The 56051-nt window shown below is 70.0% G+C and carries 50 protein-coding genes (2 of these 50 only partly in view); 24 read left to right on the top strand and 26 right to left on the bottom strand.

The window, feature by feature from the left end; genetic code table 11:
• The 4 genes from C4F17_RS16155 to C4F17_RS16170 form a co-directional block, all read left to right on the top strand.
• Positions 1 to 426, top strand: the 3' portion of a protein-coding gene (locus C4F17_RS16155; protein WP_081265868.1) for an ATP-binding response regulator. 1467 nt of this gene lie to the left of the window's left edge; only the last 426 of its 1893 coding nucleotides appear in the window; its start codon lies off the left edge, out of view; its stop codon occupies positions 424 to 426.
• Between the two features lie 193 nt (positions 427 to 619).
• On the top strand, positions 620 to 1723 hold the full coding sequence (locus C4F17_RS16160; RefSeq protein ID WP_234382124.1) for an ABC transporter substrate binding protein: 1104 nt from the start codon (positions 620 to 622) through the stop codon (positions 1721 to 1723).
• Positions 1720 to 3678: a hybrid sensor histidine kinase/response regulator gene (locus C4F17_RS16165; protein WP_106935920.1), complete on the top strand. Its 1959-nt coding sequence runs from the start codon at positions 1720 to 1722 to the stop codon at positions 3676 to 3678. Before C4F17_RS16160 ends, C4F17_RS16165 begins: the two co-directional genes overlap by 4 nt.
• 34 nt (positions 3679 to 3712) lie before the next feature.
• Positions 3713 to 4507, top strand: coding sequence for a hypothetical protein (locus C4F17_RS16170; protein ID WP_106935921.1), 795 nt, complete (start codon positions 3713 to 3715; stop codon positions 4505 to 4507).
• On the opposite strand, the gene C4F17_RS16175 is transcribed toward C4F17_RS16170, so the two are convergent.
• Positions 4498 to 6249 carry a glycosyltransferase family 2 protein gene (locus C4F17_RS16175; protein ID WP_106935922.1) on the bottom strand — a complete coding sequence of 584 codons (1752 nt, stop codon included), beginning with the start codon at positions 6247 to 6249 and terminating at the stop codon, positions 4498 to 4500. The two genes, C4F17_RS16170 and C4F17_RS16175, sit on opposite strands and share 10 nt — an antisense overlap.
• A 95-nt stretch (positions 6250 to 6344) precedes the next feature.
• On the opposite strand from C4F17_RS16175, the gene C4F17_RS16180 reads away from it, so the two are divergent.
• A complete protein-coding gene (locus C4F17_RS16180) occupies positions 6345 to 7226 on the top strand; it encodes a hypothetical protein (RefSeq protein ID WP_106935923.1) in 882 nt (293 codons plus the stop codon).
• A 10-nt stretch (positions 7227 to 7236) separates the two neighbouring features.
• Here C4F17_RS16180 and C4F17_RS16185 read toward each other — a convergent pair whose 3' ends face one another.
• From C4F17_RS16185 to C4F17_RS33140, 5 genes are all read right to left on the bottom strand, one after another.
• On the bottom strand, positions 7237 to 12771 hold the full coding sequence (locus C4F17_RS16185; protein ID WP_106935924.1) for a two-partner secretion domain-containing protein: 5535 nt from the start codon (positions 12769 to 12771) through the stop codon (positions 7237 to 7239).
• Positions 12772 to 12773: 2 nt separating this feature from the next.
• Positions 12774 to 14492: a ShlB/FhaC/HecB family hemolysin secretion/activation protein gene (locus tag C4F17_RS16190; RefSeq protein ID WP_106935925.1), complete on the bottom strand. Its 1719-nt coding sequence runs from the start codon at positions 14490 to 14492 to the stop codon at positions 12774 to 12776.
• Between the two features lie 326 nt (positions 14493 to 14818).
• The gene (locus C4F17_RS16195) at positions 14819 to 16993 is read right to left on the bottom strand and encodes a CHAT domain-containing protein (RefSeq protein ID WP_106935926.1); all 2175 of its coding nucleotides are present in this window, start codon (positions 16991 to 16993) and stop codon (positions 14819 to 14821) included.
• 156 nt (positions 16994 to 17149) lie between these two features.
• Complete coding sequence (gene katE, locus C4F17_RS16200; protein WP_234382127.1) at positions 17150 to 19345, bottom strand: catalase HPII; 2196 nt, start codon at positions 19343 to 19345, stop codon at positions 17150 to 17152.
• Positions 19346 to 19380: 35 nt separating this feature from the next.
• A complete protein-coding gene (locus tag C4F17_RS33140; RefSeq protein ID WP_172839840.1) occupies positions 19381 to 19530 on the bottom strand; it encodes a hypothetical protein in 150 nt (49 codons plus the stop codon).
• Positions 19531 to 19811: 281 nt separating this feature from the next.
• Here C4F17_RS33140 and C4F17_RS16205 point away from each other — a divergent pair, with 281 nt between their 5' ends.
• Entirely contained in the window at positions 19812 to 20630 is an 819-nt protein-coding gene (locus C4F17_RS16205; RefSeq protein ID WP_081267848.1) for a transglutaminase-like domain-containing protein, read from the top strand.
• A 43-nt stretch (positions 20631 to 20673) separates the two neighbouring features.
• On the opposite strand, the gene ligD is transcribed toward C4F17_RS16205, so the two are convergent.
• The 3 genes from ligD to C4F17_RS16220 all read right to left on the bottom strand — a co-directional run bounded on the left by ligD (position 20674) and on the right by C4F17_RS16220 (position 25311).
• The gene (gene ligD / locus C4F17_RS16210; protein ID WP_106935927.1) at positions 20674 to 23214 is read right to left on the bottom strand and encodes a DNA ligase D; all 2541 of its coding nucleotides are present in this window, start codon (positions 23212 to 23214) and stop codon (positions 20674 to 20676) included.
• Positions 23215 to 23232: 18 nt separating this feature from the next.
• Complete coding sequence (gene ku, locus C4F17_RS16215; protein ID WP_106935928.1) at positions 23233 to 24216, bottom strand: non-homologous end joining protein Ku; 984 nt, start codon at positions 24214 to 24216, stop codon at positions 23233 to 23235.
• 75 nt (positions 24217 to 24291) lie between these two features.
• Positions 24292 to 25311: a succinylglutamate desuccinylase/aspartoacylase family protein gene (locus tag C4F17_RS16220; RefSeq protein ID WP_106935929.1), complete on the bottom strand. Its 1020-nt coding sequence runs from the start codon at positions 25309 to 25311 to the stop codon at positions 24292 to 24294.
• Between the two features lie 162 nt (positions 25312 to 25473).
• On the opposite strand from C4F17_RS16220, the gene C4F17_RS16225 reads away from it, so the two are divergent.
• Complete coding sequence (locus C4F17_RS16225) at positions 25474 to 25734, top strand: hypothetical protein (protein ID WP_081267844.1); 261 nt, start codon at positions 25474 to 25476, stop codon at positions 25732 to 25734.
• Here the strand turns inward: C4F17_RS16225 and rpe are convergent.
• Positions 25724 to 26419 carry a ribulose-phosphate 3-epimerase gene (rpe, locus tag C4F17_RS16230; protein ID WP_106935930.1) on the bottom strand — a complete coding sequence of 232 codons (696 nt, stop codon included), beginning with the start codon at positions 26417 to 26419 and terminating at the stop codon, positions 25724 to 25726. The genes C4F17_RS16225 and rpe overlap by 11 nt on opposite strands.
• Before the next feature lie 60 nt (positions 26420 to 26479).
• Here rpe and apaG point away from each other — a divergent pair, with 60 nt between their 5' ends.
• The 5 genes from apaG (at position 26480) to thiL (ending at position 32366) form a co-directional block, all read left to right on the top strand.
• The gene (apaG, locus tag C4F17_RS16235; protein ID WP_081267842.1) at positions 26480 to 26875 is read left to right on the top strand and encodes a Co2+/Mg2+ efflux protein ApaG; all 396 of its coding nucleotides are present in this window, start codon (positions 26480 to 26482) and stop codon (positions 26873 to 26875) included.
• A gap of 39 nt (positions 26876 to 26914) precedes the next feature.
• Complete coding sequence (locus tag C4F17_RS16240; protein WP_106935931.1) at positions 26915 to 28888, top strand: site-specific recombinase; 1974 nt, start codon at positions 26915 to 26917, stop codon at positions 28886 to 28888.
• A complete protein-coding gene (locus C4F17_RS16245) occupies positions 28885 to 30156 on the top strand; it encodes a cation:proton antiporter (protein WP_081267840.1) in 1272 nt (423 codons plus the stop codon). The genes C4F17_RS16240 and C4F17_RS16245 overlap by 4 nt, the downstream gene beginning before the upstream one ends.
• Positions 30157 to 30251: 95 nt before the next feature.
• Complete coding sequence (locus tag C4F17_RS16250; protein WP_159053750.1) at positions 30252 to 31376, top strand: YbdK family carboxylate-amine ligase; 1125 nt, start codon at positions 30252 to 30254, stop codon at positions 31374 to 31376.
• A 33-nt stretch (positions 31377 to 31409) separates the two neighbouring features.
• Positions 31410 to 32366 carry a thiamine-phosphate kinase gene (thiL, locus tag C4F17_RS16255; protein WP_106935933.1) on the top strand — a complete coding sequence of 319 codons (957 nt, stop codon included), beginning with the start codon at positions 31410 to 31412 and terminating at the stop codon, positions 32364 to 32366.
• Here thiL and C4F17_RS16260 read toward each other — a convergent pair.
• The gene (locus C4F17_RS16260; RefSeq protein ID WP_106935934.1) at positions 32363 to 33808 is read right to left on the bottom strand and encodes an MFS transporter; all 1446 of its coding nucleotides are present in this window, start codon (positions 33806 to 33808) and stop codon (positions 32363 to 32365) included. The genes thiL and C4F17_RS16260 overlap by 4 nt on opposite strands.
• Before the next feature lie 143 nt (positions 33809 to 33951).
• Between C4F17_RS16260 and C4F17_RS16265 the strand changes: the two genes are divergently transcribed.
• Genes C4F17_RS16265 through C4F17_RS16280 form a run of 4 tightly spaced genes read left to right on the top strand, consistent with a single transcriptional unit; the run spans position 33952 to position 35962 of the window.
• A complete protein-coding gene (locus C4F17_RS16265; RefSeq protein ID WP_442805191.1) occupies positions 33952 to 34545 on the top strand; it encodes a phosphatidylglycerophosphatase A family protein in 594 nt (197 codons plus the stop codon).
• Positions 34546 to 34559: 14 nt separating this feature from the next.
• Positions 34560 to 35111 (top strand): CinA family protein, encoded by a 552-nt coding sequence (locus C4F17_RS16270; RefSeq protein ID WP_106937584.1) that lies wholly within the window; start codon positions 34560 to 34562, stop codon positions 35109 to 35111.
• A gap of 39 nt (positions 35112 to 35150) precedes the next feature.
• Entirely contained in the window at positions 35151 to 35645 is a 495-nt protein-coding gene (locus C4F17_RS16275) for a nuclear transport factor 2 family protein (RefSeq protein ID WP_081267835.1), read from the top strand.
• A complete protein-coding gene (locus C4F17_RS16280; protein ID WP_106935935.1) occupies positions 35642 to 35962 on the top strand; it encodes a GNAT family N-acetyltransferase in 321 nt (106 codons plus the stop codon). The genes C4F17_RS16275 and C4F17_RS16280 overlap by 4 nt, the downstream gene beginning before the upstream one ends.
• A 103-nt stretch (positions 35963 to 36065) precedes the next feature.
• Here the strand turns inward: C4F17_RS16280 and C4F17_RS16285 are convergent, their stop codons facing one another.
• Together C4F17_RS16285 and C4F17_RS16290 are read right to left on the bottom strand one after the other, a co-directional pair.
• A complete protein-coding gene (locus tag C4F17_RS16285) occupies positions 36066 to 37247 on the bottom strand; it encodes an MFS transporter (protein ID WP_106937585.1) in 1182 nt (393 codons plus the stop codon).
• Between the two features lie 369 nt (positions 37248 to 37616).
• Positions 37617 to 38399 (bottom strand): UPF0149 family protein, encoded by a 783-nt coding sequence (locus C4F17_RS16290; protein ID WP_081267833.1) that lies wholly within the window; start codon positions 38397 to 38399, stop codon positions 37617 to 37619.
• Positions 38400 to 38454: 55 nt separating this feature from the next.
• Between C4F17_RS16290 and C4F17_RS16295 the strand changes: the two genes are divergently transcribed.
• Together C4F17_RS16295 and C4F17_RS16300 are read left to right on the top strand one after the other, a co-directional pair.
• The gene (locus C4F17_RS16295) at positions 38455 to 40152 is read left to right on the top strand and encodes an FMN-binding glutamate synthase family protein (RefSeq protein WP_106935936.1); all 1698 of its coding nucleotides are present in this window, start codon (positions 38455 to 38457) and stop codon (positions 40150 to 40152) included.
• Entirely contained in the window at positions 40149 to 41066 is a 918-nt protein-coding gene (locus C4F17_RS16300) for a hypothetical protein (protein WP_081267831.1), read from the top strand. Before C4F17_RS16295 ends, C4F17_RS16300 begins: the two co-directional genes overlap by 4 nt.
• 15 nt (positions 41067 to 41081) lie before the next feature.
• Here the strand turns inward: C4F17_RS16300 and C4F17_RS16305 are convergent, their stop codons facing one another.
• From C4F17_RS16305 to C4F17_RS16320, 4 genes are all read right to left on the bottom strand, one after another.
• Positions 41082 to 41333, bottom strand: a complete 252-nt coding sequence (locus tag C4F17_RS16305; RefSeq protein WP_106935937.1) for a hypothetical protein — start codon at positions 41331 to 41333, stop codon at positions 41082 to 41084.
• An 18-nt stretch (positions 41334 to 41351) separates the two neighbouring features.
• Entirely contained in the window at positions 41352 to 41597 is a 246-nt protein-coding gene (locus C4F17_RS33435; protein ID WP_081267829.1) for a hypothetical protein, read from the bottom strand.
• Positions 41594 to 42076: a type VI secretion system amidase effector protein Tae4 gene (locus C4F17_RS16315; RefSeq protein ID WP_106935938.1), complete on the bottom strand. Its 483-nt coding sequence runs from the start codon at positions 42074 to 42076 to the stop codon at positions 41594 to 41596. The genes C4F17_RS33435 and C4F17_RS16315 overlap by 4 nt, the downstream gene beginning before the upstream one ends.
• A gap of 117 nt (positions 42077 to 42193) precedes the next feature.
• A complete protein-coding gene (locus tag C4F17_RS16320; protein WP_106935939.1) occupies positions 42194 to 42622 on the bottom strand; it encodes a PIN domain-containing protein in 429 nt (142 codons plus the stop codon).
• 117 nt (positions 42623 to 42739) lie between these two features.
• Between C4F17_RS16320 and C4F17_RS16325 the strand changes: the two genes are divergently transcribed.
• Positions 42740 to 43204 carry a surface-adhesin E family protein gene (locus tag C4F17_RS16325; RefSeq protein WP_106935940.1) on the top strand — a complete coding sequence of 155 codons (465 nt, stop codon included), beginning with the start codon at positions 42740 to 42742 and terminating at the stop codon, positions 43202 to 43204.
• On the opposite strand, the gene C4F17_RS16330 is transcribed toward C4F17_RS16325, so the two are convergent.
• Entirely contained in the window at positions 43190 to 44419 is a 1230-nt protein-coding gene (locus tag C4F17_RS16330) for a THUMP domain-containing class I SAM-dependent RNA methyltransferase (RefSeq protein WP_106935941.1), read from the bottom strand. The genes C4F17_RS16325 and C4F17_RS16330 overlap by 15 nt on opposite strands.
• A gap of 82 nt (positions 44420 to 44501) precedes the next feature.
• On the opposite strand from C4F17_RS16330, the gene C4F17_RS16335 reads away from it, so the two are divergent.
• The 4 genes from C4F17_RS16335 (at position 44502) to C4F17_RS16350 (ending at position 48286) form a co-directional block, all read left to right on the top strand.
• Positions 44502 to 46301: an ATP-binding response regulator gene (locus tag C4F17_RS16335; RefSeq protein WP_106935942.1), complete on the top strand. Its 1800-nt coding sequence runs from the start codon at positions 44502 to 44504 to the stop codon at positions 46299 to 46301.
• Positions 46302 to 46414: 113 nt separating this feature from the next.
• A complete protein-coding gene (locus C4F17_RS16340; protein ID WP_106935943.1) occupies positions 46415 to 47008 on the top strand; it encodes a cytochrome b in 594 nt (197 codons plus the stop codon).
• Positions 47005 to 47586, top strand: a complete 582-nt coding sequence (locus tag C4F17_RS16345; protein WP_081267822.1) for a YceI family protein — start codon at positions 47005 to 47007, stop codon at positions 47584 to 47586. The genes C4F17_RS16340 and C4F17_RS16345 overlap by 4 nt, the downstream gene beginning before the upstream one ends.
• Positions 47587 to 47629: 43 nt before the next feature.
• Positions 47630 to 48286: a YceI family protein gene (locus C4F17_RS16350; RefSeq protein WP_199851862.1), complete on the top strand. Its 657-nt coding sequence runs from the start codon at positions 47630 to 47632 to the stop codon at positions 48284 to 48286.
• A gap of 39 nt (positions 48287 to 48325) precedes the next feature.
• On the opposite strand, the gene C4F17_RS16355 is transcribed toward C4F17_RS16350, so the two are convergent.
• Positions 48326 to 48583 carry a hypothetical protein gene (locus C4F17_RS16355; protein ID WP_081267820.1) on the bottom strand — a complete coding sequence of 86 codons (258 nt, stop codon included), beginning with the start codon at positions 48581 to 48583 and terminating at the stop codon, positions 48326 to 48328.
• A gap of 145 nt (positions 48584 to 48728) precedes the next feature.
• Here C4F17_RS16355 and C4F17_RS16360 point away from each other — a divergent pair, with 145 nt between their 5' ends.
• Entirely contained in the window at positions 48729 to 49373 is a 645-nt protein-coding gene (locus tag C4F17_RS16360; RefSeq protein ID WP_106935945.1) for a LysE family translocator, read from the top strand.
• Between the two features lie 28 nt (positions 49374 to 49401).
• Here the strand turns inward: C4F17_RS16360 and C4F17_RS16365 are convergent, their stop codons facing one another.
• From C4F17_RS16365 to argS, 7 genes are all read right to left on the bottom strand, one after another.
• Positions 49402 to 51003 carry a phospholipase D family protein gene (locus tag C4F17_RS16365; protein WP_106935946.1) on the bottom strand — a complete coding sequence of 534 codons (1602 nt, stop codon included), beginning with the start codon at positions 51001 to 51003 and terminating at the stop codon, positions 49402 to 49404.
• 10 nt (positions 51004 to 51013) lie between these two features.
• On the bottom strand, positions 51014 to 52621 hold the full coding sequence (locus C4F17_RS16370; RefSeq protein WP_106935947.1) for an RNA polymerase factor sigma-54: 1608 nt from the start codon (positions 52619 to 52621) through the stop codon (positions 51014 to 51016).
• Positions 52622 to 52641: 20 nt separating this feature from the next.
• On the bottom strand, positions 52642 to 53436 hold the full coding sequence (gene lptB / locus C4F17_RS16375) for an LPS export ABC transporter ATP-binding protein (RefSeq protein WP_106935948.1): 795 nt from the start codon (positions 53434 to 53436) through the stop codon (positions 52642 to 52644).
• On the bottom strand, positions 53433 to 54143 hold the full coding sequence (gene lptA, locus C4F17_RS16380; RefSeq protein WP_106935949.1) for a lipopolysaccharide transport periplasmic protein LptA: 711 nt from the start codon (positions 54141 to 54143) through the stop codon (positions 53433 to 53435). Before lptA ends, lptB begins: the two co-directional genes overlap by 4 nt.
• 124 nt (positions 54144 to 54267) lie before the next feature.
• Complete coding sequence (locus C4F17_RS16385) at positions 54268 to 54915, bottom strand: thiol:disulfide interchange protein DsbA/DsbL (RefSeq protein WP_106935950.1); 648 nt, start codon at positions 54913 to 54915, stop codon at positions 54268 to 54270.
• A 150-nt stretch (positions 54916 to 55065) separates the two neighbouring features.
• On the bottom strand, positions 55066 to 55830 hold the full coding sequence (locus tag C4F17_RS16390; protein ID WP_106937586.1) for an SPOR domain-containing protein: 765 nt from the start codon (positions 55828 to 55830) through the stop codon (positions 55066 to 55068).
• An 11-nt stretch (positions 55831 to 55841) separates the two neighbouring features.
• Positions 55842 to 56051: the 3' portion of an arginine--tRNA ligase gene (gene argS, locus C4F17_RS16395; RefSeq protein ID WP_106935951.1), read on the bottom strand. The gene runs 1476 nt beyond the window's last position; only the last 210 of its 1686 coding nucleotides appear in the window; its start codon lies off the right edge, out of view; its stop codon occupies positions 55842 to 55844.

Below are 56051 nucleotides of genomic sequence, written 5' to 3' on the forward strand. Positions count from 1 at the left end.
ATGGAGGAGGAAGAAAGCCTGGCCAACGTGCGCATCCTGGTGATCGACGACGAGCGCACCATCCTCGAAGGCCTGAGCGTGGTGCTCGCCAACTGGGGCGCCGAGGTGCTGCCCGCGCAGACCCGCGCCGAGGCGCTGGCCATGGCCGACGGCTGGGCGCAGCCGCCCGACGTGGTCATCAGCGACCTGCTGCTGCAGGGCGGCGACAACGGACTCGACGTGATCGCGGCGCTGGAGCGGCACCCGCGCGGCATCGGCCCCGGCACCGCGCGGCTGCTGGTGACGGGCGAGACCAAGCCCGACCGGCTGCGCGAAGTGGCCAACGCGGGCATCACGGTGCTCTACAAGCCGGTGTCGCCGCGCGTGCTGCGCCAGGCCATCCAGGCGCAGCGCGCCGCCGCGGCCGCGCTGCTGGCGGACGCCTGACGGCTGCCTTGCGGGGTAGGTGCGCGGGTAGGTGCGCGGGTAGTCCGTCGGACATAGGCCGAGCGGCTGCCGCGCAGTGATATTCGTCACGCGGGCAGGCCGCCGCGGCCACTGACATAAGCCCTCCGCCTTATCGCAAGAAGCAGGGGCGGTCCTTACATTGGATCATCGCCCCTTGCTGCGGAAGCAGTCCATGTTCCTTGCCGTGCCCCACATCTTCGCGCTCTTCCGCGGACGTCCAGGACGCCACGCGAAACCGCGCGCGGGCATGCGGCGCGGCGCGCTGGCCCTGCTGGCCGCGGCGGCCGCGTCAGCCACGGGCCTGGCGGCTGCATCCAGCCTCACCGTGCTGATGGGCGACGACATTCCGGCGTCCTCGGAGTTCGTGCAGCAGCTGCGCGCCGACCAGGAACCCGGCAGCCGCTTCGAGCTGGTGCGGCTGCCGGCCGGCGGGGCCGCGCCGTCTTCGGAGCCGCAGCTGGCGCCGGACGCCGGCACCGACCCCGATCGCGCCGCCAATGCGGGCGTGCACACCCGCGGCCTGCGCGCGGCAACGGCCGACGCCCCGCTGACCATGGCCGTCGGCCCGGCCGCCGCGCGCGCCGCGGTCGAGCGGCCCGGCCAGGAGCCGCTGGTGCTCGCGATGCTGAGCCGGCTCGACTACGAGACGCTCAAGGCCGCGAGCCCGGCGGCCCTGCGGCGCAGCGACCGCCGCGTGGGCGTGCTGCTGCGCGATCCGGCCATGACCGACCAGCTCGCGCTGATGAGCGCGGTGCTGCCGCAGAAGCACCGCGTGGGCGTGGTGGCCACGCCCGAGTCGGAGCCGCTGGTGCGCGAGCTGCAGCGCGCCGCCCAGGTGGCCAACCCGGCCTGGGACGTGCGCATCGAATACGCGCCCGACGCCCGCTCGCTGGCCGCCGCGCTGCGCATCGTGGTGCCGCAGAGCGATGCGCTGATGGTGCTGCCCGACCTGATCGGCGACAACCAGGCGGCCACGCTCTCGGTGCTGCGCGCGGGCGCCGGCGCGGGCCTTCCGGTGTTCGGCACCAGCGAAGGGCTGGTGCGCTCGGGCGGCCTGGCCGCGGCGGTGTCGACGCCTTCGCAGCTCGCCCAGCAGGCACGGCTGCTCGGCCAGAAAGTGGCCGCCGCGAACGCGAACGCAAGCAGCAACAACGGCCCGCTGGTGGAAGCGGCGACGCCCGCCAGCGTGCGCGTCAACGCCACCGTGGCACGCGGACTCGGCCTGCGCCTGCCGGAGGAACGGGAACTGACCGAGCGACTCGCGGCGCCGCGATGAGCACCGCCGCGCGGCCCTCCAATGGCTCGGCACCGGAGGCGGCGCCTGCCGCAGCGCCGCCGCCGCCCAACCACACGCTGGTGGTGCGCGGCAACCTGCAGAACGACCTGTTCCGCCTCGGCGTGGTGCCGTGCGCGGCGGTGGCGCTGGCGCTGACCGGCTGGTTCACGCACAGCCGGCTGCAGACGCTGGAGGCCGCCTTCGACGCCGAGGGCCAGGCGGTCGCAAGGCAGGTGGCGGCCATGTCCGACCTGAGCCTGTATGCGGGCGACCTGCCCGCGCTGCAGAACGTGGCCAACGCCGCGCTGCGCGGCGGGCAGGTGACGCGGGTGGAAATCAGCAACAGCGCGGGCGTGTTCGTCACCGCGGGGCCCAAGACCACCTCGCTCGCACGGCTGCGCATGTTCACCTCGCCGGTCACGCTGCGCGAGGCCTCGCGTGCCAGCGCCTTCGCGCCCGCGGGGTCCACGGCGGCGGGCGACACGCCCATCGGCCTGGTGCAGACCTTCCGCGACACCACGGCCTACACGCGCGAGCGCAGCCGCTCGCTCATTGCCGGCATCGGCATCGCGATGGTGGCGCTGATCGCGGCCTGGGCCTCGGTGCGCCACATGGCGCGCACGGTGGCGCGGCCGCTGCGGCGCGTGTCGCGCACCGTCGCCGCGCTGGAGACCGGCCAGTTCGACGTGCGCTGCGGCGTGGTCGAGGGCGGCACGCGCGGCACGCACGAGCTGGCGGTGCTGGCGCACGACATCGACCGGCTCGCCGAGCGGCTGCAGCACAACCGCCAGGTCAGCGAGGAGCGCGTGCGCGAGGCCACCGCCGTGGCGCTGCAGCGCATGGCCGAGGCCGAGCAGGCGGCGCTGTCGCGCGCGCGCTTCCTGGCCGCCGCCAGCCACGACCTGCGCCAGCCGCTGCATGCCATGGGCCTGTTCATCGACGGCCTGCTGCCCGGCGCCACGCCGGCGCAACGCCCGGCCGTGCTGCGGCTGCAGGAGAGCACCGAGTTCATGGGCGTGCTGCTCGACGACCTGCTGGAGATCTCGCGGCTCGATGCGCAGGTGCTCACGCCGGCGATCGCCAAGGTATCGCTGGACGCGCTGTTCGACCAGATCGATGCACAGCATGCCGCCGCGGCGGCGCAGGCGCGCGTGCGCCTGCACTGGAGCGACCGGGGCCTGGCGGTGCGCACCGACGCGGCCATGCTGCGGCGCATCGTCGGCAACCTGGTGAGCAACGCGCTGCGCCATGCGCCCGAAGGCGGCACCGTGCTGGTGGCCGCGCGGCGCTGCGCGGCGGGCGTGCGCATCGAGGTGCGCGACAACGGCGTGGGCATCGCGCCCATCCACCAGGGCCGCATCTTCGAAGAGTTCTACCAGGTGGCCAACACCGAGCGCGACCGCCGCCGCGGCTTCGGGCTGGGGCTGGCGATCTGCGCGCGCATCGCCACGCTGCTGGGCACGCGCATCACCGTGCGCTCGGCGCTGCAGGCCGGCAGCACCTTCGCCTTCACCCTGCCCGCCGCGCGCGCCGCCGACGCGGCGCCGCCCGAGCCGCCGCAGTTCGCGCCCGCGCCGCTGGCCGGCCTGCGCTGCCTGGTGGTGGACGACGACCCCGCCATCCTCGAAGGCACCCGCACGCTGCTGGCGCAATGGGGCTGCCAGGCCGACTGCGTGACCACCGGCGCCGAGGCCATCGCGCGGCTGGGCGGCGGCGTGCGCTACGACGCCGTGCTGTGCGACCTGCAGCTGGCGGGCGACGACGACGGCGTGAACGTGCTCGACGCCGCCAAGCGCCTGCAGCCCGACGCGCTCGCGGTGCTGGTGTCGGGCGCGACCGGGCCCGACGTGCTGCAGCGGCTGCGCCAGGGCGGCGTGATGCTGCTGACCAAGCCGGTGGCGCCGGCCAAGCTGCGCGCGCTGCTCACCACGCGGCGGCAGGTTGCGGCAAGCTGACGACCGCGCAAGACCATCCACACCCGGACCGCCCATGCTCTCCATCGACGCCCTCCCGCAGATCCGCCCCTTCATCGCCACGCCCAGCTACACCGGCCAGCTCACCAGCGACTACGTGCGCAGCCTGCTCGGCCTGGTCAACCTGGCGTGGCGGCACGGCTTCGCGATGCAGACGCGATTCCTCGACGGCGACAGCCTGATCCCGCGCGCCCGCAACAGGCTGGTGGCGGAGTTCATGGCCGACGCGCGCTGGACGCATCTGTTCTGGATCGACGCCGACATCGGCTTCGAGCCGGAGGCCGCGCTGCGGCTGCTGCTGGCGGACCGCGCGGTGGTGGCCGGCGTGTACCCGCACAAGAGCGACGGCTGGCCGAGCGAGGGCCTGGCGCAGGCGCTGCCCGCGGGCAGCACGCGCGAAGACTTCGAGGCGCGCCACGCGGTGTTCCCGGTGAACCTGAAAAACGCCGGCGTGGACGCCGACGGCTTCGCCGAAGTGCTGGACGCCCCCACCGGCTTCATGCTGATCGAGCGCAGCGTGTTCACCCGGCTCGCGCAGGCCATGCCGCAGCTGCGCTACACGCCCGACCACATGGAAGACGCGCAGGCGGCCGCGCAGGCGCACTACCGCTTCTTCGACGTGTGGGCCGAACCTGGCAACGGCCGCTACCTGAGCGAGGATTTCGCCTTCTGCCGGCGCTGGCAGTCGATCGGCGGGCAGGTGTTCGTCGACACGCGCTCGCGGCTGAGCCACACCGGCACGCGCACCTACCGCGGCGATTTCGCTCGTTCGCTGGCGATGTCCGCGGGCCCGTCCGAAGGTCAGGCCTGAAGCAGCGCCGCCAGATCCTTCGGCAGGCTCGCGAGCGCATAGCCGCGCCCGGGCGCCACCGCGGCGAGCCGCAACGCCGGCCCTTCCTCGGCAAGATAGTCGTAGCCCATGGGCTGCAGGCGCCGCTCGGGGTCGAGGCGCCGGTACAGGTCGCGCCGCGCGACGCGGTCTTCGCGGCGAATCATCTTCAGGTGGTAGAGCCGGTAGTAGCTGCGGTACATCACGCCGTGTTGCGCCACCGCGTCGGGGTACCACGGTCCATGCAGCGCCGGCGCCTGCGCAAAAGCGATCTCCTGCGGCAGGCGGAACAGGCAGGCGCGCGACTTGTGCGCCCACGGGCCGTCGATGCGGAACCGGTCGGGCGCGTCCCACAGTTCCCGCATCGCGACCGACAGGCAGGACAGCTGCGTCTCGGAGAGCGAGTCGACGATGGCATTCAGGCTGTCGAGGAAGAGCGTCTCGTAGCGCTCGTCGGCATCGCACGCCAGCACCCAGCCGGCACCGTGCGCGCGTGCGCGTTCGAGCAGCCGGCGGCGGTTCTCGCGCTCGTTCCATGCGTGCCTTTGCGCTGGCGCCGGCGGGTTCGACAGCAGCTCGAGCAGCTTGGGCTCGCGCCGTGCGATGTGCGCCGTCTCGTCGGTCGAGCCGTCGTCGAGCAGCACGAAGCCGTCGACATGCGCGCGCAGGTGCGCGAGGCAGCCCTCGAGCAGCCGCGCCTCGTTGCGCAGCTGCATCACGCAGACGATGCGCGGGCGCGCGGTCAGGCGCCGTGGCGCTTCCTTGCTGCAGCGCGGGCAATGAAAGTGCGGCGCCGGCTCGTGGTGGACCATGCGCGCGCAAATCTCGCACTGCAGGCGCGAACCCATCGCGAACACGGGCGCGGGGCGCAGCCAGGGTGGCGCGTCCTGCGGCGACTGCGGCAACGCAGCGGCGTCCGTGCGAGCGATGCGCGTGAAGTCGCAGCCCCACGCGCGGCGCTCCGCGCCCTCGTTCGCGCGCGCGGTGGCCGGGGTGCAGCATGCCCAGTCGTTGTCGGGGTCGAACTGCTCGCTGCCGTCGCGCGCCTCGAAAGAAAGGTGCAGCAGCTTCAGGTCGGCGCAGGCCAGCAGTTGCCAGCCGGCCATCTCCAGGCGCACGCGGAAGTTGTCGTCGTCGCCGCCCCAGCGCACGAGCGATTCGTCGTAGCCGCCGACGGCATCGAAAGCCTCGCGCGCGCAGCACAGGGAGCCGTAGAAGGTGCGCAGGTAGAGCGCGTCGGGCACGGCGTGTGCGAACAGCGTGGCCAGCGCGGCAGGCATGGCATGGGCGCCGGGCTCCGGCGCAGCGTCCAGTTCGTCGAACCGCGCGAAGCCGACGCGACCGACCGCCACGCCCCGGCCGCCCTGCATGGCCGCATGCAGCGCGATGGCGGGCGCATCGCCCACGTAAGCGGATTCGGGCGAATGCACGAACACGAAGCGGCCCGCGCTGTGGCGCACGCCCGCGTTGATCGCACAGCTCGGCGGGCGCCACGCGTGCGCGCGGTCGTTGGCCAGCAGGGTCCAGGCAACGCCGGGAAAGCGCGCGAGCAGTTGCTGCAGCCCCTTTTCCTCGCTCGCATCGTCGAGCGCGATCACCACCTCGATGCCGGGGCGCGACCAGAACGGCGCGTTGAGCGCGACGACGCGCTCGAACTCGGCCAGCTTGCGATAGAACGGCATCACCACGCTGAGCCACGGCCGCGCCGCGCCGGGCGCGGTCATGCGCGGCCCCGCCCGGACGCGTCCTCGCCGGCGGCCGCGCCGCGAGACAATGCTTCTTCACGTGCCCGTGTTCCCACCAGCGTCATACCGCCATCATGAACGGCTGCTTCATCAACCTGCAAGACAGCATCGCGCGCCGCGAGGCCATGGAACTGCAGCTGCGCGCGCTCGGCCTGCCGGGCATCGCCCGCCTGGAGGCGACCGGCACGCACGGGCTGCCCGCGCACGCCGCCTTGCCAGACGCCCCGGTGAGCCCGCGCGAGCACGCCTGTTTTCTTTCGCATGCAGGCGCCATCGACAGTGCGCCGCCGGGCGGCTTCTTCCTCGTGCTCGAAGACGACGCGCTGCTGAGCCGCGCGCTGCCGCCGCTGCTGCGCCAGCCCGATGCGCTTGCGCAGCTCGGCGGATTCGACCTGGTGTTCCTCGAATGCATGCCCGGCATTTCGGCGCCCGGGCTGCTGGCGCTCTGGCAGGCGTTGCGCAAGCACCTGCCGCACGACGCGCACGGCGCGGGCATGCCGCGCGATGCCATCGGCGGCGTGGAGATTCTCGATGCGCGGGGCCTCTACAACTGGGGCGCGGTGGCCTACATGGTCACGCCGCAGGGCCTGCGCACGCTGCCCCCGCTGCTGCGCGAGGCGCTGGCCGCGGGCCCGGCGCTGGCCTTCGACATGACGCTCAACACACTGGTGCACGACGGCCGCATCCGTGCCGCCGTGCTCGCGCCTTTCCTGGCCACGCCGGCGCTGTCGAGCCATGCGCAAAGCACCATCGACGACCGGCCGCGCGCGGCCGGGAACGACGCGCTGTCCGGCGCGCTGCGGCGGCTTTTCTTCGCCGGCCCGCTCGACGCGCCCGCGCTCGAAGCCCACGTCGGTGCCTATCGCCATGCGGCGCTCACGCAAGACCCGCAGCTGCAGTTGCTGGCCGACCTGATGGCGCAGCTCTTCGTCATCAGCGCGCGGCCGCCGCATTGAAGCCGCGCGCTCAGAAGTCCGAACATCCGTTGCGCCGCTCGGTGTTCACGCAGCTCAACAGGTTGGGCCGCGAGCGCACGCGCGACCATTCGCGCGCCAGCACGTCGCCGGCCTGCGAGGCGCGGTCGCCGTCCAGCGGGCCGGTGGCCAGGCAGATCGGTGCCTGGCCGATGTTGCGGTCGTACAGGTAGGTGGAAGGCAGCTCGCGCAACACGTCCACCGTGGGCAAATCGGCCGGGCTGAACTGCGCCACCACGGGGGCCGCATCCACGCGCAGCGTGCCCGGCACCACGCGCACTGCGTAGCCCGCGGCCGACGCGAAGGCGCCGTCGATCGGGTAGCTGCCCGGCGGGCTGCCGGCGTTGGCGCTGGTGCCCGGCGCACCGCTGAAGCTCGACGCGTTGTCGCCCAATATCAGCCCGCTCACGCTGTACGTGAAAAGCGGATTCGGCGCGCCCTGCGGCCGTGCGGCGTCGCCGATGGTCACGGTGGCCGTCGGCTGCTGCGCATAGATGAAGTGGTTGCCGCCGGCCGGCACCGTCACCGTGCACAGGCCCAGGTAGGCGCAGTGATACAGGTTGGGCAGCGTGCCGGTGCCGGCGAGGCCGCCGCGCGCCTCGCCCACCCAGGTGTCGGCCCAGATGCGCCACGCACCGCCGCCGATGGCGAAGCCGCCCGGATTCTGGAAACGCGCGGCCGCCACCAGGTCGGTGCCCGCCCCGCCGGCCACCGTGGTGCCCAGCGTGAGGTCGTCGGCCAAGGTGCGCACGAACACCGTGTTGGCCGCCATCGACGCCACGCCGGCCGTTGCCGCCTGGTTGGTGGCGGCGTCGAAGCCGGCGACGCTCGGCGCACCGATGGTGACCGCATTGGCGTCCACGTAGCCGAACCCGCCCGCGGCACCGCCGCCCACGACGGCCACGTTGTTCGCGGGGTTGCGCAGGTCGACGCTGCCCTGGAGCGAACGTGCGAGCAGGCTCGTGGCGTTGATGACGCCCGCAGCCGACTGCGTGATGTTGCCGGCCGACAGCAGCCCGACCTGCGTGGCGTTGATCGCGCCGTTGACGGCGATGTTTCCGCCGCCGTCGTTCTGCAGCGTCAGCGCGCCCGAAGCCGACAGCGGGCCGGCCACGGTGATGTCCGCCGCCTGCGTGTTGCTGCCCGCGACGATGGTGGGCGCGCCCAGCAGCGCGAACTCGGCGCCCGAGACCGAGAAGCCGCCGGTGCCCGCGCCGCCGAGCACCACGGGTGTGGTGGTGGCATCGGACGCGGCGAAGTTCTGATCCATGCCGCCCGGCCGCAGGTCGATGGCGCCTGCCGCGCTCACCGGCGCGCCGATCACGATGGCGTCGGTGCTGCCGTCGTTCACCGCGCGCAGCACCACGTTGCCGCTGCCCTGCACCACCGGCAGCGCGCCCGGCAAGGTCGGCGAGCCGCCGGCCTCGATGGCAACGCCGGCGCCGCCGTTGGCCGAGCGGCCGGTGATCTCGATGCCGCCACCGCCGGTGGTCGTGATGCGTGCGCCGTTTTCCAGGCGCACGCCGCTGTCGCCGCCCACGGCGGGCGCCGTCGGGTCGTTGTTGAAGTTGTAGCCGCGCAGCGCGATGGTGCCGCTGCCGCTGGCGATGCTGCTGCCGCCGTTCACCAGCACGCCGTAAGAGCCCGCGAAGGTCGAAGAAGCCTGGCGCCGCGCCACGCCCTGCACCGTGATGTTGCCGCTGGTCGTCGACAGCGCCGAAGCCGCGCGGCCGTCGGTGATGACCACGCCGCTGTTCCAGTCCGCCGAGCTGCCGCGGATGTCGATGGCGCCGCTCGAACTCGCCAGCTGCACACCCGCCAGCGTGACGTTGCCGCCCGCGATCTGCACCGCGCCGCCCGCGCCGGCGTCGCTCTGGCCCACGCGCGTGTCGATCTGCGAATCGACCAGCGTCACATAGCCGGTGGGTGCGCCCGGCTGGCCGCTGTAGAGCGTGACGGCGCCGCCGCCGGTCTGCACGCTCGCGCCGTTCATGCCGATCCGCCCGCTGCCCGGCGTGCCGTCGCCGCGCGCGGTCATGGCGACGCTGCCGCCGCGCGTGTCGATGCTGCCGTTGTACGTGATGGTGCCGATGGAGCCGGAGGGCGTGCCGTCGGGGTTGAAGCCCGCGTTGAACACCACGTTCAGCGGCCCGCCCGCGCCCGAGGAGCGGATGACGGTGCCCACGCCGTTGGCCTGGATGCTGCTGCCCGAGTCGAGCTCGAAGCTCAGCGCGCCGGCAGCGGCGGTGTAGTCGATGAGCACGTCGTTGGCCAGCGTGATGCTGCCCGTGCCCACGCCGCCCGTGCCGGTGGTGATCTTCACGCTGGCGCCGCCGTTGAGCGCGGCGTTGATGTCGCCGTCCTGGATCGTCGAGTTAGACAGCGCGTCGAAGGGGTTGGTCGGCAGCGTGCCGGCGCCGGCGCCGCTGACGATGGCCACCGCGTAGGGGTCGACCAGCCAGGTGCCCGCGGCGCCCGCCGGCGCACCCGCGTTCGCGCGGATGCCGGTCAGGTCCAGGTTGCCGCCGGAGGTCTCTATAAAGCCGCCGTTGCCGCCGGCCGCCCCGCCGCGCGCGCTCAGCGTGCCGTGCGCGCGCAGGCTGTTGTCCGCCAGCAGGCGGATGCTGCCGCCGTTGCCCGTGGCGGAAGCGCTGTCGGCCAGCACCGACAGCCCCGGCGCCAGCGCGAGCATGCCGCCCGTGTTGTCGCTGGTGCGCGTGGTGGCCTGCAGGCGCACGTCGCCGCCCGTGCCCGCGCCGCTCGCCTCGGCCAGCGTGCCGGCGGCACCGGCCAGGGCGCCGGCGTAGATGTTGCGGCCGGTGACGGTGATGCCGCCGCCCGCGCCGCTGCCGCTTGCCGTGCTCAGCAGGGCATCGGTTTGCGCGCCGCGCTGCAGCAGCACGTCGCCGCTGCCGCCGCTCACCGCGATCTGCCCGCCCTCGGCCCGCAGGCCCTGGCCGGTGCCGCTCGCGCGGATCCACACCGCCGCCGGCGTGAGTCCTTCGTCGATGGCGCCCGCCGGCGGCTGCGGGTCGCCGTTGAAGTCGTACACCACGCCCGCGCTGCCGGTGGTGCCCACGACGTCGATGCGCTTGCCCCGCCCCGCCACGATGCCCGTGTCGCCCACGGTCACGCCGCGCGAGGCGCCGATGGTGGAGGACGCCGACAGCTTGCGGAACTGGTCGTTGGCCAGCAGCGCGCCCAGGTCGGCGCCCGAGCCCTCGACGCGCACGTTGCCGCCAGTGGCGATGTCGGTGCCGCTCACCGCCACGCCCACCGACACCGCGCGCGACGACCAGTCGGCGACCTGGTCGGTGTCGCTCCATCCGCGGGTGGCGCCGCGCACGCTGATGTCGCCGCTGCCCGATGCGATGCGGCTGCGCGTGTCCGGAGGGCCGTCGTTGAACGTCTGCCCGATCGACACCCCCGCGCCGCCCAGGCCGCCGACACCGTCGAGCGTGATGCCGCCGCTGCCGCTGATGATTTCCGCGCCGGTGATCAGCACGCCGGTGCTGCCGGAAAAAGTGGAGCTCGACACCACGGTGCCGCCCTGGCCGCGCAGGCTGATGCTGCCGCCCAGCGCGCAGCTGGCGGCACCCGGCGCGCAGGTCGAGATGCGGCCGCCCGTCACCTGCACGCCGGCGCTCTCGAACGGCACGTTGAAGTAGGTGTCGTCGGTGTAGCCGATGGCGCGCCCGTTCTGCGCATCGCTCTGGCCGTAGAAGCGCACATTGCCGCCGTTGGTCTCGATGGTCGCGCCGGTCAGGACGATGGGCGCGATGCGCATGCCGTTCGTGTCGGTGATCGGCATGTCGATGGGCGGCAGCGCCGCACCGGCCGCGTCGGCGTTGAAGTCGACGTTCAGCGAACCCGACGTGGACTTGATCGACGACCGGTCTGACATGCCGATGCCGGTGGCCGAATCGACGCGCAGCGATGCGGTGCCGCCCGCGCTCTTCACCACCGCGGAGGCGGTGTCGAACACCACGCCCAGGGGCTCCTGCCCGCCTTCGGCGTTGCGTGCGTTGCTGCCGAGCACCACGTCGGTCGAACGGCCGAGCGCGCCGCCGATGGCCGCGTCGCTCAGCTGGCTGGAGGCTGCGCCGCCTGCGCTCGGATAGGCGCCCGCGTCGTACGCCGGCGCCGTGGCCGTGACGACGATCTGCTTGTCGGACTGCAGGCTCCACTGACCGTTGGCGCCACCGTTGGCGCCCCCTGCCGCGGACACCGAAAGATCGCTCGCGACCTCGATCGCATTCGCGCTGGTGGAGATCGCACCCCCCTTTCCGCTGCCGGAGCCCTGCGCCGACAGCTCGCCCGACAGGTGCAGCCCCAGCACGGTGTCCGTTGGCGGCGCGCCGGCCGCGCCGGGCAGCGTCGTGTAGTCGGCCGTGCCGATGCGGATCTCGCCGCCCGCGGCGTTGCCCGCGCTGCCGTCGGCGCGCAGCACGGTGGTCGGCCCCACCGACAGGCCGCCGAGCGCCGCCAGCTGCACCGTGCCGCCGCCGGCCTCGCCGCTTGCGTCGAGCGTGGCGCCTTCCACGCGCACCTTGCCCGCGGCCACCGTGATGCGCCCGCCCGCCACCGTACCGGTCGATGTGGCCTGCAGCGTGCCGCCGACGCGCACTTCGTTGTCGGCGCCCGCGCTCAGCACGATTTCGCCGTTCTTCATGCCGAGCGAGTTGGCGCGCACCGTGCCGTTCTGGTTCACCACCAGCTCGCCGGGCGTGATCGACTGGCCCACCAGCACCACCCGGCCTGCGTTGGCCTGCAGGGTGCCGCTGTTGGCGACCGATGCACTGGTGGCTTTCGAATCCGTCAGGATGTTGAGGCTGGTGAGGCCGTCGCCCCCGATGTCCAGCGTGATCTTGCGGCCCGACGCCAGCGCCACCGTCTGGCCGTCGGCGGTGATGGTGCCGGTGGCCTCGTTGCTCACGCCCGCGCCCATCAGCACCACCGGCCCGCCGGTGGCCGTGATGTCGCCGAGGTTGCGCACGGTGGCGGTGCTGATGTCGGCGCGCTCGAAGGCAAGGCGGGTCTGGCCGTCGAGAAAATTCGCGTCGCTGGTGGTCATGGCCAGCGTGGAGGCCAAGAGCCCGCCCACGTTGACGCTGGCGCCCTGGCTGAACAGCACGCCGTTGGGGTTGATGAGGAACACGCGGCCGTTGGCCGTGAGCTGGCCCGCGATGGTCGACAGCTCGTTGCCGTTCACGCGGTTCAGCAGGATGCTCGAACTGCCCATGGCCTGCTGGATGTTGACCGCGTCCTTCGCGCCGATGGAAAAGCTGTTCCAGTCGATGATCGCGCGCAGCGATCCCTGCGTGATGCCGAGCGCCTGGCCGCCGCGCGGCGTGGCCGTGAGGACCGGGTTCACCGTCACCATGCCCTGCGTGGTGAACATGCCCGGCTGGTAGCTCGGCAGGATGACCTGCGCGAGCGCGGGCGCCATGCCCATGCAGGCCAGCGACAAGGCCAGCGGACGCAGCGCGAGGCGCGGTGCGAGAGGTTTGAGTTTGCGTGGCTTCATGGTCAGAACGCCTTTTGAACCTGGACGTACAGCCGCGGGCCGCGGCCTCCGCCATCGGTCTGCGGCCGCGGCGTGCCGTCGCGCCATGCCAGGGTCGCATTGATCGAGAAATTGCCCGGCCGCGACCAGCTCAGCCCGATGCCGTAGCCGCGCAGGCTGCGCGAGTTCTCGCCGTCGAACGGCGAGGGGTGACGCTGCAGCCGGCCGCGCGCGGCGTCGTAGAACGCGAAGGGCGTCAGCTCTTCGTTCACCGACCAGCGCCATTCGACGGTGCCGATCAGGCCCTGGTCCACGAGCAGTTCACCCGACGGATAGGCGCGCACCGCGCGCGCGCCGCCGAGCGCGAGCTTCTCGGAGGCATCGAGGTTCTTGCTCGCCCACTGGCCGCCGATGGAGAGGTACAGCGAATGCCGCGGCACGATGGCCTGCAGCCGCGACAGCTGGAAGCTCAGCTTGTTGAAGCCGCCTTCGGTGTGGCGCCCGCCGAAGGCCTGGTCGTCGGCCCGGCCCTGCGGGTCGCGGATGGACAGAGAGCCGTGGTACAGCGTGCCCGAGCTGGCCCAGTAGCCGCCGCCCAGCACGTCGTCGCGCCGCTCCCAGGTCCATCCCACGCCGAAGCCGCGCACGCGCTTCCTGGCGTCGTACTCGAACGCGCGGATTTCGTCGTCGAGGTCCTTGCTGTCGGCGCTCAGGCGCAGGAAGAGGTTCTGCTGGCGCTGCCGGATCAGCGGGTAGTTGAGCGACACGTCGAACACGTTGGCGCGGCCCTGGGCCTCGAGGTCGGAAAACTGCCCGCCCAGGTCGTAGCTCACGCGCGAGAGGCCCACGCCGGCGCGCAACCCGCTGGTGCCGATGGGCGCCTCGTACGAGACGCGGCCGAACTGCAGCGCGTTGCCGTTGGACACCATCACCCGCGCATCGAGGTTGTCGCCGATGCCGAAGGGGCTGAGCCAGCGCACGGTGCCGCCCACGCGGTAGCGGCCCGACTCCTTGGTGCCGTGGTTGTCGCCTTCGGCGGTGAAGGCCCAGCGCGGCGCGGGCGCCACCTCGACGGACAGGTCGGTGGTGCCGGGCTGCGAGCCTTCCTGCAGGCCGGAGGAAACCTTGATGCCGGGCTGGTCGGACAGCAGCAGCATCGCGCGTTCGTAGGCCGGCGCGCTGACGGCTTCGCCGGGCTGAAGCGGCGCGAGGAAGCCGCGCACGCGCGACTCGGCGATGGGCGCGTCGGGCGCGACGACGACGTCGACCTTGCCGAGGCGGCCTTCGATGACGCTGATCTCGACGATGCCGTCGCGCACGGTCTGCACGGGCACCACGGCCTGGGCGAGGAAGTAGCCGCGTTCCTTGTAGCGTGCGGTGATGGCCTTGGCGAGTTCCTCGAGCTCCGAGAGCGTGACCTCGCGCCCGATGTACGGCGAGGTGATGGCCTGCAGCTCTTCGTTGCTGAGTGCCTTGACGCCGTTGAGGCGCAGGTCGTTGAGCCTGAACGACGCGCCTGCAGGCCTGGGCGGTGCGGGCAGGCTTTGCGGTGCGACGGTGGCGGTGGCCGGTGCTTGCGCGAGCGGGCGGTCGCAGGTGCCGCAGGGGTCTTGTGTGGGGAGCAGCGTGTTTGTTTCTTCGGTCTCTGCTGCGTGCGTGCTCTGGGCTGCGATCAGCAATGCCGCGCTGAACAGGGTTGCTGCTGCGAAGGCCGTGGGCGTCAGGGGGTGGCGGGCTTGCATCTCAGTGCTCTGTGCTGCGTTGTGCTGCTGGTGTTTGGGGGCGCGTGCACAGGGCACCGGGTACTCCCCTCCGCGAATGTCCCCCGGGGCTGCGCCCCTCCTCCTTTATTTCGCTGCGGGGAGCACCCGGTACCCTGTGCACTGGACACGCTGCTGGTTCGCAGTTGATCAACGACCGCTCTGTCCAACGATCACGGCGACGGGGTGCCTTGCGCAGCGAAATAAAGGAGGAGGCCGCAGGCCGGGGGACATTCGCGGAGCAAGGCACCCCGTCGCCGTGATCGCGCCCCGAACAAAGAACATCGAACAAGAGCCAAGACTTCATGTCACCCCCCCACCGTAAGACGCCAGTTGCCGATCAGGTTGAACGGTGCCCAGAAGAAGGGATGGGACATCTTGGGGTCCTTCAGCACGGCAAGCTGCCCCGCCTGCATCGCCTTCTGGATGTCGCGGCCCCTGGCCAGCTCGCCATAGAGCGTGCTCATGAGCACCGCCGTGGCATCGTCGGACACCGGCCACAGCGACGCGATCAGGCTCGAGCTGCCGGCCGAGAGAAACGACCGCGTGAAGCCCAGCACCTCGTCGCCTTGCGCGATGCGCCCCAGCCCCGACTCGCAGGCCGACAGCGTGACCAGCGCGGTGCCGTCCATCGGCAGGCCGAGGATCTCGTGCGCCTCCAGGAAATTCTGCTTGCCGCCCTCGTTGGCCAGCAGGATGCGCGAATACAGCGGATCGACCGCGTCGGCCTCCGCGTGCGCGGCCACATGCATCAGCGGCGAGCGCGAGGCCACGTCGCGGAACTGCGTCTTGGTGGCGGCGGCGCCCATGTACACCGTGTTGCGCGGGAAAAGCTGCGCGAGCTGCTTCACCTCCGTTTCGGCGCCGGGCAGGTCGTACTTGTCCTCGATGCGCGGATTGCCGAAGGCGGTGAGCGACGCGTTCACGCGCGGCGTGCGCTGCGCGAGCTGCACCGCGATGCTGATCGACGGCGCCACGGCCACCGGGTGCGTCTCGATGATGTAGCGCCCGTCCAGCCGCAGCGCCTGGAACGGCAGGTAGTGCAGCGGCCCGTGCGGCACCACGATCAGCCTCTGCCCCGGCGCCAGGCCCAGCGGCCCGAGCAGCGCGGCGCCCAGCTTGTCGGCGTTGGTGACGGCGGTGCGGCGGCCGCGCACGATGGAGTTGCGGAAGGTCTCGACCAGCTCGTTGAGTTCGTCGCGCTTCACCGCCACGGTCTTCTCGGTGATGCTGTTCGCGCTCACCACCCACACCACCAGCCGGTCGGGCAGCGAATGGAACTGCACCACGCGCTCGTCGGGCGCCAGCGTGGCCTGCAGCGCCGGCAGGTCGATGGTGTTGGCGGCCTGCTCGTTGATCTTCGCGCGGCCGCGCACCGCGTCGAGCAGCGCGCGCGAACGGCTGTGCTCGCTCACCTCGAAGGCCTGGCGCGCATCGCCCGCGTCGCTGTACACGGCCACGCCGCGCTCGAACACCGTCTGCAGGTCCGAGAACAGGCCCATCTTGAATTCTTCGCTGCGGAACTTCGCGCGCACCTTGTCGACGTCGCCGAGCGCACGGCCCACGGCCTCGGCCGCCGCCTGCTTCTGCCCCAGCGCGAGTTCGCTGCGCGCCACGCCGTCCCAGGCCCAGAGGCGGTAGTACTCCGTGTCGGCGCCCACCTGGCGCGCGGTGAGCGCACGGTAGGCATCGCGCGCCTCGGCCGGCTTGTTCTCGGCCAGCAGCAGGCGCGCGCGGGTGCGGTCGAGCTGCGCGGTGAGCGGCGCGTCCTTGGGCGGGGCCATGGTGCCGATCAGCTCGCGCGCTCGCGCGGTGTCGCCCGCTTCGATCAGCGCGTTGACCAGCGAGGCCTGCACCAGCGGCGCATAGCGCGGCGAGCTGTTGGCCAGCGCCTCGTCATAGCTGAGCACCGCGCCGGAGAAGTCGCCGCGGCGCGTCCGCACGTCGCCGATCACCTTCTGCACCGGGCCCACCACCAGCTTGGGGTCGCGCGCCTGATGGCGCAGCGCCTCGCGCGCGAATTCCTCGGCCTTCTCCAGCTGGCCGGAGTAGCTGTAGACGATGGCCAGGTCGCGGTTGGCCATGGCCATCAGGTTGGGGTCGTTGGTGGCGTTGGCCAGGTGCAGCGCCTTGCTGGCGGCACGCACGCTCTGGCGGAACTCTCCCGCCTCGGCCAGTGCCACGGCCTGGCTGCAATACTGGTAGCCGGAGAGCTTGACGCTGTCCTGCCCGTAGAGCACCGCGCCTTCGCTGGTCAGGGCCAGCAGGGTGTCGGTGTCGGCGAGCCGGGCCTGCTCCATGCGGTCGGCGGCGGCCTCGGCACCGGTCGGCGCCTGCGCGCGTTGCTGCTGTTGCTGCTGCTGCGCCGCCGCCGGGGAACCGATGCCGGAGGCGAGAAGAACGCCCGCAAGACCCAGCGCCACCGCAAGGCCCGCGCGGCCACATGCGGGACGCTCCCATCCCCAACTGGAAAACCAAGCCATTGGACCCCCGCGTCGAGCCCATGCACCCGCTGCAAGCGGGCGGCCGGCGCCTCGGAAGTGGGCGCCGTTCAGGCCTCGGGGCGGAGTCTAGGAGCGGCCACCCGCCGCGCCTATTCGCAATACGGTCTAGCGCAAACGAACTAGGACTGCCGCGGTTCAGGCGGGCACGGCGTCGATGTTCGCCCGGTCCCAATGGCGGTGCTTCGCGATGGCCGCGATGAAGTCGCTCGCCACCTGCGTCGCGGCCGTGGTGTCGCCCATGTTGGTGACGGGCGTCGCCGCCACCACCACGCCGGCCGGCGCGTCGGCCGGCGGCACGTCCGCGCCGATGCCCAGCGAGGACAGCAGCCGCACGCCCTCGCCCACGGTGCAGATCGCCTTGCAGTGCTTGTAGGCCTCGAGCACGAAGTGCACCGCATCGCCGATGCCGCTCATGGCCGCGGCGCTCTCGCTGCCCGCGGGCACCAGCACGGCGTCGAACATCACCGACGGCGTGTTGGCGAAGGTCATGTCGACATCGATCTGCCGCTTCGACGCGCTGGCGACGGTGCCCAGCTTCGGGCCCACCGTCTTGCATTGCGCGCCGGCCTGCTCGAGCGCGTCGCGGATCGGCTTGAGCGAAGCCGAGTCGACACCGTCCGCCACCAGGATCGCGATCTTGCGCGTGCGGATGGAGCCGTCGCCGGTGTCGGCCATGCTGAGCGCGCGCGACTCCTCGATGGGCAGCGTCATGCGGTGTTCGCGAAAGCCCGCGCGGCCTGCCGCCGCCTTGGCATCGGGCTCGCCGATGCCCAGCGGCTCGGCCACGCGGCGCGCGAGCTTCTCGTCCACGTGCGCGAGGTTGTCGACCACTCGCTGGCGGATGGCCGGCACCTCCAGCTTCGACAGCTCGAAGCGGAAGGCCGCGATGATGTGTTCCTTCTCGGCCGCGCTCTGGCTGTTGAAGAACAGGCGCGCCTGCGTGAAGTGATCGTCGAACGAGGCGCTGCGGCGGCGCACCTTCGGCGGATCGATTTCTTCGGGGAACGACTGGAAGCCGTGGCTGCCGCCGTCCACGCGGAACTCGGCGCCGCTGCCCAGCGTGTTGGGCTCGTAGGCCACCTGGCCGCGCGAAATGGTCTGGCGGTGCATGCCGTCGCGCTGCATGTTGTGGAACGGGCACACGGCCTTGTTGATGGGCAGTTCGTGGAAGTTGGCGCCGCCCAGGCGCGAGATCTGCGTGTCGGTGTACGAGAACAGGCGACCCTGCAGCAGCGGGTCGTTGCTGAAGTCGATGCCCGGCACCACGTGACCCGGGTGGAAGGCCACCTGCTCGGTCTCGGCGAAGAAGTTGTCGGGGTTGCGGTTGAGCACCAGCCGCCCGATCTTCTGCACCGGCACCATCTCTTCGGGAATGAGCTTGGTGGGGTCGAGCAGGTCGAAGCCCAGCGAGTGTTCCTTGTCCTGCGGAATCATCTGCACGCCGAGTTCCCATTCGGGGAAGTCGCCGTTCTCGATGGCTTCCCACAGGTCGCGGCGGTGGAAGTCGGCGTCCTTGCCGGCGATCTTCTGTGCCTCGTCCCACACCAGGCCATGGATGCCGAGCTTGGGCTTCCAGTGGAACTTCACGAAGTGGCTCTCGCCGCGGCTGTTGATGAAGCGGAAGGTGTGGACGCCGAAGCCTTCCATCATGCGCAGGCTGCGCGGAATGGCGCGGTCGCTCATGGCCCACATCAGCATGTGGGTGCTCTCAGGCATGAGGGAGGCGAAGTCCCAGAAGGTGTCGTGCGCGCTCGCGGCCTGCGGCATCTCGTGGTGCGGCTCGGGCTTGACGGCGTGGATGAGGTCGGGGAACTTCATCGCGTCCTGGATGAAGAACACCGGGATGTTGTTGCCCACCAGGTCGTAGTTGCCTTCGCGGGTGTAGAACTTGACGGCGAAGCCGCGCACGTCGCGCACCGTGTCGGCGGATCCGCGCGAGCCGGCCACGGTCGAGAAGCGCACGAAAACGGGCGTCTTCTGGTCGGGGTCCTGCAGGAAGTCGGCGCAGGTGAACTGCGACATCGACTTGTAGACCTGGAAGTAGCCGTGCGCCGCGGACCCGCGCGCATGCACCACGCGCTCGGGAATGCGCTCGTGGTCGAAGTGCGTGATCTTCTCGCGCAGGATGAAATCTTCGAGCAGCGTGGGCCCGCGCACACCCGCCTTGAGCGAGTTGTGGTTGTCGGGAATCTGCAGGCCCTGGTTGGTGGTCAGGGTCGGCGGATGCTCGACCGTGAAGCCTTCGAGCTGCTGCTGCTTGGCGCTGCTGCCGTCGCTCGCCTTGGCGGCGCTCGCGCGGCGGCCCGCAGCGGCCTTGTTCTGTGGCGTCATCGGGGATTTGCTGGAATCTTTCATGGGTAGGGCGCTCAGCCCATTTCGTTGTTGTCCAGGAACATGTCGAGCACGTTCACCAGCGCGATCAGGCAAATGCAACCGGCCACCGCGGCGACGGCCCACACAAGAATCTCGTCTCCCCACGCACCGGTGAGCGAGTCGAACAGCGTTGAAAACTCCATGATTCCCTCCGAGGAACTAGTACAGCCATACACACAATGCAGGTTGCTCGCAAGGTTATGTTTGGTGAGCGAAGTAACCCGTAGTGGCCCCCCGCCCCCCTCTGTGGGAGAACAAGCGCGCAGGCGGTAGGAGCGCGCCGACAGCGCATGGCGGCGGCCTACGCCGGGTCGCGCGTCCTGGATGCGTGGCTGTGCAACCCGCGTCGCATAGCATGTGGAACACGTGGCACTCATCGTGCTTGTCATCAGTGCCCGGGCCATTCCAGGGAAGAAAGAACTTCATGCAGATCAGGATCGGTTTCGACATCGAGCTCGGCGTCACCGCCCCCACGGCATTGATCTACATGCTGCAGGTGCATCCGTCGCGCGCCGGCGACTTGCAGGACGGCGAGCACATCACCATCAGCCCGCCACTGGTGACGGACCACTACACGGACAGCTTCGGCAACCAGTGCGCGCGAGTGCACGTGCCCCCGGGCGTGAGCAGCGTGCGGCTGCGCAACCACGCGACGGTGTACGACACCGGCTGGCCCGATGCAGTCGACTTCGGCGCGGTGGAGCACGCGACGGCCGACCTCCCCGTGGAGACGCTGCCCTTCGTGCTGCCCAGCCGCTACTGCGAGGTCGACAGCGAGCTGCTGGCTTTCGCATGGGCCAACTTCTCGAGCGTGACGCCCGGCTGGGCGCGCGTGCAGGCGATCTGCGACTTCGTGCACCGGCACCTGCGCTTCGACTACCAGAACGCGCGCGCCACCCGCACCGCGCTGGAGGGCTACCGCGAACGCACCGGCGTGTGCCGCGACTTCGCGCACCTGGCGATCACGCTGTGCCGCTGCATGAACATTCCCGCGCGCTACGTGACGGGCTACCTGGGCGACATCGGCATTCCGCCGGTGCGCTACCCGATGGACTTCAGCGCCTGGTTCGAGGTGTACCTGGGCAACCGCTGGCACACCTTCGACGCGCGGCACAACACGCCGCGCATCGGGCGCGTGGTGATCGCGCGCGGGCGCGACGCGGCGGACGTTCCGATCACGATGGTGTTCGGAGCGAACACGCTGCAGCGCTTCGAGGTGACGACGGAAGAAGTGCTGCAGTAGGTCTTTGTCTTGCGCCTCCCCACGAAGGGGAGGGAGAAATACCTTACTTGCCGCTGTAGCCCAGCAGCTTCATCGCGGCGGCCAGGCCCTTGCGGCTGCGCTCCATCGCAGCCCACGGCTTGTTGCCGGTAGCGAAGCGTTCGGCCGCGTTGCCGACGTTCCACTGGTCGGCGGCCGTGAGCGTGGGCAGCTCGTCCCACGCCACCGGCACCGACACGCCCAGCCCCGGCCGCGAGCGCGCCGACCACGCGCTCACCGTGGTGGCGCCGAAGCCGTTGCGCAGGTAGTCGACGAACACTTTGCCCACCCGGTTGCGCGGCCCGCTCTTGGCCACGAAGCGCGATGGAATTGTCTCGGCCAGGTGCGCCACCACTGCCTGCGAGAAGCCCTTGACCATGTCCCAGTCGTACTGCCGGCGCAGCGGCACCACCACGTGCAGGCCCTTGCCGCCGCTGGTCTTGAGGAATGAAGGCAGGCCCAGTTCGTCCAGCAGGGTGCGCACCAGAATGGCCGCCTCCTGGATCTGCGGCCACGCGACGCCTTCGCCGGGGTCGAGGTCGAAGGTCATGCGGTCGGGCTTGCCGATGGCGCGCGAGGTGGCGTTCCAGGTGTGCAGCTCGATCACGTTCATCTGCGCCGCGCCCAGCAGCCCGGTCTTGGTGTCGATCTGCAGCAGCGGCTCGTGGCCGGGGTCGAGCGCGGGATCGAGCAGGCGCACGCCGGGGATCTCGCTGTTCTGCAGATGTTTCTGGAAGAACAGCTCGCCGCCCACGCCCTCGGGCGCGCGCACCAGCGACACGGGCCGTCCGCGCAGGTGCGGCAGCATGAGCGTGGCCACGCTGTCGTAGTAGGCCGCGAGCTGGCCCTTGGTGATGCCGCTGTGCTTGTCGATCACGCGGTCGGCATGAGTGATCTTCTGGGCCATGGGGGTGATGTTTCCTTCCTCCGGCTGCTCGCGGCGGATATCGCGCGCGGGCTTGTCGGCGCGCAGGCCCTGGAACACGGCGTGCCGCACGCGGTCTTCGCGCGTCCACTCGCCGAACGAGACCTCGGCCACCAGCGTGGGTTTGACCCACTGTGCCTTGACGCCGCAAGGCTGCGGCGAGAACGGGCAGTCCTCGGTCGCCAGCTTGTCGAGCCGGGCCTTGACGTCGGCAAGGCGCTTCGCGTCGAAGCCGGTGCCGACGTTGCCGCAGTAGCGCAGCCGGCCGGTGGCCTCGTCGTGCACGCCCAGCAGCAGCGCGCCGAAGCCGGCGCGCGAGCCCTTGGGCGCGGTGTAGCCGCCGATCACGAACTCCTGGCGCCGCTGGTTCTTGAGCTTGATCCAGTCGGGCGAACGGCGCGACACGTAAGGCGAGCCCTTGCGCTTGCCGACGATGCCCTCGAAGCCGATGCGCGCGGACGACGCGAGCAGGTCGCCCGGCGCCGCGTCGAAGGCCTCGCTCAGGCGCAGCGGCGCGGGCGGTTTCTTGCCGACGAGCTTTGCAAGCCGCGCGCGGCGTTCCTCGACCGGCATGTCGCGCAGGTCCTCGCCGTCGAGAAAGGGCGCGTCGAACAGCCAGTAGACGATGGCCGACGTCGCGCCGCTGTCGAAAGCGTTCTGCAGTGCCTGGAAGTCGGGCGCGCCGTTCTTGCCTTCCACCGTGATCTCGCCGTCGAGCCATGCCGCGCCGGTGGGCAGCTTCGCGAGCGCCGCGGCGAGCGCGGGCAGCTTGGCGGTCCAGTCGTGGCCGTTGCGGGTGAAGCAGCGGACCTCGCCCTTGTCGATGCGCGCGAGCAGGCGGTAACCGTCGAACTTGAGCTCGTAGAGCCAGTCTTCGCGCGATGCAGGCGGCGACGACGCAAGGGTGGCGAGCTGGGGCTGGAGGCTGGCGGGAAGCGCTGTCTTCTTCACTGCCTTCTTCACTGCCTTCTTCACTGCCTTCTTCACCGCCTTTTTCACCGCCTTCGCGCTTGCCTTCGCAGGCGCCCTGTCCGGTGCCTTCTTCGCCGGCTGCCCCACCTCGTCCACGCCGCGTCCGCTCAGCACGCTCGCCGGCTGCGCTTCGAGCACGTCGTAGTCGGCGAGCGGGCGGGCCTCGGCGTCACGCTCCTTGATGAGCAGCCAGGGCTCGTGCGACTCATCGCCCTTGCCGTGCATGCGCACCAGCGTCCAGTGGCCGTGCAGCTTCTCGCCGCGCAGCTCGAACTTGAGCTTGCCGGCCGCGAGCGACTTGCGCGCGTCGCCCTCGGGCAGCCAGTCGCCGCGGTCCCAGACGATGACGCTGCCCGCGCCGTACTGCTTCGGCGGAATGGTGCCCTCGAATCCGGCGTAGGAGATCGGATGGTCCTCGACGTGCACCGCCATGCGCTTCACGCTCGGGTCGAGGCACGGCCCCTTCGGCACGGCCCAGCTCTTGAGCGTGCCGTCGAGTTCCAGCCTGAAGTCGTAGTGCAGGTGGCTCGCGTGGTGCTTCTGGATCACGAAGGACAGCACGCCCTTGCCCGCCTGGCCGCCGGCCTCAGGCTCGGGCGTGCGCGAGAAGTCGCGCTTGCCGTGGTAGCGCGCCAGTGCCTTGCGCGCCGCCGATGCCGTGGTGCCCATGGCCGCGTGCCTCGTCGATCAGGCCGCGCGGCGGTGGCGCGCCGGCGCCTTGCGCGCGGCCTTGGCGGCGGGCTTGCGCTTCTTCGCGGCGGCCTTGGGCGGCGGCGCGTTTTCTTCCTCGTCGCCTTCCTCATCGCCTTCTTCGCCGGCTGCCGCCTTGGCCGTCTTTGCGCCCTTGCCGCGCAGGCTGCGCTGCAGCAGTTCGGTCAGGTCGATGATCTTCGCGCCGCGTCCCTCGCTGGACTGCGATTCCTCGGGCTCCGGCTGCGTCACCGTCTTGGTCTGGCCGGCCTTCACCTTCTTGTCGACCAGCCGCAGGATCTCGTCCTTGAACTCGTCCTTGAATTCGCCGGGGTCCCAGTCGGTGCTCATGTCCTCGACCAGTTCCTTGGCCATCTTCAGTTCACGCTCGCTCAGGCCGGCTTTCTTCACGTCTTCGGAAGGCAGCGGCAGGTCGGCCCAGGGGCGGATGTCGGCGCCCCAGCGCAGCAGGTTCAGCACGAGCCCGGGGCCCGAGGGCACCAGCACGGCCAGGTGCTGCTTGGTCTGGATGACCACGCGCGCCACGCCCACGCGGCCGCTGCGCTGCAGGGTCTCGCGCAGCAGCGCATAGACCTTGGCGCCGCGGTTGATCGGTGCCACGTAGTAGGGCCGCTCGAGGTAGACGAAAGGAATGCCGTCGGCCGGCACGAAGGTCTCGATCTCGATGGTCTGCGTGGTCTTGGGGTAGGCGTCGGAAATTTCCTTGTCGCTGAGCACCACGTACTCGCCGTCCTCGTACTCGATGCCCTTGACGATCTGCTCGCGCGCGATTTCCTTGCCGGTCTTCTTGTTGATGCGCTTGTAGCCGACCGGGTCCATGGTGCGTTTGTCGAGCCAGTCGAAGTCGATGCCGTGGTCGGTGGTAGCCGAATACAGCGCGACCGGAATGTGGACGAGGCCGAAGCTGATCGCGCCCTTCCACAGGACGCGCGGCGCGGGGGCTTTTTTCGAGACGGGCATGGGCGCACTCCTTCAGCATTGGAATGTGCGCCGCCCGCATGCACGGGCGATGTAGGAGCGCGGCCCCAGCCGCCGTCAGGCCGCGCCGGCCACGCCGGCAACGTCAGCCACAGGCCCCAGCTGCCGCTCGCTGGGGCGCGCAAAGTAGAACCACTCGGCGCCGGGCTGCGCCAGGGCGTTGGGGAACACGATGAAGCCGTCCTCGGGTGCGCTGAGCAGCGTGCCGTCGTGGCGCATGCCGATGGGTTCGCCGCGCGCCACTTCGTCGAAGGTGGCCCAGTCGCGCACGAAGCTGTCGTCCTCGTGCAGGCGGTCGGTCACGCCGGCCAGCCGCAGCAGCCTGGGCGGCTGCGCCGGCCCGGCCGACAGCCCCTGCGGCAGCGCGGCCATGCCCAGCAGCGCGAGCGTGCGGCGGATGGCGCGCCAGGCCACCTCGGGCGCCTGCGGGTCCAGGTGCTGGCCGCATTCGAGCGTGACGCCGTAGCCGCCGCGGCTGCGGATGTATTCGTTGGTGCCGCGGCCGAAATCGAGCGCGGCTTCGTCGGCCGGCGTGCCGCCCGCGCGCTGCGCGAGACCGGCGGCGTAGATGTCGAGCCAGCCTTCCACCACGATCGGCGTGCCGATGTGCAGCGCGAGCTGGCCTTCCTCGAACGAGCGGGCAAAGGGCTCCAGCGTGCCGGTGTTGTCGCGCGGGCCGATCATGGCGAAGGCCTCGCCCTCGCTCTGGAAGGAATGCAGGTCGAGCAGCACCTCGTGGCGCGCGATGAGCGGGGCCAGCACGTTGGTCACGCGGGCTTCGTAGTCCGCCGGGGCCTCGGTGGGGCGGAACAGGCGGTTGAGGTTGCGCTCGCCTTCGCGCTGCAGGCGCCGGCGCGCGAGCGGATTGGCCACCGGCACCAGGGTGAGTTCGCCGCTCAGCAGCCGCAGCGTGCCGGCCTCGAATTCGGCCAGGATGCGCTCGATGCCCAGCGTGCCGGAGACTTCGTCGCCATGCACGCCGCCCAGCACGAGCAGGCGGGGCCCGGGATTCAGCGAGGCGAAGGAATGGATGCGCAGGCTGTCGGTGGCTGCGCCGTCGAATGGATCGGAGGACATCCGGCAATTATTGCGGAGCCCTTTCCCTGTGCGCAAAGGCGCTATTCATTCCATAGCACACCGCCCCCGTGATCGCCTACAGGGGGTGCCTTGCGTGTCCTACCGGGCCGGCGGCGGCATCGGACCACGCTCGTACTTCATCGAAGTGAAGGAGCCCCCCACATGACCAAGAACAGCAAGGCCCAGCCGGCCGCGCCCCAAAAGAACGCGGACGGCGGCAAGACCAAGGTGGCGCAGGAGGGCGAATCGTCTCCGCGCCTGCCGCACGAGCGCGACCAGTCGTCCGACAGCCAGCAGACGCCGGACGGCCGCCCGACCGAAGTGGGCCGCCAGGCCCATGAAGACGTGGAACGCGGCCTGGTCGACACCGACCGCGGCCTGGAGGCCAACCGCGTCTACAAGGACGGGAAGCTCAAGCGCTGACCACGCCGGCCAGCTGCTTGCGCATGTCGCCGATGACGGCGCCGTAGTCCTTGGCGTTGAAGATGGCGCTGCCGGCCACGAAGGTGTCGGCGCCTGCCGAGGCCACGCGCGCGATGTTGTCGACCTTGATGCCGCCGTCCACCTCGAGGCGGATGTCGCGGCCGCTCTGCTCGATGCGCTTGCGCGCCATCTCGATCTTGCGCAGCGCCGAGTCGATGAAGCTCTGGCCGCCGAAGCCGGGGTTCACGCTCATGATGAGGATCAGGTCGATGTCGTCGATGGCCCAGTCGAGCGCTTCCAGGCCCAGCCCCGGGTTGAACACCAGCCCGGCCTTGCAGCCGGCCGCCTTGATGGCCTGGATGCTGCGGTGCATGTGCGGCGAAGCATCGGGGTGGAAGCTGATGTAGTCGGCGCCCGCCTGCGCGAACGAGGCGGCCAGCGCGTCGACCGGATGGATCATCAGGTGCACGTCGATCGGCACCGGGGTGCCGTCGGCGGTCTTGGCGTAGGGCTTGAGCGCCTGGCAGATCATCGGGCCGAAGGTCAGGTTCGGCACGTAGTGGTTGTCCATCACGTCGAAATGGATCCAGTCGGCGCCGGCCGCGATCACGTCGGTCAGTTCTTTGCCGAGTTGCGCGAAGTCGGCGGACAGGATGGAGGGCGCGATGCGGAACGGGGTGCTCATAACCCCTGATTCTCGCAGCCGGCGCAAGTCCGACCAAAGGCCTCCGTTACCATGCGCCCCATGTCACTCAGCCCCTTCAGCGTACAGGTCGAACCGCGCTTCCTGGCCGACCAGTCGTCCGCCAAGGACAACATCTACACCTTTTCCTATACGGTGACGGTCACGAACACCGGTTCGGTGGCCGCCCAGCTGATCGCGCGCCACTGGCTGATCAACGATGCCTCGGGCCATGCGCAGGAGGTCAAGGGCCTCGGCGTGATCGGCCAGCAGCCGCTGCTGGCGCCCGGCGAATCTTTCCGTTACACCAGCGGCTGCCGCCTGCAGGCGCCCAGCGGCACGATGCACGGCAGCTTTTTCGTGGTGACCGAGGAAGGCGAGCGCTTCGACGTTCCCATTCCCATGTTCGTGCTGGAAGCCGACATCGGCGGCGCACCCGTCTCCCGCGTATTGCACTAGGCACGGCGCGCCTCCTCTTTCCCTTCCCCGCCCCCCGACATGGCTGCCGCATCGCGCGACTTGCAGGGGCTGCTTGCCGGCCTCGACCCTACGGCCGATGTGGCGCAGCGCCACATCTGGCTCATCAACATCTTCGACTGGCTGCGCGGCGACCGCGCCTCGCCCCAGGCGGCCATGGGCCGCGTCCAGCTGCTGCTCGACGCCATCGAGGCGCGGCCGGAGCTGCGCGAGCGGCTGCGCGCCTGGTGGCGTGCGTTCACGCAGTCGGTCGACCTGACCACGCTGCTGGCCGACTACGGCTTCGCGCCGCGCACCGCCTTCGCCAGCGAGCTGGGCGAACGGCTGCGCCGCAAGATCCTGCCCGGCACGCCCGAGACCACCGACGCGTCGGACCTGTTCCGCATGGTGCTGCCCGGCGTGTTCGACGCCGGCTGGATCGCGCTGCTCGACGAGACGCAGCTCGCGCGCATCGGCGCGCTGCTGGCCGACGTGGCCATCGACGACGACGGCGCCCCGCGTTGGCGCCACACGGTGATGGACGCCGTGACCTACTGCGCCAGCCAGGTGGTGGCCACCGGCTTCTCGCCCGAGTTGCGGCTGCGCATGAGCCCCGAGCTCGTCGCGGCCCGCCCGTTCCACGCGCTGATGGCCGACCTCGACGGCCTGCGCGAGCAGATGTTCGCGCAGCCGCGCGACGAGGCCGCGCTGCAGGCGGCCTTCGTGGTCTTCCGCGACCGGCTCGACGCCTGCCGCACCGTGACTTCGTCGGTCTACACGCACCTGGAGGACAACGGCATCTCGGTGGGCCTGGTGTTCCGGCTGCGCCAGCTGCGCGAGCGCGTGCTGCGCATCCGCGAGCTGCTCGACTGCCTGATGTCGCCCAGCCCCGCGCCCAGCGTGGCGCGGCTGATCGGACGGCTGGTGCTGGCGGGCGGCGAGCGCAACAGCATCCGCGCGCTGATCGCGTCCAACTCGTCGATGCTGGCCGCCAAGGTGACCGAGCGCAGCGCCGAGACCGGAGAGCACTACATCACCCGCGACCGCGCCAGCTACGCGCAGATGGTGAAGAAGGCCGCGGGCGGCGGCGCGCTCACTTCCATCACGGTGCTGCTGAAGTTCGGCATCTATGCGCTGGGCCTGTCGGCCTTCTGGAGCGGGCTGGCCGCGGGCCTCATGTACGCGGCGAGCTTCGTCGCCATCCAGCTGCTGCACCTGACGCTGGCCACCAAGCAGCCCGCGATGACCGCGCCGGCGCTGGCGGCGCGGCTGCGCGACATCAAGTCGGACGAGGCGGTGGCCCGGTTCGTGGACGAGGTGGCCAACCTGGTGCGCTCCCAGGTGGCGGCGGTGCTGGGCAACGTGCTGGTGGTAGTGCCCGCGATGGCGGCGGTGGCGCTGCTGATACAGCTGGCAACCGGCCGGCCGCTGCTCGACGCGGCGCATGCGGCGGCCACGCTGAATTCGCTGTCGCTGGCCGGCCCGACCGCGCTTTATGCGGCATTCACCGGCATCCTGCTGTTTTCGGCCAGCATCATCGCCGGATGGACAGAAAACGCCTTTGTCCTGCACAGACTCGACTCCGCCATGCGTTACAACCCCCGCATCGGCGCTTTTCTGGGTGCCGCACGGGCTCGCCGCTGGGCCGACTTCATGCGCACGCACATCTCAGGCTTCGCCTCCAACATCTCGCTGGGACTCATGCTCGGACTGCTGCCCGCGTTCGCGGGTTTCTTCGGGCTCGGCGTGGATGTGCGCCACGTGACACTGTCGGCCGGGCAGATTGCTGCGGCCGCGGCGTCCACCGGCCCCGCGGTGCTGCAGCAGCCCGCGCTGTGGTGGGCGGTGGCGGCCATTCCCGTGATCGGCGCGCTCAATGTGAGCGTGAGTTTCTATTTCGCTTTCCGGCTGGCGCTGCGCGCGCACAGCGTGAGCCTGAATGACCGCGCGCGCATCCGCCGCGCGATCTGGGCGCGCTGGCGCAGCCGGCCGGTGAGCTTCTTCCTACCTGCATGAACCTGACGAGCTTCCTCAACGACCTGCTGGGCTTCTGGTCCGAATGGGTGCGCCCCTCGGCCGGCCTTCCCACCGTGCTGTGGTCGCTGCTGCTGGCTGCGGCCGCGGCTTCCGGCCATCTGGTCCAGCGCTACCTGGGCCTGCCCAAGGTGATCGGCTATTCGCTGGTGGGGGCGGTGGTCGGCTTCGCCGGCTTCGAAGGCGCGATCTGGCCGCTGCGCGGCATCAGCCTCTTCCTGCTGGAGCTGGGCGCGGCCGTGGTGCTGTTCGAGGCCGGCGGCCGGCTGCCGCTGCGCTGGTTCCGGCACAACCCGATGGTGCTGGTGCAGAGCCTGCTCGAAGCCACGCTCACCTATTTCGGCGTGTACTGGATCCTGACGCTGCTGGGCCTGCCCGAGCCGGTGGCCAACCCGATCGCGCTGATGGCCATCGTGGCCTCGCCGGCGGTGCTCAGCCGCGTGATCATCGACACCCGCGCCGCCGGCCCGGTGACCGAACGCGCCATGACGCTGTCCACGCTCAACACCTTCTACGCGCTGGCGCTGGGCTATGCGCAGGCCGGGCTGATCGAGCGCGCGCCGCAAACGGTGCTGCAGCAGCTCTATCCGGTGGCCGTGGTGCTGGGCCTGTCGTTCGTGGTGGGCGGCATCATGGCGCTGGCGCTGCGCTCGGCGCTGCGGGTGATGAGCCCGACCAGCGAGAACACGTCGATCCTGCTGCTGGCGATCATCGCGGCGGGCGCGGCCCTCACCGCGCACATCGGCGGCTCGGCGCCGCTGGCGGCGCTGATCGGCGGCGTGCTGCTCAAGACGCTCAACCCCAAGCCCTGGGCCTGGCAGCGCCAGCTTGGCACGGCCGCCTCGCTGCTGACCATGCTGATGTTCGTGCTGGTGTCCATCGTCGCCGCGCAGGCCGACTGGACCCTGCCCGTGGCCAGCGTGGTGCTGGCGGTGATCGGCGTGCGCCTGCTGACCAAGATCGCAGGCGTGGCCATCGCCAACCCCGGAAGCGGCGCAAGCTGGAAGCAGGCCTTCTGGGTCGGCTGCGCGATGTCGCCGCTGTCGTCGATCGCGCTGCTCATCGCCTCCAATTTCGCCACCGCCTCGCCCCTGCTGGGCACCATGATCACGCAGGTGGCCCTGCCCTCGATCCTGCTGATGGAAGTGGTGGGCGCGGTGCTCGCCACCGTGGCCATCCATGCGGTCGGGGAGAGTTCGGTGCCCTGGGCGCCCCAGGCCTTCAGCACCACCGAGGACACGCAGCGATGAGCAGCATCAGCAACAACAACAGCGCGGCCACCCCCGTCGATCCGGACAGCGACGACGTGCGCTCCGCCCCGCTGCCTGCGGACCCGGCGAGCCGCATGGTCAAGCTGGAGCCCTTCAACAAGTCGCAGGCGCTGTCGCTGGGCGTGGAGCTGGAACTTCAGCTCGTGAACACGCATGACTACGACCTCGCGCCGTACGCCGAGGACATGCTGCGGCTGATGGCGCAGACGCCGCTGCCCGGCAGCGTGGTGCCCGAGATGACCTCGAGCATGATCGAGATCTCGACCGACATCTGCCATTCGGCGCAGGACGTGATCACGCAGCTCTCGCCGATCCGCGAGGCGCTGATCCGCAATGCCGACAAGCTCAACATCGCGGTGGTGGGCGGCGGCACGCATGCCTTCCAGCAGTGGCACGAGCGGCGCATCTACGACAAGCCGCGTTTTCGCGAGCTGTCGGAGCTGTACGGCTACCTGAGCAAGCAGTTCACCATCTTCGGCCAGCACGTGCACATCGGCTGCCCCGACGCCGACGCGGCGCTGCTGATGCTGCACCGCATGTCGCGCTACATCCCGCACTTCATCGCGCTGTCGGCGTCTTCGCCCTTCGTGCAGGGGCAGGACACGCAGTTCGACTCGGCGCGGCTGAACTCGGTGTTCGCGTTCCCGCTCTCGGGCCGCGCGCCCTTCACGCTGAGCTGGAAGGAGTTCGAGGCGTATTTCGAGCGCATGACCCGCACCGGCGTCGTGCGCAGCATGAAAGACTTCTACTGGGACATCCGCCCCAAGCCCGAGTTCGGCACCATCGAGATCCGCGTGTTCGACACGCCGCTCACCGTGGAGCGCGCCGCCGCGCTCGCGGGCTACGTGCAGTCATTGGCCGCTTGGTTCCTGCAGGAGCAGCCCTTCGAGCCGACCGAGGACGACTATCTCGTCTACACCTACAACCGCTTCCAGGCCTGCCGCTTCGGCCTGGACGCGGTCTACGTCGACCCCGCCAGCGGCCAGCACATGCCGCTGCGCGACCACATCCTGATGACGATGACGCAGCTCGAGTGGCACAGCGAGGCGCTCAACGCCACGCAGGCGCTGGGCGAACTGCGCACCAGCGTGGAGGCCAACCGCAACGACGCGCGGTGGCTGCGCGAGAAGCAGGGAAAAGAACGGCTGCTGGCGGAGGTGGTGCGGCAGGCGGCGCTGCGGTTCCGGGGCGAAGCCTGAGGCCGCCCGCGGCGCACCCCTTATGCTCGCCGCATGGGTGAATTCGACCTGATCACACGCTACTTCAAGCGCCCCGCCACGCGCTCTCCGCTGGGCGTGGGCGACGACTGCGCCTTGCTCGCGCCCGCGGCGGGCATGCAGCTCGCGGTGTCCTCCGACATGCTGGTCGAAGGCCGGCACTTTCTCTCGACCGTCGATCCGGCGCGGCTCGGCCACAAGGCGCTGGCGGTGAACCTCAGCGACCTTGCCGCCTGCGGCGCGAAGCCGCTGGCCTTCACGCTGGCGCTGGCGCTGCCCGGCGTCGACGAGCCCTGGCTCGAAGGCTTCTCGCGCGGCCTGTTCGCGCTGGCCGATGCGCACGGCTGCGAACTGGTGGGCGGCGACACCACGCGCGGCCCGCTCAACATCTGCATCACGGTTTTCGGCGAAGTGCCGGCCGGCGCGGCGCTGCTGCGCTCCGGCGCGCGCGCGGGCGACGACATCTGGGTCAGCGGCACGCTGGGCGATGCGCGCCTGGCGCTCGAGGTGTTCCGCGGCACGGTGTCGCTGCCGGCAGAGGCGTTCGAGTCGGCGCGCGCGCGCATGGAGCAGCCCACGCCGCGCGTGGCGCTGGGGCAGGCGCTGCGCGGCATCGCGTCCTCGGCGGTGGACGTGAGCGACGGGCTGATCGGCGACCTGGGCCACATCCTGGCTTCGAGCAAGGTGGGCGCGACGCTGGACGCCGATGCGGCCACCGGCCTGATCGCCGCCCAGGCGCCGGGCCTGGGCACAGCCGTCCTGCGCACCTGCGCGCTCTCCGGCGGCGACGACTACGAACTGGTCTTCACCGCGCCGCCTTCAGCACGCGCGGCGGTCGAGCAGGCCGGCCTCGACAGCGCGACGCCCGTGTCGCGCATCGGCCGCGTCGAGCCTGACGCGGGGCTGCGCATCGTCGATGCGGCCGGCGCGCCGGTGCCGCAGCGCTTCGGCTCCTTCGATCATTTCATCTAGCGCCTGGCGGCAACCGCGCGCCAGGCCAGCCATACGGCCAGCGCCGGGGCGAACGCGAAGCTCGCGAACAGCCAGGCCGCCGCCGAGCGCGCGCCTTCCACGCCGCCCGGGGTGGTGAGCCCCGCCGCATTCGCCACCAGGCCCGCCACCGCGGCGCCCACGGCCATGCCGTAGAGCTGCACCGTGGTGATCGAGGCCGAGGCCAGGCCTTCCTCGCCCTTGGGCGCGAGCGACATCACGCGCGTCAGCAGGTGCGGCCAGCCGATGCCCACGCCAAGCCCCACGGCCGCCAAAGCAAGCGCGACGACCAGCGTCTCCACGCCCGCGCCGAACACGCCCGGCGACGGCAGCAGCCACGCCAGCGCCGCCAGCCCCAGGGTGCAGATCACCGGCCCGGCGCGCAGCATGCGGTCGGCGCCGGCGCCGCTGCGGCCCGAGGACAGCAGCGAGCCCACGCTCCAGCCGCCGGCCATCGCCGCCGTGAGGTAGCCCGCCGCAAGCGGCGTATGGCCGTGCAGCAGCTGCAGGAAGTACGGCACGAAGATCTCGGTGGTGGTGCCGATCAGCAGCAGCGCCACGCTCGCATAGATGGCGCCGAGCGGCGCGCGCATCGAGTAGGCGCCGCTCGGCAGCACCCGCACCGCAGCGCTGCGGTCGATGCGCGTGGCAACAAAGCCGACGGCCAGGCCCACCAGCACGCCGACGGCCTGCCAGAGCAGGTCGGACAGCAGGCCGCTGGCCGCGATCACCAGCACCGAGGTGGCGAGCAGCCCGATCTGCGGGCCCGGCACGCGCGGCATGGCGGCGGGCCGCGTGTGCGTCACGCCGGCCGAGGGCCGCAGCTGCACCAGCACCAGCACCGCCTGCGCGGCCGCCACCGGCAGCAGGAACCAGAAGGCCCAGCGCCAGTGCCCGGCCTGCGCGAACAGCCCGCCCACGGCCGGCCCGCACAACGTGGCGACGCCCCACATGCCCGACACCAGCGCCACCGCGCGCGGCCAAAGCCGCTGCTCGAACACCAGCTGGATCAGCCCGTAGCTCAGCGCCGCGAGCAGCCCGCCGCCGAGCCCCTGCACCGTGCGGCCCGCGAGCATCCACGGCATGGCCGGCGCCAGCGCACAGCCGATGGAGCCGGCACTGAACACCGCCAGCGCCGCCAGGCATGCACCGCGCGGGCCGAGCACCGCCAGCAGCCGCACCGACAGCGTGGCGCCCAGGATCGAGCCGACCACGAAGAGCGTGGTGCTCGAGGCGTACCAGTCGAGCCCGCCGATCTCGCGCACCACCGAGGGCAGCACGGTGGTCACGATGTGGACGTTGATGGCATGCAGCGCGACACCGCCGGTCAGCGCGAGCGCGCGCCAGCCGTTGCGGCCGCTGAAGAGTTCGCCCCAACCGGCAGTGGGGGGCGCGGGCCGCAGGGCGGCGGAAGAAGAAGACATGACAAGGATGCGGAGGACTTGGAGAAGCCTGGATGGTAGGCCGCACGCACCAATTAAACAAGCTATTGCTTTGATAAATAAGGCGACTGCTGCACAAGCCGCCGAACAGGCCGCGCCGCAGATGCGCGACACTCCTGCCCCTGATGCAAGCTGCTTCTTCTTCCTCCTCCTCCACCACTTCGCCCATCGACGCCTCCCCGTCCGGCGCCATGCCCCTGCCCTCCATGCGACGCGCCACGCTGCGCTTCATGCTTTCCCACCCCGCGCACTTCATCGCGCTGGGCTTCGGCTCGGGCCTGCCGCGCTTCGCGCCCGGCACCGTGGGCACGCTGTGGGCCTGGGCGGCCTTCGCGGTGATGCAGTTGTGGTTCACGCCCGCGACCATCGGCTGGATCATCCTGGCGTCGCTGCCGGTGGGCTGGTGGGCCTGCACCGTCACCGCGCGCGACATGAACGTGGCCGACCCCGGCGCCGTGGTGTGGGACGAGGTGGTCGCCTTCTGGATCGTGCTCTGGCTGGTGACGCCGGCCGGGCTGCTGGCGCAGGCCGTGGCCTTCGCGCTGTTCCGCTATTTCGACGCCGCCAAGCCTGGCCCGGTGGCCTGGGCCGATGCGCTGTTCAAGCAGCGCGACGCGGCACAGGTGCGCTGGTGGCACGCGGGCTTCGGCATCATCCTCGACGACCTGGTGGCGGCCTTCTGCACGCTGCTGGTCATTGCGCTGTGGCGCGCCTGGTGAACATGGTGAAAGCGATGGATTCTTCTTCGACCACGACGACGACGACAAAAACCGCCGAGGCGACGACAACGCTCGCGGACCTCGACACGCCCGCGCTGGTCGTGGCCGTGGCCGGCCTGCTGCAGAAGAAGGGCTGGATGCTGGCCACCGCCGAGAGCTGCACGGGCGGGCTCATAGGCGCGGCCTGCACCGAGCTCGCGGGCTCCAGCGCATGGTTCGAGCGCGGCTTCATCACGTATTCGAACGAAGCCAAGACCGAGATCCTGGGCGTGGACGCGGCGCTGATCGCGGCCAACGGCGCGGTCAGCGAGCCCGTGGCGCGCGCCATGGCCGTGGGCGCCATCGCCCGCTCGGCACCATCGCGCGTGGCGCTGGCCGTGACCGGCGTGGCGGGCCCGACCGGCGGCACGCCCGACAAGCCGGTGGGCACCGTGTGGTTCGGCTGGTCGGTCGACGGCCAGGTGCGCACCGAGCGCCGCCGCTTCGACGGCGACCGCGCCACGGTGCGCGCGGCCACGGTGCACTACGCGCTGCAGACGCTGGTCGAGCTGCTCTCGGCCCGATAGGACAAGACGCGACCGGACACACCAGGAGAGACAGAGCCCATGACCGCAGTGACCAACGCCCAGACCATCGAGCGCTTCTACAGCGCATTCGCCAAGCTCGACGCGCCGACCATGGAGGCCTGCTACGCGCCCGATGCCGAATTCGACGACGAGGCCTTCTCGCTGCGCGGGCGGCGCCAGGTCGGCGGCATGTGGCGCATGCTGGCGAGCGCCACGCAGGCCAAGGGCGCCGACGTGTGGCGCCTGACCTGGCGCGACGTGCAGGCCGACGAGCGCACCGGCGGCGCCCACTGGGACGCGCACTACCGCTTCAGCGCCACCGGGCGCATCGTCGACAACAGCGTCGACGCGCGCTTCACCTTCACGCCCGAAGGCCTGATCGCCACGCACCACGACAGCTTTGCGTTCTGGACCTGGTCGCGCCAGGCGCTCGGCGCGCCGGGCCTGCTGCTGGGCTGGACGCCGATGCTGCGCAAGAAGGTGCGCGCCACCGCCGCCGCCAATCTCGCAACCTACCTCGCACGCCAACCATGACCCACAACGCCACCGCCCTCGTCTTCACCAACAACGAAGCGCAGCACCGCTACGAGGCCGCGCTCGACGGCAAGCTCGCGGCCTATGCCGAATACAACCTGCTGACCGACGCCATCATGTTCACCCACACCGAAGTGCTGCCCGAGCATGAAGGCAAGGGCGTGGGCTCCGGCATCGCCAGGCACGTGCTCGACGAGGCCCGCGCCAAGGGGCTGCACGTGATTCCGGTGTGCCAGTTCATCGCGGGCTACATCCGCAAGCACCGCGAGTACGCCGACCTGGTGCGGCCGGACATCCAGCGCGCATTCAAGATCTGAACCGGGCTCGCCCCCAGGCTGCGCGCACTTCGCGTCGCTTCGCCAACCCCCTGCCGGGGCGACACCTGCGGCCCGGCGAAGCCGGTTCCGCGGTGTTCACTGATCAGGCCGAGGATGTCTTGGGCGCCGGCAGCCACGCGAAGGCCGCGATGCCCAGCACCAGCAGCGCGGCGATGGTCGCCAGCACGGCCGTCAGCGGGTCGGCGCCGTGCGCGGACGCCACCGAGGCGGCGACGCCGGTGCCCCACTGCATGAGCGCCACGCCGAGGAACATCGCCATCGTGAACACGGCCATCGCGCGGCCGGTGAGCGCGGCGGGGTAGGCACCGCGCACATCGGCGTACTGCCAGACGATGAAGCCCGAGAGCACGCCGATCAGCAACATGCCCGCGATGTCCAGCCAGGCCGAGTGCAGCATCGCGATGAGCGCGAAGAGCCCCGCATAGCCGAGCGCGCAGATCACGATCCAGCGCCGCCGCGCTGCGCCGTCGCGGTCGAGCCGCCCGAACAGCGGCGCGCCGACCAGCGAGATCACCGACACCGCCAGCGCGACGTTGCCGCTCTCCACCAGCGAATAGCCGTGCCGCCCCATCATGAGCGGGCCGAGCCACAACCCGCGCAGCGAGATGAAGGCCGCGTACGTGACCGCGCCCAGCACCACGATGCCGAGCGTGTGCGGCATCGCGAACAGCGCGCCGAACTGGCGGATGGCCTCTGGCACCGATTCCTTCACCTGCGGCACGGCCGAAGCGGGCTCGTGCACCCAGTGCCAGATGGCGAGCCAGGCCAGCGCGGCCGCCACGGCCAGCACCAGGAAGCCCGCGCGCCATGAATAGGCCTGCACCAGCCACGCCAGCGGCGTGCCGGTCACCAGCATGCCCAGCCCGCCGATGGCCAGCACCATGCCCGACACGGTGGCGAAGCGCGCCGCCGGAAAGTGCCGTGCGATGAACACGGTGCACACCAGGAAGGCCGGCGCGCAGCCCACGCCGATCAGCGCCTGCCCGGCCACCAGCACCAGGTAGCTAGAAGCCGCCGCCGACAGCAGCGCGCCCGCGATGGCGATGGGAAAAGCCACCAGCACCGTGCGCCGCACGCCGTGCAGGTCGATGCCGATGCCCATGAACAGCTGCATCGCGCCGAACGCAAAATGAAAAGCCCCCGAGAAAATCCCGAGGGCCTGGGCCGACAGCCTGAAGTCGGTTTGCAGCGGACTCGCCATGATGGCGCCGACCGTGCGGAACGCCTGGCTCAGCGCAACCCCGGCGCACAGCGCCAGGACCATGACCCATGCCGCGCGGGGGGTCAGGGGTTCTGCGGCGGAGCGCTGCGCGGGGACCGGGCTCATGTCCGGGAATTTTCAGGGAGTTCTTGTCCGGGGCGCATGCACAGGCCACCGGGTACTCCCCTCCGCGAATGTCCCCCGCCTTCGGCTCCTCCTTTATTTCGCTGCGGGGAGCACCCGGCGCCCTGTGCATGATGAGCGCAGCGCGTGATCGGGCCGTTCGACCGCCGCTCCCATCGATCACGCCGATGGGGTGCCTTGCGCAGCGAAATAAAGGAGGAGGCCGAAGGCCGGGGGACATTCGCGGAGCAAGGTACCCCGTCGGCGCGATCGCGCCACGAAGAACAACGCCCCTCGAAAACGCCCCGGTCACTCACCGTGGCATTTCTTGTATTTTTTTCCGCTGCCGCATGGGCAGGGATCGTTGCGGCCCGGCGTGGCCTCTTTGCGGATCGTCTCGGCCTTCGGGCCCAGGCTCTTCCAGAGCTGGCGCAGGTCGTAGACGGCCCAGATGGCGGCGCCGAAATCGTCCAGGCGCTGCTGGCTCACGCTGGGCGGGCCGTCTTCGCTGTACATGGAAACCGTGGGCTTGGCGTTGTCGTCCTCGGTCAGCGCGACGATGTTGTCGAGCGCGTCGTTCAGCATTTGCGCGGCTTCCTTGTCGCGCGGCGCGGCCCAGTCTTCGGGCCAGTTCTCCACCGCGTACATGAAGCCGAGCGCCCACACCTGGGCGAACGACGGAATGGCTTCGCCGGCGACTTCGGCGCGCTCTTCCTCGGGCAGCGAGGCGATGGCGCCGCGGGTGTCGAGCACCTCGGGCTGCCAGCTGCGTTCGTCGTCGAGCGTCTCGACGGGGGCGTCGAGGCCTTCCTCGATCTCGATCCAGCGGCGCTTCCAGTTCCAGACGAACTCCATGTGCTTGGCCGACGAGAAGCTGTCGCCCAGCAGCACGGGCCAGTACTCGGAAGGCATGATGGGGCGGCGGGTGCAGATCAGCGCGGCCATGAAGCCCTCGCAGAACTCCCACTGGGGAATTTCCTCGTCGTGTTCGCGCATGGCGTCGAGCGCCTGGTCGAGCGCGTCGAAATCGTCGGGGCCGAGGGGTGCGGGAGTGGCCGAAGCGGCCGGTGTGGGGTCGGGAATGGTCGTCATGGCAAGGTGGAAACAGCCCTCTATGATGCAGCAGGCTCCGGTCGACACTATTTCTATGCCCACGATCATTCCATTTCCGGCGCGCTACAGCGCCTTCGCCCTGTGTGTGGCCGGTCTCGTGGCGTGCCTCGCCTTCGTGCTGGTTTCGCCGCATCTGTGGTTTGCCTGGGTCGGGCTGGCCATCTTTGCGGTACTTTCCGGTACCGGCGTACACGACCTGCGGCAGACGCGCCACGCCATCCTGCGCAACTACCCGGTCATCGGCCACCTGCGCTTCCTGCTGGAGTTCATCCGCCCCGAGATGCGGCAGTACTTCATCGAGAGCGACTCGGAAGCCGCGCCCTTCTCGCGCGCCCAGCGCTCGCTGGTCTACCAGCGCGCCAAGGGCGACCCCGACAACCGCCCCTTCGGCACCCAGCTCGACGTGACCGCCGCGGGCTACGAGTGGATCAACCACTCGATGCAGCCCACCAAGCTCGCGAACCACGATTTCCGCATCGTGATCGGCGGCACGCCGCAGCCGGCCGACGCCGATCCGGCACAGGTCTGCACGCAGCCCTACAGCGCCAGCGTGTTCAACATATCGGCCATGAGCTTCGGCGCGCTGTCGGCCAACGCCATCCTCGCGCTCAACCAGGGCGCCAAGATGGGCGGCTTCGCGCACGACACCGGCGAAGGCTCCATCTCGCAGCACCACCGCGTGCACGGCGGCGACCTGATCTGGGAAATCGGCTCGGGCTACTTCGGCTGCCGCAACGACGACGGCACCTTCAGCGAAGAGCGCTTCACCGCCAACGCGCGCGACCCGCAGGTGAAGATGATCGAGATCAAGCTGAGTCAGGGCGCCAAGCCCGGACACGGCGGCGTGCTGCCGGCGCCCAAGGTCACGCCCGAGATCGCGGCAGCGCGCGGCGTGCCGGTGGGCGTGGACTGCATTTCGCCCGCCTCGCACAGCGCGTTCTCCACGCCGACCGAGATGATGCACTTCGTCGCCCGGCTGCGCGAACTGTCGGGCGGCAAGCCGACCGGCTTCAAGTTCTGCCTGGGCCATCCGTGGGAGTGGTTCGGCATCGTCAAGGCGATGCAGGCCACCGGTATCACGCCCGACTTCATCGTGGTCGACGGCGCCGAGGGCGGCACCGGCGCGGCGCCGGTCGAGTTCAGCGACCACGTGGGCGCGCCGCTGCAGGAAGGCCTTCTGCTGGTGCACAACACGCTGGTGGGCGTCAACCTGCGGCACCGCATCAAGATCGGCTGCGCCGCCAAGGTGATCACCGCCTTCGACGTGGCCCGCATGATGGCGCTGGGCGCCGACTGGTGCAATGCGGCGCGCGGCTTCATGATGGCGCTGGGCTGCATCCAGGCGCAGAGCTGCCACACCGGCCATTGCCCCACCGGCGTGACCACGCAGGACCCGCTGCGCCAGCAGGCGCTGGTGGTGCCCACCAAGGCCGATCGCGTGCGCAACTTCCACCGCAGCACGCTGCATGCGCTGCAGGAACTGGTGCAGGCCGCGGGCCTCGACCATCCGCAGCAGATCACCGCGCACCACATCGTGCGCCGCATTTCCGACACCGAAGTGCGCTTGTTGAGCAACCTGGTGATGCAGGTGCAGCCGGGCGCCCTGCTCGGCCCGCTCGACGCGCAGCACAATGTTTTCCGCACCTACTGGCCGCTGGCCAGTGCAGAGAGTTTCCAGCCCGTGACGCAGGGCCCGCAAGGGCTGGTGTCGGGCTTCGCAATGGCCGCATGAATCCACTGAAACGAGGCGCGAACGCGCGCCTGCAATCGCGCAAGGGCGCAGCTTCGGCGCCCGCGCCCCTCGACGCGCTCGCGCGCACGCCGGCTCCCGGCGACTACGCGGAGTTCCTGCGCGTCACCCTGCCCCGGCAGGAAAAGAACGTGGCCAGCCACCGCTTCGGCAGCGAACGCGTATGGCTCAAGAAGGCCGGCCCCCGTCACGGCAAGTGGGGCTACCGCGTGATGGCCGCCGTGGCCCGCATGGCGCGGCTGGACATCATCAAGCCGGTGCCCAACCCGGGCGGCGAAGCGGCCATCGCAACCGAGGCCCGGCGCCTGAAGACGCTGGCGGCCGCGGGCCTGCGCGTGCCGACCGTGCTGGCGCAGCAGGCGGACGGCCTGCTGATCTCCGACCTCGGCGAAAGCGGCCGTGCGACCGTGGTGCTGCAGGAGCGGCTCGACCAGGCCGCCGCCGCCGGTCCCGCCGCGCTGCTGGCGGTATGGCGCGAGGGCCTGGCCGCCATCGCCGCCGTGCACGTGCGCGGCCAGCACCTGAGCCAGGCCTTCGACCGCAACCTCGTGCAGTGCCCCGATGGCGTGATCGGCTACATCGACTTCGAGGACGACCCGGCCGAAGTCATGACGCTGGCGGAATGCCAGGCCCGCGACTGGCTGAGCTACCTGCACTCGACGGCCATGATGCTGGAGGCCGCCGCGCCGCAGGCCGCGGGCCAGCACTGGCATGCCGCGCTGGCCGGCGTGAGCGAGGAAGTGCGCGAGCGCATCGCGAACGCGGCACGGCGCATGAAGTGGGCGCAGAAGCTGCCGGCCAGCCGGCGCTGGGGGCGGGATACGCAGCGGGTGCGGGCTGTGGCGCGGCTGCTGGGGCGGTGGCATCTGGCGGCGCCGGCAGTGCTGCAGAACTGACAGCAAGGTCGCAGGCTAAGGGAGCTTCCTGCGGCTGAGCCGCTTGTGCTGCCATCGGCGAAATGCCCAATCCCCAAGCAAACCGCCCGCCAGCAAAGCAACAAGCTGAACGGCAAGCGCAACCATATAGGCTTGCCCCAGATCGTCATCGTTCTTCGCAAATTTGAGTTCGTACCAATGGCCTGCGAGGCCAATGAGTTTGTAGAAGACTGAGCCGAGCGCGATCGCTCCGACAACGATGGAGAGGATGCGGATGACCAAGCTCATAACAAGAACCCGAAGAAGCTATCGACGCTCGAGCTTCCGCCGCTGCCACTTGCGGAACATCCAGTCGCCGAGCCACCCGCCCACGACAGCGGCAATCGCTTGCACCGCAAGAGAGAGAACATAAGCATCGGCCACGTCGTCGAAACTCCGGGCTTGGTTCGCTTCGTACCACTGCCCGATGGGCATTAGCAGGCCCGCTGCAACCAGAAAACTGAGTGCCAGTGCGCCAGCCACAACGCTGAGCAGTCGTAGCAGTAGTTTCATAGGACTGGCCAAAACCATATGGCTTCTGCTCGACGCATATCGGTGATGACTCCTTCCCAAGAAATGTGCCACTGAATAAAGAACCAGGACGACCGTTTGGTTAGCCGCGCCCCATTCCAAAGATCGATGTGATCACCCTGCCTCCCTTCGCCCCAGTAGTTCTGGATGAACACGATCCCGGTGCGCTTTGCAATTTTGTCGAAGCCTTCCTTGCCCGTGTATTTCTCTGTACGGGCCATGAGGCCCGACTTGCCAGAGTCCAGCCAATTCGCCAACTCCTGCGCCCTGATCGGGTACTTCGGACTGTCCTTCTGCCAGGAGTAGACACCTCGGAAGCTCTCCATGCTCAGGCTCGAACGGATGAAGGCCGCACCCACGTTGATGGCACATTGATCCTTGTAGGCGTCCCTGTCGAGCAAGGCGTCGTCACCCTTGATCGTCGGATGGTTCGACCAGAGAGTCGCAAAAGATGGCTGCATGGGATTCCGGGCAACGGCAAAGGCGGGAGCCCAAAATCTACCGCGCCTCCTGCGACTTTCGACGGCCGGAAAGGTTGTCAATTGATACCCGGCGCAGAAACTTCGCGACACCCGCCGCTAGGCCGCGAACGCCGCCCGCACCGCCACGCCGCGCAGCGCCAGCCGCTTCTTCATGGACAGCACCGCCTTGTCCTTGCTCAGCAGCAGGGCGCCGTGCGCCACGGCCAGGTCGATGAACACCTGGTCGTCGGGGTCGCTGCACACGCAGGGCGCGCGCGGCGGAACGCCCTCCACCATGCGCACGCGCGCGTCGAAATCGGCCAGCACCGCCGGCACCTGCAGTTCCCGCTGCGCCATGCGCCTGGCGATGAGCGGGTAGCCCAGCACGCGTTCGAGCTCCACGCGCATGGCGGCCGTGGCCAGCCAGCGCAGCTCGCCCGCGGCCAGCCGCTCTGTCAGGGGGGCCCAGGCGGGGTCTTCGAAGACGAGCAGGTCGAGCGCGATGTTGGTGTCGATGACGACTGGGCCGGGTTCTGTCAACGTCATGGAATGTTCGGCAAATGCGGGCGATGTTGCACCATGCGGGGTCGGTGTCAGGTCCGCGTCGGGTCGGTACGCGAGAATACCGTCTTGCCAAACGCTTCCTCGGACAACGCCTCCTTCATGAAACGAATACCGCTGCTCTGCCTTGTCCTGCTCGCCTCGGCGGGTGTCAGGGCCGAGTGGCTGACCCTCACGGGCACGCCCGGGGACGCCGACAGCAGCTATGTGCAGGTCGATCCCGCCAGCATCGAGGTCGACGGCGCGCACCGCACCGTGGCGCTGCGCATGAACCTGCAGGCAGAGCGCCTGAACCGCGACGGCGTGAGGTTCCGCTCTTTCCAGGGCGTCGCCACGGTCGATTGCGACGCCCGCAGCGCCCGCTATGTGAGCGCAAGCTACTTCTCGCAGCCCAATTTCGTGGGCGAACCGGCCCAGGTGAAGCATTTCGAGGCGGGCGACGTTCGCCCGGTGACCTTGCCCGGCGCGCCGCCCGAACTGGCCGCGCGCACGGTCAATGCAGCCTGCGCCGTTCGGCCGACGCAGGCGCCCAGGCCCGAGGGCACCGGCGAATCACTTCCGCGCTGAGCCCGCGACCATGTCGAAGCGGAACAGCCGGCATTCGATGGGGCCGTTCCACATCGGCACGCGGCGCGACTCCTTCAGGCGCATCTGCCTGGGCAGCTTCAGGTCGGGCGTGAGCACCCAGGCGGTCCAGCCGGCGTAGTTTTTCTTCCAGTGGGCCGCGAGCTGGGGAAAGAACTCACCGCCGTCGCCCTGCTCGGTCTGCGCCGATTCGCGGGCGCCGAAGCGGCCGGTGCCGGCCACCCCGCCCACCTCGATGCGCTCGCCGTACGGCGGGTTGAGCATGATGACGCCGGCCTCGACCGGCGGCATGCGCTGCAGCGCGTCGCCGCCGCGGAACTCGACGGCCTGCGCCACGCCCGCGCGTTCCGCGTTGCGCTCGGCAAAGTCGACCATGCGGTGCGACACGTCCGAGCCGAAGATGGCGACGCCGTGGTCCCGCGCGCCGGCCTCGGCTTCTTTCCTGATGGCGGTCCAGACATGCGCCTGGAACGGCAGCAGCTTCTCGAAGCCGAAGCGCCGCAGCGACCCGGCCGCGATGCCGCGCGCGATCTGCGCCGCCTCGATGGCGATGGTGCCGCTGCCGCAGCAGGGGTCGTAGAGCGGCTGGGCCGACACTTCCCCGGTCTCGGGGTTCCACCAGCCGCTGGCGGCCAGCATGGCGGCGGCCAGGGTTTCCTTCAGCGGGGCGTCGCCCTTGTCCTGGCGCCAGCCGCGCTTGAACAGCGGCTCGCCCGAGGTGTCGATGTACAGCGTGCAGGTGTCGGTGGTCAGGTGGGCGAACACGCGGCAGTCGGGCCACTGGGTCTCGATGCTCGGGCGCACGCCGTTGGCCTTGGCGCGGAAGCGGTCGGCAATGGCGTCCTTGATGCGCAGGGTGGCGAAATTCAGGCTCTGCAGCGGGCTGTGCTGGGCCGTGGTCTCGATCTTGAAAGTCTGCCTGGGGGTGAACCAGATCTCCCAGGCCACGCCGTTGGCGATGGCGTAGAGATCGTTTTCATTGCGGTAGGGCGCATGGGCCAGCTCGACCAGCACGCGCTGCGCGAGCCGGCTGTGCAGGTTGAGCTTGAGGGCGTCGCGCCAGTCGGCGCGTACCCGCACGCCGCCGCGCAGCGTGAGCAGGTCTTGCCCGGCACGGCCGGTCAGGGCGTGCACCTCCTGGGCGAGGAATTCCTCGACGCCGGCGGCGCAAGGCAGGAAAAAGGAGAGATCGTTCACTGAAAGTTGGCCATCGGGAAGCCCGACTAGGGGACTCCATTGTCGCCTTGTCACAGCCCTTCTCTATATAGTCGATTCGCCGATGAACCCCATCCTCGTTCCACCGGCGGCATCCGCCGCCCCGATCGCCGCCGGAAGCGACCGCTTCGCCATCGAATGCGAGGTGCTGCGGCTCTCGGTACGGCCCATCGGCCCGGTGCTGCTGGTGCAGTACCTGCTCAACTGCGGCGTGGCGGCGCTCTTCGCCTGGCAGTACTCGCTGGCGCGCGCGCTGGTGTGGATCGGCCTGATCACCATGGTGACGGTACTGCGCGGCTTCTTTCCGCAGCGGCTGCCGGAGCCGTTCACCCCGGCCACGCTGCGCGCGGCGCAGCGCCTGCACACGCTGCGCACCGGCATCTGGGAGCTGGCGCACGGCATGGCCGGCGTCCTGCTGTTCAACCCCGGGCGCGCCGACCAGCAGCTGCTGCTGGGCCTCATCCTCATGGGCATGACGCTGTCGTCGGCCTTCTCGGTGTCGTTCTATACGCCGGCCACGCAGCTGGCGATCACGCTGCTGCTGGCGCCGGTGATCGTCACGGGACTGTGGATGGGCTCGCCGGAAATGATGGCCGTGGCCGTCATCGGCATCGGCCTGATCGCGATGATGTGGAAGCTGGTGGCCGAGCGCTCCCGCCAGCTCGAGGAAAACATCGGGCTGCGGCTCAACGAACGCACCCTGCGCGAACAGGCACTGGCGGGGCTGCGCGCGTCCGAACAGGCGCAGGCCGAGCGGCTGCGCTTCTTCTCTGCCGCCAACCACGACCTGCGCCAGCCGGTGATGGCCATCGGCCTGCAGGCCGAGGTGCTGCGCCAGCAGCTGGAAAGCGGCGCCGACACGCCGGCGGTGCAGCACACCGTGGCCTCGCTGGCACGCGCGCAGCAGGCGCTGGAAGGGCTGACCAATCAGCTGCTCGAAATCGGCCGCATCGAGGCCGCTGTCGATCCGCTGCGGCCCGAGGCGGTGGCGCTGGCCCCGCTGCTGCATGAACTGGCGCGGCAGGCGGGCAACGGGCGCGTGGGCGTGCGCTGCCCGGCCGGCGCGGCTGCCTGGACCGACACCGTGTCGCTGCGCCGCGTGCTGGCCAACCTGGTGGACAACGCGGTCAAGTTCACGCCGCGCGGGCGCGTGCTGCTGGCGGTTCGGGCGCGCCGGCGCGAGGCCGGCCCCGCCTGGCGCATCGAGGTGCGCGACAGCGGCATCGGCATTCCGGCGGAAGCGCAGGAGCGGGTGTTCAACGACTTCGAGCAGATCGGCAACGTGGAGCGCAACCTGCAGCGCGGCCACGGGCTGGGCCTGGCGATCGTGCGGCGGCTGGCGGCGCAGCTCGGCATCGAGGTGGCGCTGCGCTCGGCGCCGGGCCGGGGCTCGGTGTTCAGCTTCGAGCTGCCGGCGGCGCCGGACGGCGCGGCGGTGACGCGCGCACTGCCCTCGCCGCAGGCCGGCAACGGCGCGGCGGCACACAACGCGCTGCCGCCCGGGCTGGCCGTGCTCGTGGTGGAGGACAACGCGGTCGTGGCCGACAGCCTGCTGGCGCTGCTGCGGCAATGGGGCGTGGCGCCGCGCGTCTACGCCAGCGCGGCCGAGGCGCTGGCGCTGGCCGACCTGCGCGCGCTGGACGCGGCGCTGTGCGACATCCGCCTGCCGGGCACGCTCGACGGCATCGCGCTGGCCGAACGGCTGCAGCGGCAGAAGCCGTCGCTCACCATCGCGCTGATCTCGGCCGACATCAACGAGGCCACCCAGCGCCTGGCGCTGGAGCGCGGCTGGCATGCGCTGCGCAAGCCGGTGCAGCCGGACGAGCTGCACGGGGTGCTGCTGAAGGCGCTGCCGCCGGGCTGAAGGCGTCCGGCTCGGCCTGCGGTTCCGCTGCCGTTGCAGCGCTGGCACGGGCCGTGCAACAGCGTCACGGCTTCCGATATATGCTCCGCGCACAGGCCGCCGGACCTGCCCCGATGTCCACCGCCACTCCTCTTTCTTCCCTCCCCGCCGATCCGCGCAACCTGCGCTACGGTGGCGTCGCCATCGCCTTGCACTGGCTGCTCGCGGCACTGATCGCGGGCTCGCTCGGCGTCGGCCTCTACATGACGGGGCTGCCGTTCTCCCCCCTGCGCCTGAAGCTCTACAGCTGGCACAAGTGGGCCGGCGTCACCATTTTGCTGCTGTCGGCGCTGCGGCTGGCGTGGCGGCTCGGGCACCGGCCGCCGGCGTTGCCGGCCACCATGTCGCCGTGGCAGCTCTCGGCCTACCGCACGGGCCATGCGCTGATGTACCTGCTGTTCTTCGCGATGCCGCTCTCGGGCTGGGCCTACAGCTCGGCAATGGGCGTGCCGGTGGTGTGGTTCGGCGCGCTGCCGCTGCCCGATTTCATGCCGGTCGACCAGCCCTTTGCCGAGGCGGTGCTGCAGCCGCTGCACAAGGGCTGCGCCTTCACGCTCGCGGGCGTCACGCTGCTGCACGTGGCGGCGGCGCTCAAGCACCACTGGATCGACCGGGACGGTCTGTTGAAACGCATGTGGCCCGCGCCACGCAAGGAATCCGCCGGATGAAGCGCCGTTACCTTTTCGTTCCCCTGGCCTTGCTGGCGCTTGCGCCGGGCATGGCCGCCTTCGCCGAGCCGCCGGCCGCGAAGCTGGTCGCCGACAAGAGCCAGATCGTGTTCGTCAGCAAGCAGATGGGCGTGCCGGTGGAAGGCACGTTCAAGAAATTCGACGCCCAGGTCGCGTTCGACCCGAAGAAGCCCGAGGGCGGCAGCGTGGCGCTGCGCATCGACACGGCCAGCGCCGGCTTCGGCATTCCGATGAGCGACGCCGAACTGCCCAAGGCGCCGTGGTTCGACGCGGCGCACTTTCCGCAGGCCACCTTCCAGTCGAGCGCGATCAAGGCGCTGGGCGACGGCAAGTTCGAGATGACGGGCAAGCTCACCATCAAGGGCACCGCGAAAACGGTGACGGTGCCGGTCGGCATCGCCCCCGCCGGCGGCAACCAGGCGGTGGCGACCGGAAGCTTTACGATCCAGCGCCTCGACTACAAGGTCGGCGACGGCGAATGGACCGACACCTCGATGGTCGCCAACGAGGTGCAGGTGCGCTTCAAGCTCACCATCGCGGGCCTGGGCCCGCTGTGAAGACCCGCCAGGCCGCGCCGCTGCTCACTCACTCCACTCTTTCATGACACACCCAGCCACCGCCGTGAAGAAAAAGCTCATCCTTGCCGCGCTGCTGTCGGCCGCGGCCTTCTGCGGCAGCGCCGCGGCGCAGGACTACACGGCGCCGCCCGTGGCCGTGAAGCCCGCGGGCGGACCGAAGAAGAACGCGAACTACGTGGTCGACCCGACGCACACCTTCGTCATGTACGAGATGGGCCACTACGGCACCACCACCAACCGCGGGCGCTTCAGCACCAAGGATGGGTCGGTGCAGATCGACGGCACCGGAACCAGCGGCAAGGTCGACATCACGATGGACATCAGCTCCATCAACACCGGCGTCGACCTGCTCAACCGCCACGTGCAGAGCAAGGATTTCTTCAACGTGGCGGAATTCCCGACCGGCCGCTTCGTGGCCGACCGGATCGACATCAGCGGCGACAAGGTGGTCGACGTGCCGGGCACGCTCACGCTGATGGGGCAAACGAGGCCGGTGACGCTGAAGGCGGTGCGCTTCAACTGCTACCTGAGTCCGCTGATCAACCGCCAGGTGTGCGGCGGCGACTTCGAGACCACGGTGGAACGCAGCGACTGGGGAATCACCTGGGGACTGAACTTCGGGTTCGAGAACAAGGTGAAGCTGCTGGTGCAGGTGGAAGCGGTCAACGTCCAGCCGTAGGCGCTTCCGGCGCCGTGGCTGGCGGCCCTGCCGGCCTGCCTACCTGACGATGGTCTTGCCGGGGCGGCTCGCGGCCAGCGGTTCGTCGCCGTCGTCCTTCGGGGATTTCAGCCAGTCGCGGGCGGCCATCAGGGCACGCGGAAGATTCAGCAAGACCAGCATCCAGGCACCCATCGCCACCGCCATCACCGCACCGAACAGCAGTTGCTCGGCCAGCGGCGCATCGCTCCAGTAGAAGAAGCTCAGCAAACAGGACAGGATCAATGCCCAGATGGCCAGAAGGTAGAGATTTTTCATTTTTGTGCACCGCGGAAGTCGGTACACAAAATGTAAACGAAAACATAATTTTAGTACTACTTAAAGTTTACTTTTCAGTCGTTGATCAGCGTGACTTTCTCCACGCTATTCACCCATTTCAAATTTCCACCAAGAGGCAGCCCCGATGGACAACACCCTTTCCTTGCTAGGCATCGCCGGCGCGATGGCGGTGGGCGCGATGAGCCCGGGCCCGAGTTTCGTGATGGTGGCGCGCACGGCCGTGGTCTCGCGCGGCGACGGGCTGGCTGCGGCGCTGGGCATGGGGGCTGGCGGACTGGTCTTCGCCATCGCGGCGCTTGCGGGACTGCAGGCGGCGTTCCTGGCGGTGCCGGGGCTCTACCTGGCGATAAAAGGCTTCGGCGGCGCCTACCTCGTCTACCTGGGTTTTCGCATCTGCCGCGGCGCGCGCCAGCCACTGGCCGTGACACCCGATGTGGGTAACTCCCCCGGCCGGCAGGGGCGTGGCGGCCGCACCTTCCTGCTGGGCCTGGCGACCCAGGTCAGCAACCCGAAGACGGCCGTGGTCTACGCCAGCATCTTCGCCGCCTTCCTGCCGCGCGAGGTGCCGCTGGTGCTGGCGCTGGCGGTGCCGGCCGTGATCTTCTGCATCGAGACCGGCTGGTACGCCATCGTGGCGCTGGCGCTTTCCTCGGCGGCGCCGCGCTCGGCCTACCTGCGCTACAAGGCCTGGATCGACCGCGCGGCCGGCGGCGTGATGGGGCTGCTGGGGGTGCGGCTGGTCTGGTCGGCCTTGCGCGGCGGCCACTGACCGGGCACCGGCCGCGCCTGAAGCAGGCCTAGAGCAGGCTCTCGGGCGTCAGCGGCGCCAGCAGTTCGAGCATGGTGCGGTCCCAGAAGCCCGAATCGGGCTCCTCGTGCAGCACCGTGATCTGGCCGGCATCGTCGCTGACCCATTCGATGCGCCCGTCGTTGTTGCCTTCGGCAAAGCGCAGCCGGTAGGCGCCCTGCTGCTTGAGCACGTCGAGCAGCTTGAGCATCTGCTGCGCCATTTCGGGGCTGTGGATGATCAGGCCGATCTCGGTGTTCTGCGATTCCGAGCGCGGATCGAAATTCATCGAACCCACGAACAGCGTGCGCCGGTCGATCACCGCCGACTTCGCATGCAGCCGCCCGACCGTGGTGCCGAAAAGCCCCAGCCGCACGCTGCGCCGGGTGCGCGTGGAGCTCAGCTCGTACAGGTCGGCGCCGAGCTTGAGCATGTCGGGCCGGTAGCGGCGGTAGGCGGTGTGCACCAGCGGCTCGTCGGTGGCTGCCAGCGAATTGGTGACCACGCTGATCTTCACGCCGCGCCCGCGGATCTCGCGCATCACCTCGAGCCCCGTGGCGCCCGGTATCAGGTAGGGCGAGACGATGGTGACCTCGGCGCGCGCGCGGCGCATCTGCTCGACCACGTTGTAGCGCACGCTGTCGACGTCCAGCAGCGGCACGCCGCCGTACGACGCGGTCTTGCCGATCACGCGGTCGGGCGAGTCGGCATAGGCCTCGGCCAGGGTCCAGATCAGGCCCAGCCTGCCGGCGTTCAGGTCGTCGGCGATCGGGCTGTAGCCCAGCAGGTCGTTGGGCGCGGGCGGCGGCGGCGGCGGGGTGGTGTCGGCGCCGGTGGCGGCGTCGAAGCGGCGCTGCAGCTCCTCGCGCGAAAGGCTGCTCGCCACCACCGACTGCACGGGGCGCACATAGGTGCTGTTCCAGTACTGGTCGAACAGGCTGCCGAGCCGGGGAATGAGCGCGCCGGTCACGAAGGTGTCGAGGTCGAGAAAGTTCTCGCCCGCCGTGCGCGTGAAGTACTGGTTGCCGATGTTGCGCCCGCCCGCCACCGCCATCGCGCCGTCGGCGATGAACAGCTTGTTGTGCATGCGGCGGTTCACGCGGCTGAAGTCGAACAGCGAAGCCGCGAAGCGCCTGACCAGGCTGCTGCGCCCTGCCGGGAACGGGTTGAACAGCCGCAGCTCTACATTCGGCGTGGCGGCAAAGCCGAGCAGCAGTTCGTCTTCGCCCGATGTGTAGAGGTCGTCCATGAGCACCCGCACGCGCACGCCGCGCAGGGCGGCGTCGCGCAGGGTGCGCAGCAGGTAGCGGCCGGTCTCGTCGTTCTCGATCTGGTAGTACTGCACGTCCAGCGTGCGCTGGGCGCGGCGCGCCAGCTCGATGCGGGTGGCGAAGGCGAAGTCGCCGCCGGGCATCAGGCGAAAGCCGCTCAGGTCGGGGTCGGGCTGGGCCGCCATCGCGAGCTTGCCGAGCGCGGTGTCGGGCGACACGGCCATGGCCTTGGTGGGCGGGCGCGGCGCCTCGTCGGGCAGGGTGGCGCAGCCGCTGAACAGCAGCACGGCCAGCAAAGCGATCACCCAATGGCCCCAGCGCGACATCGGGAGACGGCTCATCGAAGGCTTTCTACAGGGCCTTGCGCAGGTTGGCGGGCGCAATGCGCAAGGCTTCGCGGTACTTGGCCACGGTGCGGCGCGCGCACTCGATGCCCTGCTCCTTCAGCATCTCGGAGATCTGGCTGTCCGACAGCGGCTTCTTGATGCTCTCGGAGCTCACGAACTGCTTGATCAGCGCGCGCACCGCCGTGCTCGACGCATTGCCGCCGGTCTCGGTGCCCAGCGCCGAGCCGAAGAAATACTTCAGCTCGACCGTGCCGAACGGCGTGGCCATGTACTTGGCGGTGGTCACGCGCGAGATGGTGGATTCGTGCAGGCCCAGTTCGTCCGCAATTTCGCGCAGCACCAGCGGGCGCATGGCCAGCTCGCCGTGCACGAAGTAGCTCTTCTGGCGCTCGACGATGGCGTTGCTCACGCGCAGGATGGTGTCGAAGCGCTGCTGGATGTTCTTGATGAACCAGCGCGCCTCCTGCAGCCGCTGCGACAGCGCCTGGCTGCCCTCGCCCTTGTGCGACTTGAGCGCGCCGGCATAGATGTCGTGCACGCGCAGGCGCGGCATGACCTCGGGATTCAGCATGACGCGGAACTTGACGTTGGTGCCGCGTCCGGTCTTGGTGACGATCACGTCGGGAATGACGATGTTGCGCTCGACGTCGACGAAACGGCGCCCCGGCTTGGGCTCCAGCCGCGCAATGACCTGCAGCGCCGAGCGCACCAGCTCTTCGCTGCTGCGGGTGAGCGTGGCCAGGCGCTTGAAGTCGCGCCGCGCGAGCAGTTCCATCGGCTGCTTGCAGATGGCGATCGCGGTCTTGTAGACCTGTGCCTGCTCTTCGTCTTCGTCGTCGTCCTCGGCGGCCAGCGCGCGCAGCTGGATGCTCAGGCATTCGCCGAGGTCGCGCGCCCCCACGCCCACCGGCTCCAGGCTCTGCAGCAGGCCGAGCGCCACCTGGAAGTGGTGCACCAGGTCGTCGAACTGGTCGTTGTCGTCGCCGGCCAGGCCCGAGGCCAGCGCAGGCAGGGAGTCTTCGAGGTAGCCGTCGTCGTTGAGCGACTCGATCAGGAAGCGCAGCGCGGCGCTGTCGTTCTCGCTCAGGCGCAGGCTCAGCGCCTGGCGGTGCAGGAACGACTGCAGCGATTCCTGGCTGCGCGCGAGTTCGGTGGCGTCGGCGCGTTCGTCGTCGCCCAGGTTGTTCTGGCGCGCGGGAGCGTCGCTGCCCCACTCGCTGTCGTCGGGCGCCATGTCGACGGTGCCGTCGCCTTCCCAGTCGGGCTCGCGCTCGGCGATCTCGGCGGCGGGGCCGTCGGAGTCGGCCGTGGTGGTGGTGGCGGTCTCGGTCGAGGCGGTGGAGGTGCTGGCGGGCGGCGGGGTGAAGTCGCTCTCGCCGTCGCCGCCGTCACTGCCGTCATCGCGCGCAGCGGGGGCGTCGGCGGTGTCGAGCCCGAACTCCTCGCGCGCCGCTTCTTCCGCGGTGCGCTCGAGGAAGGGGTTCTCGTCGAGCATCTGCTCCACTTCCTGGCTCAGTTCGAGCGTGGAGAGTTGGAGCAGCCTGATCGACTGCTGCAGCTGGGGCGTCAACGCCAAGTGCTGCGAGACGCGAAGGGACAGCCCTTGCTTCATGTGGAGAACCCGACCCTTCCTTACATACGGAAGTGTTCGCCTAGGTACACCCTGCGTACCTCGGCGTTGTCGACGATCTCCGAGGGCGTACCTTGTGCCAGCACATGCCCGTCGCTGATGATGAACGCGTGATCGCAGATGCCCAGCGTTTCGCGCACGTTGTGGTCGGTGATGAGCACGCCGATGCCGCGCTCTTTCAGGAAGCTGATGATCCGCTGGATTTCGATGACGGCGATCGGGTCGATGCCGGCGAAGGGTTCGTCCAGCAGGATGAAGCGCGGCTGGGTGGCCAGGGCGCGTGCGATCTCGACGCGGCGTCGCTCGCCGCCCGACAGCGCCAACGCCGGCGAATCGCGCAGGTGGTCGACGCGCAGGTCGGCCAGCAGTTCGGACAGGCGCTCTTCCATGTGCTGCTTGGACAGCGGCGCGAGCTTGCCGCTCGCGTCGGGCTCGTGCTGCAGTTCGAGCACGGCGCGCACGTTTTCCTCCACCGTGAGCTTGCGGAAGATCGAGGCTTCCTGCGGCAGGTAGCTCAGGCCCATGCGCGCGCGGCGGTGGATGGGCATGTGGGCGATGGGCTCGCCGTCGATGGTGATCTCGCCCGCGTCGGCGCGCACCAGCCCGACGATCATGTAGAACGAGGTGGTCTTGCCGGCGCCGTTGGGGCCGAGCAGCCCGACGACTTCACCCTTCTGCACGTCGAGCGAGACGTCCTTCACGACCGTGCGGCTGCCGTAGCTCTTCTTCAGGCCGCGCGCCACCAGGCGACTGCCCGGTGCGCCGTTGGCTTCCTGGGTTCCAGCGGTTTCGATCACTTGCGGGTTTCTCCATCGCCACCGAGCGTGGTGGTCGAGCGCAGGCCCGTGCCGGGCGCGGGCGTGGACGCTGCCGGCGCGGCCGGCTTGGCCCCGGCCGGTGCGCCGGGCGCGGGCGCCGTGGCGGCCTTGGGTGTCAGGATGGTCTTGACGCGGCCGCTCGGGGACGACGCGTTGACCGCGGTGTTCGGCGGCACGGTGGAACCGTTGACCGTGTAGGTGTCGTTGCTCTGGTCGTAGACGATCAGGGCGCCGGTGCTCACGTCGTTCGGCGTGGAACCGAGCAGGCGGCGCATTTCCGCGTTGCGGATGAACTTGACGTTGTCGGCACGGCTGTCGTACTCGATGACTTCGGACTCGCCCTCGATCCACTCGTCGGGGGCGTTGCGCTTCTGCTTGTAATAGGCCCGCTTGCCGGGTGCCGCCGTGACCACGCCGTACTGGTAGCCCTCGGCGTCCTGGCGGACATCGAGCCGCGCGCCGCGGATGATGATCGTGCCTTTTGTTACCAGCACGTTGCCCGTGAACACGCTGGTCTGCTTGAGGTCGTCGTAGCGCATGGCATCCGACTCGATGTTCATCGGCTTGCTGCGGTCGGCGGTCTCGGCCAGGGCGCCCGAGGCAAGGCCGGCCAGCAGCAACGCGGCGGCGGCCAGGCGGCCGACGCGACGCAGGAAGGGAGTGGTGGAGTAAGAATGCAATGTCATAGAGGCACGAAACTTGCTCGGCATTGTATGCGGCTGATTGCGACAACCCGCACGCACAGATGAAAAAGCCCGCCGAAGCGGGCCGGGGATGAGGCGCGGCGCCACGAGGTGCGCAAAGCCCGGGTCAGCCCTTCCTGGCTTCGCCCACGAGGTAGTTCACGACCTGCAGCACCTTGGTCATGCTGCCGGCGGTTTCGCCGTCCACGTACCAGCGGCCGGCCACGGCCATCGCCGGCACCCCAGCCACCTTGTAGGCATCGGTCATCTGCGAAGCCCGCTTGGCCTTGCTGGCCACGCCGAACGAGGTGAACAGTTCCTTGAACTTCGCGGCGTCGAGGCCGTTGGCGGCGGCCCAGGCAATGATGTTGGCGTCGCCGTTCACGTTCTGGCGCTGCGCGTGGATCGCGTTGAACACCTTCGGCTGGTATTCGTCGACCTTGCCCATGGCCTCGAGCGTGTAGTACAGGCGCTGCTTGGCTTCGACGTCGTTGCCCACGAAAGGCACCGGGATGCGGCGGAACGCCACTTCCTTGGGAGCCGACTTGACCCAGGCTTCGAGCGACGGCTCGAAGTCGTTGCAATGTGGGCAGTTGTACGAGAAGAACTCGACCACTTCGACCTTGCCGGCCGGCGCGTCGACGGGCACGCGCTTGTCGAGCACCAGGTACTCGGTGCCGGCCTTGGGCGCACGCGCCTGGGCATGGGCCGGGTTGGCGGCCAGGGACAGCAGCCCGAGCGAGGTGGCGGCCAGCGAAAAGTCACGACGTTTCATTGAAAGGGTTCTCCAGTTGGTACGGCAGACTGAGCCGGCACGCGGCGGGGAGTTCCCCCCGCCCGCGGCGCGCCCAAGGCGATGAATGGTGGCGGCAGATACCGCGCGGCGAAGCTTAAGGGCTATTGGTGGCAATCGATCGCCGAGGCGTCAGCGCTGCACCCGCACGAGCGCCGAATCGAGACCGCCGCCGTCCAGGCGCTCCTTGAGCCGGTCGGCGTCTTCCTTCTTGTTGAAGGGGCCGGCCCGCACGCGGTAGACGGTGCGGCCCGCCTGCTCGCGCTCGGTGACCTTGGCCTCGACGCCCATCAGCGACAGCTTGGCGCGCTGGGCCTCGGCGTCGTCGGTGGTGCGGAAGGCGCCGGCCTGCACGAAGTACATGAACGGGTCGGCGCCCGAGCTGCTGCTGGCGGCGCTGCTGTTGCTGCTGGGCGCGGCCGACGCGGTGGTCGTGCTGCCGGAGCCGCCGCCCGAGCGGGCGCGCGCCAGGTCGCCCAGCGGGTCGTTCGACGGCGGCAGCGCGTTGGCCTCGGCGGGCGCGGGGGCGGTGCGCGGCTTGGCGGCAGTGGGGGGCACCACCACGGGCACGGGCGGCGCGGTGGTCGCCGGCGCAGTGGCAGGCGTGACGGCGGTGGTGGCCGGCTCGCCGGTGACGGGGTTGACCGGACCGCCCGCGGCCGGCGCCGGCTTGGGCGCGCCAGCCTTGCCGGCGAGCGGCGCGTTCGGGTCCCAGTCGCGGTTCTTGCGAGCCTCGGCTTCGTCCTGCTCGGCGCCGCCGCGCTGCGTCTTGGTCACGAAAGGAATCGGCACCTTGGTCACGTAGACCGCGATGCCCAGCGCGACGCCCAGGCCGAGCACCAGCCCGATGATCAGGCCGATGACGATGTTGCCGCGTTGTCTGGTTGTCTTCTTCATGGTGGGGTGGTTCACATCTTGCTCGGCGCACTGACGCCGAGAATCGCGAGGCCATTGTGCAGCACCTGCGCGGTCGCGGCGACCAGCGCCAGGCGGGCCAGCTTGACCTTCTCGTCGTCCACCAGGATGCGCTCGGCGTCGTAGTAGCTGTGGTAGCTGGCGGCCAGCTCGCGCAGATAGAAAGTGACGTCGTGCGGGGCGAAATCGCGCGCGGCGGCGGT

It is taken from the genome of Variovorax sp. PMC12 (genome assembly GCF_003019815.1).
Taxonomy (GTDB): domain Bacteria; phylum Pseudomonadota; class Gammaproteobacteria; order Burkholderiales; family Burkholderiaceae_C; genus Variovorax.

Bases quoted from the DNA above. Each gene is read 5' to 3' on its own strand.
- C4F17_RS16160 (WP_234382124.1), top strand. From the start codon at position 620: ATGTTCCTTGCCGTGCCCCACATCTTCGCGCTCTTCCGCGGACGTCCA.
- C4F17_RS16165 (WP_106935920.1), top strand. From the start codon at position 1,720: ATGAGCACCGCCGCGCGGCCCTCCAATGGCTCGGCACCGGAGGCGGCG.
- C4F17_RS16170 (WP_106935921.1), top strand. From the start codon at position 3,713: ATGCTCTCCATCGACGCCCTCCCGCAGATCCGCCCCTTCATCGCCACG.
- C4F17_RS16175 (WP_106935922.1), bottom strand. From the start codon at position 6,249: ATGACCGCGCCCGGCGCGGCGCGGCCGTGGCTCAGCGTGGTGATGCCG.
- C4F17_RS16180 (WP_106935923.1), top strand. From the start codon at position 6,345: ATGAACGGCTGCTTCATCAACCTGCAAGACAGCATCGCGCGCCGCGAG.
- C4F17_RS16185 (WP_106935924.1), bottom strand. From the start codon at position 12,771: ATGAAGCCACGCAAACTCAAACCTCTCGCACCGCGCCTCGCGCTGCGT.
- C4F17_RS16190 (WP_106935925.1), bottom strand. From the start codon at position 14,492: ATGCAAGCCCGCCACCCCCTGACGCCCACGGCCTTCGCAGCAGCAACC.
- C4F17_RS16195 (WP_106935926.1), bottom strand. From the start codon at position 16,993: ATGGCTTGGTTTTCCAGTTGGGGATGGGAGCGTCCCGCATGTGGCCGC.
- katE (WP_234382127.1), bottom strand. From the start codon at position 19,345: ATGACGCCACAGAACAAGGCCGCTGCGGGCCGCCGCGCGAGCGCCGCC.
- C4F17_RS33140 (WP_172839840.1), bottom strand. From the start codon at position 19,530: ATGGAGTTTTCAACGCTGTTCGACTCGCTCACCGGTGCGTGGGGAGAC.
- C4F17_RS16205 (WP_081267848.1), top strand. From the start codon at position 19,812: ATGCAGATCAGGATCGGTTTCGACATCGAGCTCGGCGTCACCGCCCCC.
- ligD (WP_106935927.1), bottom strand. From the start codon at position 23,214: ATGGGCACCACGGCATCGGCGGCGCGCAAGGCACTGGCGCGCTACCAC.
- ku (WP_106935928.1), bottom strand. From the start codon at position 24,216: ATGCCCGTCTCGAAAAAAGCCCCCGCGCCGCGCGTCCTGTGGAAGGGC.
- C4F17_RS16220 (WP_106935929.1), bottom strand. From the start codon at position 25,311: ATGTCCTCCGATCCATTCGACGGCGCAGCCACCGACAGCCTGCGCATC.
- C4F17_RS16225 (WP_081267844.1), top strand. From the start codon at position 25,474: ATGACCAAGAACAGCAAGGCCCAGCCGGCCGCGCCCCAAAAGAACGCG.
- rpe (WP_106935930.1), bottom strand. From the start codon at position 26,419: ATGAGCACCCCGTTCCGCATCGCGCCCTCCATCCTGTCCGCCGACTTC.
- apaG (WP_081267842.1), top strand. From the start codon at position 26,480: ATGTCACTCAGCCCCTTCAGCGTACAGGTCGAACCGCGCTTCCTGGCC.
- C4F17_RS16240 (WP_106935931.1), top strand. From the start codon at position 26,915: ATGGCTGCCGCATCGCGCGACTTGCAGGGGCTGCTTGCCGGCCTCGAC.
- C4F17_RS16245 (WP_081267840.1), top strand. From the start codon at position 28,885: ATGAACCTGACGAGCTTCCTCAACGACCTGCTGGGCTTCTGGTCCGAA.
- C4F17_RS16250 (WP_159053750.1), top strand. From the start codon at position 30,252: ATGGTCAAGCTGGAGCCCTTCAACAAGTCGCAGGCGCTGTCGCTGGGC.
- thiL (WP_106935933.1), top strand. From the start codon at position 31,410: ATGGGTGAATTCGACCTGATCACACGCTACTTCAAGCGCCCCGCCACG.
- C4F17_RS16260 (WP_106935934.1), bottom strand. From the start codon at position 33,808: ATGTCTTCTTCTTCCGCCGCCCTGCGGCCCGCGCCCCCCACTGCCGGT.
- C4F17_RS16265 (WP_442805191.1), top strand. From the start codon at position 33,952: ATGCAAGCTGCTTCTTCTTCCTCCTCCTCCACCACTTCGCCCATCGAC.
- C4F17_RS16270 (WP_106937584.1), top strand. From the start codon at position 34,560: ATGGATTCTTCTTCGACCACGACGACGACGACAAAAACCGCCGAGGCG.
- C4F17_RS16275 (WP_081267835.1), top strand. From the start codon at position 35,151: ATGACCGCAGTGACCAACGCCCAGACCATCGAGCGCTTCTACAGCGCA.
- C4F17_RS16280 (WP_106935935.1), top strand. From the start codon at position 35,642: ATGACCCACAACGCCACCGCCCTCGTCTTCACCAACAACGAAGCGCAG.
- C4F17_RS16285 (WP_106937585.1), bottom strand. From the start codon at position 37,247: ATGGTCCTGGCGCTGTGCGCCGGGGTTGCGCTGAGCCAGGCGTTCCGC.
- C4F17_RS16290 (WP_081267833.1), bottom strand. From the start codon at position 38,399: ATGACGACCATTCCCGACCCCACACCGGCCGCTTCGGCCACTCCCGCA.
- C4F17_RS16295 (WP_106935936.1), top strand. From the start codon at position 38,455: ATGCCCACGATCATTCCATTTCCGGCGCGCTACAGCGCCTTCGCCCTG.
- C4F17_RS16300 (WP_081267831.1), top strand. From the start codon at position 40,149: ATGAATCCACTGAAACGAGGCGCGAACGCGCGCCTGCAATCGCGCAAG.
- C4F17_RS16305 (WP_106935937.1), bottom strand. From the start codon at position 41,333: ATGAGCTTGGTCATCCGCATCCTCTCCATCGTTGTCGGAGCGATCGCG.
- C4F17_RS33435 (WP_081267829.1), bottom strand. From the start codon at position 41,597: ATGAAACTACTGCTACGACTGCTCAGCGTTGTGGCTGGCGCACTGGCA.
- C4F17_RS16315 (WP_106935938.1), bottom strand. From the start codon at position 42,076: ATGCAGCCATCTTTTGCGACTCTCTGGTCGAACCATCCGACGATCAAG.
- C4F17_RS16320 (WP_106935939.1), bottom strand. From the start codon at position 42,622: ATGACGTTGACAGAACCCGGCCCAGTCGTCATCGACACCAACATCGCG.
- C4F17_RS16325 (WP_106935940.1), top strand. From the start codon at position 42,740: ATGAAACGAATACCGCTGCTCTGCCTTGTCCTGCTCGCCTCGGCGGGT.
- C4F17_RS16335 (WP_106935942.1), top strand. From the start codon at position 44,502: ATGAACCCCATCCTCGTTCCACCGGCGGCATCCGCCGCCCCGATCGCC.
- C4F17_RS16340 (WP_106935943.1), top strand. From the start codon at position 46,415: ATGTCCACCGCCACTCCTCTTTCTTCCCTCCCCGCCGATCCGCGCAAC.
- C4F17_RS16345 (WP_081267822.1), top strand. From the start codon at position 47,005: ATGAAGCGCCGTTACCTTTTCGTTCCCCTGGCCTTGCTGGCGCTTGCG.
- C4F17_RS16350 (WP_199851862.1), top strand. From the start codon at position 47,630: ATGACACACCCAGCCACCGCCGTGAAGAAAAAGCTCATCCTTGCCGCG.
- C4F17_RS16355 (WP_081267820.1), bottom strand. From the start codon at position 48,583: ATGAAAAATCTCTACCTTCTGGCCATCTGGGCATTGATCCTGTCCTGT.
- C4F17_RS16360 (WP_106935945.1), top strand. From the start codon at position 48,729: ATGGACAACACCCTTTCCTTGCTAGGCATCGCCGGCGCGATGGCGGTG.
- C4F17_RS16365 (WP_106935946.1), bottom strand. From the start codon at position 51,003: ATGAGCCGTCTCCCGATGTCGCGCTGGGGCCATTGGGTGATCGCTTTG.
- C4F17_RS16370 (WP_106935947.1), bottom strand. From the start codon at position 52,621: ATGAAGCAAGGGCTGTCCCTTCGCGTCTCGCAGCACTTGGCGTTGACG.
- lptA (WP_106935949.1), bottom strand. From the start codon at position 54,143: ATGACATTGCATTCTTACTCCACCACTCCCTTCCTGCGTCGCGTCGGC.
- C4F17_RS16385 (WP_106935950.1), bottom strand. From the start codon at position 54,915: ATGAAACGTCGTGACTTTTCGCTGGCCGCCACCTCGCTCGGGCTGCTG.
- C4F17_RS16390 (WP_106937586.1), bottom strand. From the start codon at position 55,830: ATGAAGAAGACAACCAGACAACGCGGCAACATCGTCATCGGCCTGATC.